This is a genomic window from Halomonas borealis, from assembly GCF_004798905.1.
In the GTDB taxonomy this organism is placed as follows: domain Bacteria; phylum Pseudomonadota; class Gammaproteobacteria; order Pseudomonadales; family Halomonadaceae; genus Halomonas; species Halomonas borealis.
Window position 1 is genome coordinate 112867 of sequence record NZ_SDMO01000007.1, and the last position, 55104, is coordinate 167970.

Annotated in this window: 55 protein-coding genes (2 of these 55 cut by a window edge); 28 read left to right on the top strand and 27 right to left on the bottom strand. The window is 69.2% G+C overall.

Annotated elements, in window-relative coordinates:
* The 5 genes from truD to ETC07_RS08985 form a co-directional block, all read right to left on the bottom strand.
* Positions 1-1070, bottom strand: partial view of a tRNA pseudouridine(13) synthase TruD gene (truD, locus tag ETC07_RS08965; RefSeq protein WP_136248171.1) — the 5' portion only. 73 nt of this gene lie to the left of the window's left edge; the window shows 1070 of its 1143 coding nt (coding positions 1-1070); it begins with the start codon at positions 1068-1070; its stop codon lies beyond the left edge, outside the window.
* On the bottom strand, positions 1063-1548 hold the full coding sequence (ispF, locus tag ETC07_RS08970; RefSeq protein ID WP_136248251.1) for a 2-C-methyl-D-erythritol 2,4-cyclodiphosphate synthase: 486 nt from the start codon (positions 1546-1548) through the stop codon (positions 1063-1065). Before ispF ends, truD begins: the two co-directional genes overlap by 8 nt.
* Entirely contained in the window at positions 1548-2225 is a 678-nt protein-coding gene (ispD, locus tag ETC07_RS08975; protein WP_240724608.1) for a 2-C-methyl-D-erythritol 4-phosphate cytidylyltransferase, read from the bottom strand. The genes ispF and ispD overlap by 1 nt, the downstream gene beginning before the upstream one ends.
* Before the next feature lie 47 nt (positions 2226-2272).
* The gene (gene ftsB / locus ETC07_RS08980) at positions 2273-2575 is read right to left on the bottom strand and encodes a cell division protein FtsB (RefSeq protein ID WP_136248173.1); all 303 of its coding nucleotides are present in this window, start codon (positions 2573-2575) and stop codon (positions 2273-2275) included.
* Between the two features lie 121 nt (positions 2576-2696).
* The gene (locus ETC07_RS08985; protein WP_136248174.1) at positions 2697-3836 is read right to left on the bottom strand and encodes a GNAT family N-acetyltransferase; all 1140 of its coding nucleotides are present in this window, start codon (positions 3834-3836) and stop codon (positions 2697-2699) included.
* Between the two features lie 215 nt (positions 3837-4051).
* Here ETC07_RS08985 and edd point away from each other — a divergent pair, with 215 nt between their 5' ends.
* The 5 genes from edd (at position 4052) to ETC07_RS09010 (ending at position 10242) form a co-directional block, all read left to right on the top strand.
* Complete coding sequence (edd, locus tag ETC07_RS08990; RefSeq protein WP_136248175.1) at positions 4052-5938, top strand: phosphogluconate dehydratase; 1887 nt, start codon at positions 4052-4054, stop codon at positions 5936-5938.
* Positions 5939-6305: 367 nt separating this feature from the next.
* Positions 6306-7274, top strand: a complete 969-nt coding sequence (glk, locus tag ETC07_RS08995; protein WP_136248176.1) for a glucokinase — start codon at positions 6306-6308, stop codon at positions 7272-7274.
* Positions 7275-7314: 40 nt separating this feature from the next.
* Complete coding sequence (locus ETC07_RS09000; RefSeq protein ID WP_205742528.1) at positions 7315-8334, top strand: aldose epimerase family protein; 1020 nt, start codon at positions 7315-7317, stop codon at positions 8332-8334.
* Entirely contained in the window at positions 8331-9206 is an 876-nt protein-coding gene (locus ETC07_RS09005) for an aldo/keto reductase (protein ID WP_136248177.1), read from the top strand. Before ETC07_RS09000 ends, ETC07_RS09005 begins: the two co-directional genes overlap by 4 nt.
* A gap of 34 nt (positions 9207-9240) precedes the next feature.
* Positions 9241-10242: a carbohydrate kinase family protein gene (locus ETC07_RS09010; protein WP_136248178.1), complete on the top strand. Its 1002-nt coding sequence runs from the start codon at positions 9241-9243 to the stop codon at positions 10240-10242.
* Between the two features lie 111 nt (positions 10243-10353).
* Here ETC07_RS09010 and ETC07_RS09015 read toward each other — a convergent pair whose 3' ends face one another.
* The 3 genes from ETC07_RS09015 to zwf are packed head-to-tail and all read right to left on the bottom strand — an operon-like array spanning position 10354 to position 13268.
* Positions 10354-11016: a bifunctional 4-hydroxy-2-oxoglutarate aldolase/2-dehydro-3-deoxy-phosphogluconate aldolase gene (locus tag ETC07_RS09015; protein WP_136248179.1), complete on the bottom strand. Its 663-nt coding sequence runs from the start codon at positions 11014-11016 to the stop codon at positions 10354-10356.
* A gap of 28 nt (positions 11017-11044) precedes the next feature.
* Positions 11045-11710: a 6-phosphogluconolactonase gene (gene pgl / locus ETC07_RS09020; protein ID WP_136248180.1), complete on the bottom strand. Its 666-nt coding sequence runs from the start codon at positions 11708-11710 to the stop codon at positions 11045-11047.
* A gap of 49 nt (positions 11711-11759) precedes the next feature.
* A complete protein-coding gene (gene zwf / locus ETC07_RS09025) occupies positions 11760-13268 on the bottom strand; it encodes a glucose-6-phosphate dehydrogenase (protein WP_136248181.1) in 1509 nt (502 codons plus the stop codon).
* Positions 13269-13496: 228 nt separating this feature from the next.
* On the opposite strand from zwf, the gene ETC07_RS09030 reads away from it, so the two are divergent.
* Positions 13497-14360 (top strand): MurR/RpiR family transcriptional regulator, encoded by an 864-nt coding sequence (locus tag ETC07_RS09030; protein ID WP_136248182.1) that lies wholly within the window; start codon positions 13497-13499, stop codon positions 14358-14360.
* A gap of 74 nt (positions 14361-14434) precedes the next feature.
* On the opposite strand, the gene ETC07_RS09035 is transcribed toward ETC07_RS09030, so the two are convergent.
* The 5 genes from ETC07_RS09035 to ETC07_RS09055 form a co-directional block, all read right to left on the bottom strand.
* Positions 14435-15322 carry an SMP-30/gluconolactonase/LRE family protein gene (locus ETC07_RS09035; protein ID WP_136248183.1) on the bottom strand — a complete coding sequence of 296 codons (888 nt, stop codon included), beginning with the start codon at positions 15320-15322 and terminating at the stop codon, positions 14435-14437.
* Between the two features lie 64 nt (positions 15323-15386).
* The gene (locus tag ETC07_RS09040; protein ID WP_136248184.1) at positions 15387-15992 is read right to left on the bottom strand and encodes a 2-dehydro-3-deoxy-6-phosphogalactonate aldolase; all 606 of its coding nucleotides are present in this window, start codon (positions 15990-15992) and stop codon (positions 15387-15389) included.
* Between the two features lie 16 nt (positions 15993-16008).
* A complete protein-coding gene (locus ETC07_RS09045; protein ID WP_240724603.1) occupies positions 16009-16977 on the bottom strand; it encodes a 2-dehydro-3-deoxygalactonokinase in 969 nt (322 codons plus the stop codon).
* An 8-nt stretch (positions 16978-16985) separates the two neighbouring features.
* Positions 16986-18134 carry a galactonate dehydratase gene (gene dgoD, locus ETC07_RS09050; RefSeq protein ID WP_136248186.1) on the bottom strand — a complete coding sequence of 383 codons (1149 nt, stop codon included), beginning with the start codon at positions 18132-18134 and terminating at the stop codon, positions 16986-16988.
* 48 nt (positions 18135-18182) lie between these two features.
* Entirely contained in the window at positions 18183-18935 is a 753-nt protein-coding gene (locus tag ETC07_RS09055; RefSeq protein ID WP_136248187.1) for a FadR/GntR family transcriptional regulator, read from the bottom strand.
* A 202-nt stretch (positions 18936-19137) separates the two neighbouring features.
* On the opposite strand from ETC07_RS09055, the gene ETC07_RS09060 reads away from it, so the two are divergent.
* From ETC07_RS09060 to ETC07_RS09070, 3 genes are read left to right on the top strand one after another with little or no spacing between them, the layout of a single operon-like run.
* Complete coding sequence (locus ETC07_RS09060) at positions 19138-19992, top strand: putative selenate ABC transporter substrate-binding protein (RefSeq protein WP_136248188.1); 855 nt, start codon at positions 19138-19140, stop codon at positions 19990-19992.
* Positions 19992-20729, top strand: a complete 738-nt coding sequence (locus tag ETC07_RS09065) for an ATP-binding cassette domain-containing protein (protein ID WP_136248189.1) — start codon at positions 19992-19994, stop codon at positions 20727-20729. Before ETC07_RS09060 ends, ETC07_RS09065 begins: the two co-directional genes overlap by 1 nt.
* A complete protein-coding gene (locus ETC07_RS09070; protein WP_205742529.1) occupies positions 20726-22237 on the top strand; it encodes a PhnE/PtxC family ABC transporter permease in 1512 nt (503 codons plus the stop codon). The genes ETC07_RS09065 and ETC07_RS09070 overlap by 4 nt, the downstream gene beginning before the upstream one ends.
* A gap of 85 nt (positions 22238-22322) precedes the next feature.
* On the opposite strand, the gene ETC07_RS09075 is transcribed toward ETC07_RS09070, so the two are convergent.
* The gene (locus ETC07_RS09075; protein ID WP_136248190.1) at positions 22323-22685 is read right to left on the bottom strand and encodes a RidA family protein; all 363 of its coding nucleotides are present in this window, start codon (positions 22683-22685) and stop codon (positions 22323-22325) included.
* A gap of 297 nt (positions 22686-22982) precedes the next feature.
* Here ETC07_RS09075 and ETC07_RS09080 point away from each other — a divergent pair, with 297 nt between their 5' ends.
* The 4 genes from ETC07_RS09080 (at position 22983) to ETC07_RS09095 (ending at position 25570) form a co-directional block, all read left to right on the top strand.
* Positions 22983-23264: a BufA1 family periplasmic bufferin-type metallophore gene (locus ETC07_RS09080; RefSeq protein ID WP_136248191.1), complete on the top strand. Its 282-nt coding sequence runs from the start codon at positions 22983-22985 to the stop codon at positions 23262-23264.
* A gap of 202 nt (positions 23265-23466) precedes the next feature.
* Positions 23467-24327, top strand: a complete 861-nt coding sequence (bufB, locus tag ETC07_RS09085) for an MNIO family bufferin maturase (RefSeq protein ID WP_136248192.1) — start codon at positions 23467-23469, stop codon at positions 24325-24327.
* Positions 24324-25100, top strand: a complete 777-nt coding sequence (locus ETC07_RS09090; protein ID WP_168709207.1) for an HvfC/BufC N-terminal domain-containing protein — start codon at positions 24324-24326, stop codon at positions 25098-25100. The genes bufB and ETC07_RS09090 overlap by 4 nt, the downstream gene beginning before the upstream one ends.
* Entirely contained in the window at positions 25097-25570 is a 474-nt protein-coding gene (locus ETC07_RS09095) for a DoxX family protein (protein WP_136248194.1), read from the top strand. Before ETC07_RS09090 ends, ETC07_RS09095 begins: the two co-directional genes overlap by 4 nt.
* A 143-nt stretch (positions 25571-25713) precedes the next feature.
* On the opposite strand, the gene ETC07_RS09100 is transcribed toward ETC07_RS09095, so the two are convergent.
* From ETC07_RS09100 to ETC07_RS09120, 5 genes are all read right to left on the bottom strand, one after another.
* Positions 25714-26568 (bottom strand): universal stress protein, encoded by an 855-nt coding sequence (locus ETC07_RS09100; RefSeq protein WP_136248195.1) that lies wholly within the window; start codon positions 26566-26568, stop codon positions 25714-25716.
* A gap of 59 nt (positions 26569-26627) precedes the next feature.
* Positions 26628-26975 carry a putative quinol monooxygenase gene (locus ETC07_RS09105; RefSeq protein WP_136248196.1) on the bottom strand — a complete coding sequence of 116 codons (348 nt, stop codon included), beginning with the start codon at positions 26973-26975 and terminating at the stop codon, positions 26628-26630.
* A 75-nt stretch (positions 26976-27050) separates the two neighbouring features.
* Positions 27051-28541, bottom strand: coding sequence for a SulP family inorganic anion transporter (locus ETC07_RS09110; RefSeq protein WP_136248197.1), 1491 nt, complete (start codon positions 28539-28541; stop codon positions 27051-27053).
* A 454-nt stretch (positions 28542-28995) separates the two neighbouring features.
* Entirely contained in the window at positions 28996-29778 is a 783-nt protein-coding gene (locus ETC07_RS09115) for a slipin family protein (protein WP_136248198.1), read from the bottom strand.
* Between the two features lie 102 nt (positions 29779-29880).
* Positions 29881-31350, bottom strand: coding sequence for an NfeD family protein (locus ETC07_RS09120; RefSeq protein ID WP_240724604.1), 1470 nt, complete (start codon positions 31348-31350; stop codon positions 29881-29883).
* A 248-nt stretch (positions 31351-31598) separates the two neighbouring features.
* Between ETC07_RS09120 and ETC07_RS09125 the strand changes: the two genes are divergently transcribed.
* The 5 genes from ETC07_RS09125 to ETC07_RS09145 are packed head-to-tail and all read left to right on the top strand — an operon-like array spanning position 31599 to position 36114.
* Entirely contained in the window at positions 31599-32843 is a 1245-nt protein-coding gene (locus tag ETC07_RS09125; protein ID WP_136248199.1) for an ABC transporter substrate-binding protein, read from the top strand.
* A 42-nt stretch (positions 32844-32885) separates the two neighbouring features.
* On the top strand, positions 32886-34580 hold the full coding sequence (locus ETC07_RS09130; RefSeq protein ID WP_136248200.1) for an ABC transporter permease: 1695 nt from the start codon (positions 32886-32888) through the stop codon (positions 34578-34580).
* A 19-nt stretch (positions 34581-34599) separates the two neighbouring features.
* Positions 34600-35250, top strand: coding sequence for an ATP-binding cassette domain-containing protein (locus ETC07_RS09135; RefSeq protein ID WP_136248201.1), 651 nt, complete (start codon positions 34600-34602; stop codon positions 35248-35250).
* A 43-nt stretch (positions 35251-35293) separates the two neighbouring features.
* Positions 35294-35905 (top strand): sigma-70 family RNA polymerase sigma factor, encoded by a 612-nt coding sequence (locus ETC07_RS09140; RefSeq protein WP_205742530.1) that lies wholly within the window; start codon positions 35294-35296, stop codon positions 35903-35905.
* Complete coding sequence (locus ETC07_RS09145; RefSeq protein ID WP_136248202.1) at positions 35899-36114, top strand: zf-HC2 domain-containing protein; 216 nt, start codon at positions 35899-35901, stop codon at positions 36112-36114. The genes ETC07_RS09140 and ETC07_RS09145 overlap by 7 nt, the downstream gene beginning before the upstream one ends.
* A gap of 19 nt (positions 36115-36133) precedes the next feature.
* Here the strand turns inward: ETC07_RS09145 and ETC07_RS09150 are convergent, their stop codons facing one another.
* Positions 36134-36592 (bottom strand): DUF302 domain-containing protein, encoded by a 459-nt coding sequence (locus ETC07_RS09150; protein WP_168709208.1) that lies wholly within the window; start codon positions 36590-36592, stop codon positions 36134-36136.
* Positions 36593-36744: 152 nt separating this feature from the next.
* Between ETC07_RS09150 and ETC07_RS09155 the strand changes: the two genes are divergently transcribed.
* A complete protein-coding gene (locus ETC07_RS09155) occupies positions 36745-37419 on the top strand; it encodes a DUF3047 domain-containing protein (RefSeq protein ID WP_136248204.1) in 675 nt (224 codons plus the stop codon).
* 7 nt (positions 37420-37426) lie between these two features.
* On the opposite strand, the gene ETC07_RS09160 is transcribed toward ETC07_RS09155, so the two are convergent.
* The 6 genes from ETC07_RS09160 to doeA all read right to left on the bottom strand — a co-directional run bounded on the left by ETC07_RS09160 (position 37427) and on the right by doeA (position 44436).
* The gene (locus ETC07_RS09160) at positions 37427-38101 is read right to left on the bottom strand and encodes a haloacid dehalogenase type II (protein WP_136248205.1); all 675 of its coding nucleotides are present in this window, start codon (positions 38099-38101) and stop codon (positions 37427-37429) included.
* 152 nt (positions 38102-38253) lie between these two features.
* Positions 38254-39663 (bottom strand): aminotransferase, encoded by a 1410-nt coding sequence (locus ETC07_RS09165; protein ID WP_136248206.1) that lies wholly within the window; start codon positions 39661-39663, stop codon positions 38254-38256.
* 262 nt (positions 39664-39925) lie between these two features.
* A complete protein-coding gene (locus ETC07_RS09170) occupies positions 39926-41407 on the bottom strand; it encodes an NAD-dependent succinate-semialdehyde dehydrogenase (protein ID WP_136248207.1) in 1482 nt (493 codons plus the stop codon).
* Between the two features lie 184 nt (positions 41408-41591).
* Positions 41592-42071: an Lrp/AsnC family transcriptional regulator gene (locus ETC07_RS09175; protein ID WP_136248208.1), complete on the bottom strand. Its 480-nt coding sequence runs from the start codon at positions 42069-42071 to the stop codon at positions 41592-41594.
* A gap of 121 nt (positions 42072-42192) precedes the next feature.
* Positions 42193-43227 (bottom strand): N(2)-acetyl-L-2,4-diaminobutanoate deacetylase DoeB, encoded by a 1035-nt coding sequence (gene doeB / locus ETC07_RS09180; RefSeq protein WP_136248209.1) that lies wholly within the window; start codon positions 43225-43227, stop codon positions 42193-42195.
* Positions 43228-43236: 9 nt separating this feature from the next.
* Entirely contained in the window at positions 43237-44436 is a 1200-nt protein-coding gene (gene doeA, locus ETC07_RS09185; RefSeq protein ID WP_136248210.1) for an ectoine hydrolase DoeA, read from the bottom strand.
* Between the two features lie 206 nt (positions 44437-44642).
* Here doeA and ehuR point away from each other — a divergent pair, with 206 nt between their 5' ends.
* On the top strand, positions 44643-46049 hold the full coding sequence (gene ehuR / locus ETC07_RS09190) for a MocR-like ectoine utilization transcription factor EhuR (protein WP_136248211.1): 1407 nt from the start codon (positions 44643-44645) through the stop codon (positions 46047-46049).
* 15 nt (positions 46050-46064) lie between these two features.
* On the top strand, positions 46065-47006 hold the full coding sequence (locus ETC07_RS09195) for a 2-hydroxyacid dehydrogenase (protein ID WP_136248212.1): 942 nt from the start codon (positions 46065-46067) through the stop codon (positions 47004-47006).
* A 144-nt stretch (positions 47007-47150) separates the two neighbouring features.
* Here ETC07_RS09195 and ETC07_RS09200 read toward each other — a convergent pair whose 3' ends face one another.
* Positions 47151-47708, bottom strand: a complete 558-nt coding sequence (locus ETC07_RS09200; RefSeq protein ID WP_136248213.1) for a DJ-1/PfpI family protein — start codon at positions 47706-47708, stop codon at positions 47151-47153.
* Positions 47709-47872: 164 nt separating this feature from the next.
* On the opposite strand from ETC07_RS09200, the gene ETC07_RS09205 reads away from it, so the two are divergent.
* The 7 genes from ETC07_RS09205 to ETC07_RS09235 form a co-directional block, all read left to right on the top strand.
* A complete protein-coding gene (locus ETC07_RS09205) occupies positions 47873-48517 on the top strand; it encodes a hypothetical protein (protein WP_136248214.1) in 645 nt (214 codons plus the stop codon).
* Positions 48518-48601: 84 nt separating this feature from the next.
* On the top strand, positions 48602-49528 hold the full coding sequence (locus tag ETC07_RS09210; protein WP_136248215.1) for a LysO family transporter: 927 nt from the start codon (positions 48602-48604) through the stop codon (positions 49526-49528).
* A gap of 106 nt (positions 49529-49634) precedes the next feature.
* Positions 49635-51074 carry an ATP-binding protein gene (locus ETC07_RS09215; protein WP_136248216.1) on the top strand — a complete coding sequence of 480 codons (1440 nt, stop codon included), beginning with the start codon at positions 49635-49637 and terminating at the stop codon, positions 51072-51074.
* The gene (locus ETC07_RS09220) at positions 51071-51784 is read left to right on the top strand and encodes a response regulator (RefSeq protein ID WP_136248217.1); all 714 of its coding nucleotides are present in this window, start codon (positions 51071-51073) and stop codon (positions 51782-51784) included. Before ETC07_RS09215 ends, ETC07_RS09220 begins: the two co-directional genes overlap by 4 nt.
* Before the next feature lie 116 nt (positions 51785-51900).
* Positions 51901-52560, top strand: coding sequence for a Spy/CpxP family protein refolding chaperone (locus tag ETC07_RS09225; protein WP_136248218.1), 660 nt, complete (start codon positions 51901-51903; stop codon positions 52558-52560).
* Between the two features lie 183 nt (positions 52561-52743).
* The gene (gene betT / locus ETC07_RS09230) at positions 52744-54795 is read left to right on the top strand and encodes a choline BCCT transporter BetT (RefSeq protein ID WP_136248219.1); all 2052 of its coding nucleotides are present in this window, start codon (positions 52744-52746) and stop codon (positions 54793-54795) included.
* Between the two features lie 113 nt (positions 54796-54908).
* Positions 54909-55104 carry the 5' portion of a DOPA 4,5-dioxygenase family protein gene (locus ETC07_RS09235; protein WP_136248220.1) on the top strand. It continues 170 nt past the right edge of the window, so only the first 196 of its 366 coding nucleotides appear in the window; it begins with the start codon at positions 54909-54911; the stop codon falls past the right edge of the window.

The following is a 55104-nucleotide window of genomic DNA, read 5'->3' on the forward strand; positions in this document are numbered from 1 at the left end:
GTCGGGTGGGCGATCAGCTCACGCAGCACGGCGGTGGCGAAGGCGCCGCGGGGCAGCGCGAAGGAGAACCATGCCTCCCCCTCGCCCGGCTCGAGGCATGGTGCTTGCAGACGCAGGCGCAACGCGCGGCGGGCCGTCTTCACCCCGGCCCGTTCGAGGCCGGCGCACAGCTCGGGATGCGCCGCCCCCTGGGCCTGCTCACGGGCCCGCGCCTCGTCGAGCGCCAGCGAGTCGCCCTGCCCCCAGAGCACGCCGCTGGGATGCAGGTCGAGCCGCGCGGCACGCTCGCGCAGCGAATCGTCGAGCGACTCGGCGACGAACAGGCTCGATGAACCGTCGAGGATCACTGCCTCGCCGGGCAGCGGCGTCGACCAGTCGCCCTCGACGATGCGCGCGGCCAGCTGTTCGTTGAACAGGTAACTACGCGCCGCGGAGAGCAGCATGCCGTCGCGGTCGTCGCGCTTGCGCCAGCCACGAGCCAGCACGCGTGAGGCATGATGCAGGTTGCGGCCATCCGCGCCGAAACGCTGCGGGCCGAAATAGTTGGCCACGCCATGATGACACAGCCAGGCCCAGCGCTCGGCGAGATGCGGGTCGCTCAACGCCTCGCCGGTGACGCGCAGGCGAAACCGGTTGGCAGCATGCACGCCCCGCTTGAGTTTGCGCGGGTGGCGGATGACCTCGAGCAGCGTCAGCGGCAGGTCGGCCAGCCGGGCCTCGAGATCGCCCGGCGCCTCGCGGCCAGGCAGGTGCACCGAGAACCACTGGCGGGTCACCGCGTGGCGATCCTTCATGCCGGCGAAGCCGACATCGCGCTGCGTGACCTCACAGGCCTTGGCCAGCCGACGGGCGACCAGGCTGGTGGTCAAGTCGCGCTTCTCGAGCCACAGCCACAGATGCTCGCCCTGCCCCTCGGGGGCGAAGCCCAGCTGTTCCTCGACCCGGAAATCCTCCGGCGTCGCCCGATAGCCGCCGGGCAACGGCGCACCGAAGCGCGCATCCAGCACCCGGGGCCAGCTCGGCGGCCAGACGATCGGCGCGGCTTGCTCCGTGGACGTCGTCTCAGGCATCGCCGGCCTCTCCCGTCAGCAGCACCACCGCCTCGGCGGCGATGCCTTCGCCGCGGCCGGTGAAACCCAGCCGCTCGGTGGTGGTCGCCTTGACATTGACCGCGCCCCGCTCGACCGCCAGGTCGGCGGCGATGCGCTCGGCCATCACTTCGACATGCGGCGAGAGCTTCGGCGCCTGGGCCATCACCGTGGCGTCCAGGTTGCCGACCCGGTAGCCGGCCTCGCGCACGAGTGCGACGACTCGGCGCAGCAGCTCACGGCTGTCGGCGCCGGCCCAGGCCGGATCGCTATCGGGGAAGTGACGACCGATGTCGCCCAGCGCGCAGGCGCCGAGCAGGGCATCGCAGATCGCGTGAAGCAGCACGTCGCCATCGGAGTGGGCGACGAAGCCTTGCGCGAAGGGAATGGCGACACCACCGATCCGCAGGTGGTCGCCCTCGCCGAAGCGATGGACGTCGAAGCCGTGGCCGATTCGCATCATGCGGTGTCGTTCCTGTCAGCGGGGTGATCGGACATGCCCTGGGCGGCGAGGATCGCCTCGGCCAGCGCCAGGTCCTCCGGGTGAGTGATCTTGAGGTTGTCGCGGCGAGCGCTGACCAGACGCGGCGAGAGGCCGAGCGCCTCCACCGCCGAGGCCTCATCGGTGACCGCGAGGCCACGCGCACCGGCCTCGGCAAGCGCCCGGCGCAGCACCCCGTAAGCGAAGCCCTGGGGCGTCAGGGCGTGCCACAGGCCAGCGCGCGGCGCGGTGGTCTCGACTCGCCCGGCGCCATCGTCGCGTTTCATGGTATCGGCCACCGGCGCGGCCAGCAGGCCCCCCACCGCGTCCTCGGCGATCGTCGCCGCCAGCCGGTGCAGGTCGTCGACACGCACACAGGGGCGGGCCACATCATGCACCAGCACCGGGTCGGCCTCATCGGCCTCGTCGGCGATGGCAGCCAGGGCGTTGGTCACCGAATCGACACGCTCATCGCCCCCCGCCACCCGTCGCCAGTCGGCGAAGGGCACCGTGGCCGGATCGAAGTGGGCGTCGCCAGGGTCCAGACACAGGCACAGCCGCGCCGCGGGGAAGGCCGCGTGGAGCCGCGCCAGGGTCGCGGCCAGCACCGTGCGGCCGGCCAAAGGCAGATACTGCTTGGGCAGCGCGGCGCCCATGCGGCGTCCGCGGCCCGCCGCGGGCACCACCAGCCAGAGTCGTTCGCTCACCGTGACTCTCCTGCGCCGGGCTCCCCGGCATCGGGGACCCAGAAGAACTGCTCGTCGCGGCGCACCATGCCGATATCGCTGCGCGAGCGCTCCTCGATGGCATCGAGGCCGTTCTTGAGATCGACCACCTCGGCGGCGAGTCGCTCGTTGCGCGCTCGCAGCGGCGCGTTTTCGGCCTCCAGGCGGTCCACCCGCTGGCGCACTTCGGCCAGCTCGCGCAGTCCGCCCTCGCCGAACCACAGGCGATACTGCAACAGCGCCTGCAGGGCGATGAGCACGATGGCCAGCCACTTGAGCATGAAGAGGGTCCGTCACCAGAGAATTCAAGGGCGTAGTATGCCATCTTCCCTCGGCCGCCTCATCCATCGAAACCCTGGCGGCGGCGGATCGCTCGACGCCCCGCCGCCGGCGTGTCGGCGCTCATTCGGCGGCGCGAAACGGCAGGGCCCGCTCGGCGGCCGCGATGTAGGCCGTGACTCGGGCGTCCTCCTCGGCGCAGAAGCGTGCCACTCCGTCACGCAGACGAGGGTCGGCGATATGATGCAGCGAGATCAGCCGGCGCGGCGCGAAGCCGCGGGTCAGCTTGTGCTCGCCCTGGGTACCGGGATCGAAGCACGAGAGCCCCCGCGCCAGGCAATGCTCGAGGCCCTGGTAATAGCAGGCCTCGAAGTGCAGACCATCGGCCTCGATCTCGCTGCCCCAGTAGCGACCATAGAGCGTGTGGCGCCCCTGCAGGCACAGCGCCGCGGCCACCGGCCGGCCGTCGAGGCGCGCCTGTACCAGCACCAGCGCCTCGGGCAGATCGCGGCGTAGGCGCAGGAAGAACGCCTCGTTGAGATAGCCCTGCTGCCCGCGTTCCAGGTAGGTGATCCGATAGCAGCGATAGAAGTGTGCCAGGTCGGCCTCACCGATCTCCTCACCCTCCAGCCGGTGCAGGGTCAACCCCTGCTCGGCGACCCGGCGGCGCTCGCGACGGATGGCCTTGCGCCGTTTGGCGGTCAGGGCGGCGAGGAAACCATCGAAGTCGCCGTAGCCGCGGTCTCGCCACTGGAACTGCACGCCACCGCGGGCGATCAGCTCAGGCCGCGCCTCGCGCCAGCCGGCCACCTCCCCCTCTTCGGCGAACAGCAGGTGCCAGCTCGACAGCGTCGTGGCCTCCCAGGCCTCGGCCAGCAGGCACCGCGCCGCGAGGGGATCGACGCCATCGGCCAACACCAGCCGCGGCCCCGGCGCCGGGGTGAAGGGGATCGCACTGAGCCCCTTGGGGTAGTAGCGTCCCCCGGCCCGCTCCCAGGCGTCGGCCCAGGCCCAATCGAAGACGTACTCACCGAAGGAATGCTGCTTGTGGTAGTGCGGCAGCAGCCCGACCAACGCATCGCCGCACCACAGCGTCAGGTGGCGCGGCGTCCAGCCGCTCTCGGCGCACACCGAACCGCTGGCCTCCAGGGCATGCAGGAACTCGTGGCGCAGGAAGGGGTGATCGTCGCCCACCAGAGCGTTCCAGGCCTCGGCCGCTACCGCGGCCACAGCGGGCTGCTCGACGACTCGCAGGTCGCTCATGGACGCTCCCCCGGGCACCGGCTGACGTCAGCCGACGCAACACCTACCCTAGATGACATCATGAGGCATACCCTCTCCTGGCGATGCAGGGCTCTCGAACGCCCGCATGGTAAAATAATTACAACTATAGCCAAACACCCCGGGCAAACCCCTATGCAGGGTGTTATTTTTGCTAAACTTACGAAAACTTATCTCTCACGTTGCCGAGGTGTCCCATGGCCCAAGCATCCACGCCACTCAATGCCACCGTCCAGCAGGTCACCCAGCGCATCCGCGAGCGCAGCGCCGAGCGCCGTGCGCTCTACGAGCAGCGCATGGCCGACCAGCACCAGCGCGGCGTGCATCGCGGCGAACTCTCCTGCGGCAACCTGGCGCATGGCTTCGCCGCCTGCGGCACCCAGGACAAGAATGCCCTGAAGATGATGAACTCGGCGAACCTGGGCATCATTTCCGCCTACAACGACATGCTCTCCGCCCATCAGCCGCTTGAGACCTTCCCCGAGACCATCAAGGCCGCCGCCCGCGACATGGGCTCCACCGCCCAATTCGCCGGCGGCGTGCCCGCCATGTGCGACGGCGTCACCCAGGGCCAACCGGGCATGGAACTGTCGCTGTTCTCCCGCGACGTGATCGCCATGGCCACCGCCGTGGGGCTCTCGCACAACATGTTCGATGCCGCGCTGTATCTCGGCGTGTGCGACAAGATCGTGCCGGGGCTGTTCATCGCCGCGGCACGCTTCGGCCACCTGCCGGCCGTGTTCGTGCCCGCCGGCCCGATGCCGACCGGCCTGCCCAACAAGGAGAAGGCCCGCGTGCGCCAGCGGTTCGCCGAGGGCAAGGCCAGCCGCGAGGAACTGCTCGAAGCGGAGTCCGAGTCCTACCACAGCCCGGGCACGTGCACCTTCTACGGCACCGCCAACTCCAACCAGCTGATGATGGAGATGATGGGGCTGCACCTGCCGGGCACCTCCTTCGTCAACCCGGGCACCGAGATGCGCGAGGCGCTGACCCGCTTCGCCACCGAGCAGGCGATCCGCAACACCGAGCCCGGCGGCACCTATCGCCCCTTCTACCAGCAGATCGACGAACGCGCCATCGTCAATGCCGTGGTCGGCCTGCTGGCATCCGGCGGCTCTACCAACCACACCATGCACCTGGTGGCCATGGCCGCCGCGGCGGGCCTCACCCTGACCTGGGACGACTTCACCGATCTCTCGGCGGTGACGCCGAGCCTGATGAGGGTCTATCCCAACGGCCAGGCGGACATCAACCACTTCCAGGCCGCCGGCGGCATGAGCTACCTTTTCCGCGAACTGATCGGCGCCGGGCTGATCCACAGCGATATCCCCACCGCCTTCGGCACCGACATGACCGCCTATACCCAGGAACCCTTCCTCGAGGACGGCAAGCTGACCTGGCGCGAGGGCCCGCAGCAGAGCCTCGACGAGGACGTGCTGCGCCCGGTCGCCACGCCCTTCGCCCCCACCGGCGGGCTCACCGTGCTCGACGGCAACCTGGGGCGTGGCGTGATCAAGGTCTCGGCGGTGGCGGAAGAACACCGCGTGGTCGAGGCCCCGGCGCGGATCTTCGAGGACCAGAACGACCTCAAGGCGGCCTTCGACGCCGGCGAGCTGGACCGCGATGTGATCGCCGTGGTGCGCTTCCAGGGGCCCAAGGCCAATGGCATGCCGGAGCTTCACAAGCTGACGCCGTTCCTCGGCGTACTGCAGGATCGCGGCCACAAGGTCGCCCTGGTCACCGATGGCCGCATGTCCGGCGCCTCCGGCAAGGTCCCGGCGGCCATTCATATCAGCCCCGAAGCGCTGGACGGCGGACCGCTGTCCAAACTCCACGATGGTGATATCGTGCGCCTCGATGCCGACGCCGGCACCCTGGAGGCCAAGGTGAGCGCCGCCGATTGGGCCGAGCGCGAGCAGCGCGTGGCCGAGCTGGACCACTACCATGTCGGCCTGGGCCGCGAGCTGTTCGGTGGCTTCCGCCATCTGGCCATGCGCGGCGAGGAAGGCGCCGGGGTGTTCGGTGGCTTCGAGGCCGACGACCTGGCCCGCCAGGCCGGCCAGATCCATGACGAGGACGCCTGAGGCGATACCCACGCCGCGTTCGCCTCGTGCCACAGCGTGGATATAGCCATCGGGAGCGGGGAACCAGGCCCCGCTCCCGCGATTGTTTGAAAGAGACGAATTGACGATGACCCGACCCGCACTAATTGGTGTGGCTATCGAAAGCGCGGCACCCGGCCCGGTTGGCGTGGCTGATTGAGAGACGAACCTGACGATGACCCGACCCGCATTAATTGGTGTGGCTATCGAAAGCGCGGCACCCGGACCGGCTGGCGTGACTGATTGAGAGACGAACCTGACGATGACCCGACCCGCACTAATTGGTGTGGCTATCGAAAGCGCGGCACCCGACCCGGTTGGCGTGGCTGATTGAGAGACGAACCTGACGATGACCCGACCCGCACTAATTGGTGACATCGGCGGCACCAATGCCCGCCTCGCCCTGGTGACCCCGGGGGCCTTCGCGCCCCACGACATCCTGAGCCTGCCCTGTGCCGACTATCCCGGCCTGGTCGAGGCGATACGCGACTACCTGGAACGGGTCGGCGCCGTGGGCGACAACGCCCCGCGCGAGGCCTGCCTGGCCTTCGCCTGCCCGACCCACGGCGAGCATATCAAGCTGACCAACAACCCCTGGTCGTTCTCCCGCACCGGGGTGCGAGAGGCCCTGGGGCTCGAGTTGTTCAAGGCGATCAACGACTTCACCGCCCAGGCCCTGGGCGTGCCCCACGTGGCCGAGGGCGAACTGTTCGAGGTACAGCCCGGCGAGGCGATGCCCCATGCCGCGCGGCTGGTGATCGGTCCCGGCACCGGGCTCGGCATGGCCGGCGTCTTTCCTGGCCGCCATGCCTGGATCCCGCTGCCCACCGAGGGTGGCCACGCGACCTTCGCCCCCACCGACGAGCGCGAGCACAACCTGCTGCGCTACTTCCGCAACCGCTACGGGCGTATCTCGGTCGAACGCCTGATGTGCGGCCAGGGGCTGCTGGATCTCTACCTGGCTCACTGTTCGCTGAAGGGCAGCAATCCGAGCTGCACGACGCCCGCCGAGGTTAGCGCGGCGGCCGCGAGCGGAGACGCCGTGGCGCGTGATACCCTGCTGCGCTTTTTGAAGATCCTCGGCGACGTCAGCGGCGATGCCGCGCTGACCCTCGGTGCCCGAGGCGGGGTCTACCTGTGTGGCGGCATCCTGCCACGGCTGCTCGACTGGCTGCCGCAGAGCCGCTTTCGCGAGGCCTTCGCCGACAAGGGGCGCATGAACGCCTATAACGCCGACATCCCGGTCCGGGTGGTCACCGCGCCCTGGACGGGCCTGCTGGGCGCCGCCGAGGCCCTGCACAACGAAGAGGTCGAATGACTCGACGCCAGGCGTCGAGCGACCCGATGGAGGAGATCGCATGATTCCCGCTTCCCTGCGCGCCCTGCTGGACGCCACCGACGGCCAGCGCCGCGCCGAATGGGCTGGCCGCGAGATATGGCTGGCCCGCGAGGCCTGGGGTGAACTCGTGGTGTCGCTTCAGGGCGCCCAGGTGCTTCACTATTTGCCGTCGCCCAAAGACGCGACCACCGAGGGCTCTCCTTCCCGTGCGCCCGAAGACGCGCACGCCGAGAACTCCTCTCCCGCGCCCGATGCCGCGCGAGACGCCGCGACATCACCGGCCGGCGAGACAACGAACGACGAAGAAACCCTGGTGCCCGGCGGCTGGCTGTGGGTCACGCCCACCCCCCAGACGCTACCCGGCGCCATCCGCGGCGGCATCCCGCTGTGCTGGCCGTGGTTCGCCGACGAGAACACCGCCGACGAGTCCGCGGACCGTTCCGGCCCCATGCACGGCCCGGCGCGCAAGGCCGACTGGCGCCTCGACGCCGTGGATGAGCACGAGGAAGGCGTCGAGCTGCACCTCTCGCCGCTGGAGCGCCTGCACACCCAGCTGGTGCCGCGCGCGGTGATCCAGGCCAACGCCCATCGCCTGCACGTGGAGCTGATCACCGAGCACCGCGGCGAGACGCCGGTCAAGATCACCGGCGCCCTGCACAGCTACCTGGCGGTGAACGACGCCACGGCCTGTCGCGTCGAAGGGCTGGTCGGCGCCCGCTACCTGGACAAGCTCGCCGACTTCGCCGAGCGCGAGCAACAAGGCGAGCTGGGCGTGCGTGGCGGCCTCGATCGCATCTACCACACCAACGCCGAGCTGACGCTGGACGACGGCCACCGCCGGCTGCGCATCGCCCGTCAGGACAGCGACTCGGCGGTGGTCTGGCATCCCGGCGACGCGCTTCCGACCGACACCTCCGCCGCCGCGGGCCGCCGTTTCCTGTGCGTCGAGGCGGCCAACACCCGGCTCGACCCGGTGTGGCTGGTGCCCGGCGCCCAGCACCTGCTGGGCACCACCCTTTCCCTTGCGAGCGACGCATGAGCGACGCCCCGACCTTCGACGCTCCCTTCGCGCTGGGCATGATGTCCCTGCACGAGGCACCTGAGCTGCACGCCCCCGAACGGCTGGCCGACTGGCTCGAGGCACGCCTCGACCAGGGTCTGCACTGGTTCGACCACGCCGACATCTACGGCGACCGGGCCGGAGAGACGCTGTTCGGTGCCGCGCTGCGTGCTCGCCCGGGCCTCGCCCGGCGCGTCCGGGTGGTGACCAAGACCGACATCGTCACCCCTGAGCGCGATACCTCGCCGTTCGCCGTCAAGCACTACGACAGCTCGCCGGCCTACGTGACCCGGGCCATCGATGCCTCCCTCGAGCGGCTCGGCGTGGCGCGCCTGGACCACTTCCTGCTCCATCGCCCCGATCCGCTGATGGACGCCGAGGCCACCGGCCGGGCCCTCGACGACGCCATCGCCGCCGGCAAGATCGGCGCCGCCGGCGTCTCCAACTTCCCGCCGGAGGCCTGGCGCCGGCTGCAGGGCGCCATGCACGGGCGCCTGTCGGCTCACCAGCTGCAGCTGTCGCTCGACCACCCCGCGCCGCTGTTCGATGGCCTCTTCGATGCCGTGGTCGGCGACGGCCAGGCCCCCATGGCCTGGTCGCCGCTGGGCGGCGGCCGGACGCTGAACGGCCCGGCGGCGCCTGTGCTGCACGCCCAGGCCGAGGCCTTCGGCGTCAGCCCCGCCGGCCTGGCCCTGGCCTGGCTGCGCGCCCTGCCCGGGCGACCGCTGCCGGTGATCGGCAGCCTCAAGCCCGAACGCATCGAGACGCTGTGTCGTGACGCCGAGCTCACGCTGCCGCGCCCGGCCTGGTTCGCCCTGCTCGAGGCCGCCCGCGGCCACGAGGTGGCCTGAGCCCGCCCACCGCTTATCGTGAGGAACCGCGCTCATGCTGCCCGTCATCGCCTTCGGCGAGGCCCTCGTCGACATGCTCTCCAGCCGGCTGGGGGAACCCGCCGACGAGGCGTCGGAGACCCTCGCCCGTGAAGCCTTCACCCCCTATGCCGGCGGCGCCCCGGCCAACGTCGCCGTGGCCTGCGCGCGGCTCGGCGTGCCCAGCCGCTTCCTCGGCATGCTCGGCGACGACCACTTCGGTGACTTCCTGGCCGAGGAGCTGACCGCCCAGGGTGTCGATGTCTCCGGCGTACGGCGCACCCGCGAGGCGCGCACCGCGCTGGCCTTCGTCTCCCGGGATGCCGAGGGCGAGCGCAGCTTCGACTTCTACCGACCGCCCGCCGCCGACCTGCTCTATCGCCTCGAGCACCTGCCGGCCGGCGTGTTCGCCGAACCCGCGGTGCTGCATCTGTGCAGCAACAGCCTGACCGACCCGGCGATCGCCGAGACCACCCTGGCCATGGCCGAGATGGCCGCCCGGGCCGGCTGTGTGGTCAGCGTCGACGCCAACCTGCGCCACAGTCTCTGGGCCGAAGGCCGCGCCGACGCCGCCCTGGTCACCCGGCTGCTCGACCGCGCCGACCTGCTCAAGCTATCCCGCGACGAGGTCGACGACCTGCGCGGCGATCATCCCGAAGACGCCTGGCTGGCCGAACGCCTGGCCGCCGGGGTCAAGCTGGCGGTGATCACCGACGGCGCTGGCGACGCGCGCGCCCTGGGGGCCGGGCTGTCGCTATCCGTCACCCCGCCGGCGGTGCAGGCCGTTGACACCACGGCGGGAGGAGACGCCTTCATCGGTGGGCTGCTGGCCGCCCTCGCCGAAAGCGGCTTCACGGAAGGCTGGCACCGCGACACGGCACGCCTGGGGATCGCCCTGGCCTTCGCCTGCCGCTGCGGCGCCCACGCCGTCACCCGCCCCGGCAGCTATGTCGCCCTGCCCACCCGGGGCGATGTGGATGGCCCGGTTCCCGCCGAGGGCGACCGCCCTTCTTCCTGAACCATGCCCCGCGCCCGTGGTGCACGACAAAAAAGCCCCGGCCAAACTGGCCGGGGCACAAGGACAGCCGATGGCTGTCGAGAGAGAACCCGGTGGGCTCGATAAGGAAACTCAGTGGTGGAAACGCTCCGCGGCCTCCTGGGCCAGTCGGCGGATGGCGCTCCAGTCTTCGGCCTCGACCAGCGACTTGGGCGTCAGCCAGGAGCCGCCCACGCACATCACGCTGGGCAGCGCCAGGTAGTCGCCGGCGTTATCCAGGCTGATGCCGCCGGTCGGACAGAAGCGTGCCTCGGCGATCGGCCCGGCGAAGGCCTTGAGGGCCTTGACGCCACCGCTGGCCTCGGCGGGGAAGAACTTGTAGCGGCGATAGCCGTACTGCCAGCCGATCATCAGCTCGGAGACGGTGGCCACACCAGGCAGCATCGGCACCGGGCTCTCGACGCCGTAGCGATACAGGGCCTCGGTGGTGCCCGGGGTCACCACGAAGTCGGCGCCGACCTGTTCGGCCTGGCGATACTGCGCCGGGGTCAGCACGGTGCCGATGCCGACGCTGGCCTGGGGCAGCGCCTCCTTGATGCGACGCGTGGCTTCCAGCGCACAGTCGGTGCGCAGGGTCACCTCCAGCACGCTGAGCCCCCCTTCGACCAGGGCGGTGGCCAGGGGAACGGCGTCTTCCACGCGCTCGATGGCCAGCACCGGGATCACCTCGGCCTTGAGGCAGATGCTGTCGATCTCGGTGGTGCGCGTGGAGGGCAGCTGTTTGTCGATCGTCATGTCATGGCTCCAGAAAGAGGTCCGGGGCTCAGGGCGCCCAGTAGATGCCGAGCGGGCCGGCCAGGAAGGCGCGAATCGGCAGCGCCCGGGTGTCGTCGCCGGCCAGGGCGCGGCCCAGCACGGCGCGCTTCTCCTCGCCGGTGATATGCAGGAAGTGGCGCGGGCAGTGGTGCAGCCGATCGGCACTCAGGGTGATCCGTGGCTGCGGCTGGCTCGGCGTGCGCACCGCCACCACCGAGTCGTCGGTGGATAGCGCCAGGGCGAGTTCCTGGCTGTCGGGGAACAACGAGGCGGTGTGGCCATCGCCACCCATGCCCAGGATCACCACACTGGCCGGCCAGTCGAGCGCCGCGAGACGCTCGCTCACCTCGGCCACGCCCTGCTCGGGGGTGGCGGCCGTGCTGGTCAGCGGCACGAAGGTGGCCGCGGCGGCCGCCCCCTGCAGCAGGTGGGCACGCACCAGGCGAGCATTGCTGGCGTCATCGGTCTCGGCCACCCAACGCTCATCGGCCAGCGTCACGTCGACGCGCGCCCAGGGCAGCCGCATGGCGGCCAGGGCCTCGAAGAAGGGCACCGGGGTCGAGCCGCCGGACACCACCAGCAAGGCGCGCTCGCGCTGGGCCAGGTCGGCTCTCAGGGCCTCGGCCACGGCCTCGGCCAGCTGCCGAGCCAGTTGCTCACGGGATTGACTCATCTCCATCGTCCTCATTGCGGATGGCCTCGGGCCGATAGGCGTCTCGGCGTCAGTAGTCTTCGTACCAGCTGCGGCCGTCCTGGGTGATCATCGCGATCGAGGCGACAGGCCCCCAGGAACCGGCCGGGTAGCGGCGTGGCGGCTCGTCGCGGCTCTCCCAGGCGGCGATCAGGCTGTCACACCACTGCCAGGCATGCTCGACCTCATCGCGGCGCACGAACAGCGCCTGCTGGCCCTTCATGACCTCGAGCAGCAGCCGTTCATAGGCGTCGGGAATCCGCGTCTTGGGAAAGGCGTTGTGGAAGTCCAGGTGCAACGGGCCGCGCCGCAGGCGCATGCCCTTGTCCAGGCCGCTATCCTTGGTCAGCACCTCCAGCGCGATGCCCTCCTCCGGCTGCAGGCGGATCACCAGCTTGTTGGCGGCCAGGTTGCGCTGGTCGGGGTCGAAGATGTAGTGCGGCTGCTGGCGGAAATGGATGACGATCTGCGACAGCTTCTCCGGCATGCGCTTGCCGGTGCGCAGATAGAACGGCACTCCCGCCCAGCGCCAGTTGGCCACCTCGGTCTTCATCGCCACGAAGCTCTCGGTGTGGCTGCCCTGATTGGCGCCTTCTTCCTCGTGGTAGCCGGGCACGGGCTGGCCGTCGATGGTGCCGGCGATGTACTGGCCGCGCACCACGTCGCGCCCCAGCATCTCGTCGCTGAACGGCTTGAGCGCCTTGAGCACCTTGACCTTCTCGTCGCGGATGGCATCGGCGTCGAGGTTGGCCGGCGGGTCCATGGCGATCAAGCAGACCAGCTGCAGCAGATGGTTCTGGACCATGTCACGCAGCTGGCCGGCCTCGTCGAAGTAGCCCCAGCGCCCCTCGATGCCGACCTTCTCGGCCACGCTGATCTCCACATGGGAGATGTGATTCTGGTTCCACTGGGTGCCGAACAGCGGATTGGCGAAGCGCATCGCGATCAGGTTCTGGACCGTTTCCTTGCCCAGGTAATGGTCGATGCGATAGACGCGCGACTCGGGGAACACCGCCCCGATGGCGTCGTTGATCTCGGCGGACGAGGCGAGGTCATAGCCGATCGGCTTTTCCACCACCACCCGACTCTCGGCGTCGAGGCTGCCGCTGGATTCCAGATGCTGGCAGATATCGCCATAGATCTTGGCACCCACCGACAGATAGACCACCATCGGCCGCTCGATGCCCTGGCGCCAATCGCGAATGGCGGCGTAGCCATCGGGCTGGGTGAAGTCGAGGGACAGGAAATCGAGCCGCGCCGTGAAGCGGGCGAGCGACTCGCGATCGAGCTCCTCGGCCGCGACATAGGTCGCCAGGGAAGCCTCGACACGCGCCTTGAAGGCGTCGACATCCAGCTCCTGGCGGGCCAGCCCCAGTAGCCGCGTGGCGGGGTCGAGCAGCCCCTCGCGCTCCAGATGGAAGAGCGCCGGGAAGAGCTTGCGCTGAGCCAGGTCACCGAGCGCCCCGAACAGGGCCAGGTCGATTGGCGCGCCGACATCGCCGAAGGCGTGTCCTGCCTGGGGCCGCTTATATTGGCTCATGAGCACCCTCATCTGGTTAAATTAACAAAATACTAGCCTATCACGCCGGCCATCTCCAAAAACTTTGTAAAATTACTACTTGATAAGGAGATGTCGAGGCGCCGGTCACTGGCCGCGACCTCTACGCACGCGCTAGGATAGTGGGCATAATGTAGTTAAATCACCACATCATATCGACACACCGGCGGTACCCGACGCCGTAGCCGCCTCACGGAGACTCCCTCGCGCATGGTCAGTCACGATCTGCTGGACCGCATTCGTCGCCGCCTCGATGAGCTCAACCGATCCGAACGCAAGGTCGCCGACGTCATCCTCGCCGACCCGACCGCCGCCACCAGCATGAGCATCGCCAGCCTGGCGCATGCGGCCTCGGTCAGCGAACCCACGGTCAATCGCTTCTGCCGCAGCTTCGACGCCAAGGGCTACCCGGACTTCAAGATCAAGCTGGCCCAGAGCCTGGCCGGTGGCACCCCCTACGTCACCCAGGCGGTAGAGCCCGGCGACGCGGCGCGGGAATACACCGGCAAGATCTTCGGTGCCACCATCGCCGCCCTCGACCTCGCCCGGCGCGAAGCCGACCCGGTGCGGGTCGAACGCGTGGTCGACTACCTGACCCAAGCCAAGCAGCTGCACTTCTTCGGCCTGGGCGCCTCCGGCGCCGTGGCCCAGGACGCCCAGCACAAGTTCTTCCGCTTCAACATCCCGGTATCGGCCTATATCGACGTGCTGATGCAGCGCATGATCGCCGCCGCCTGCCACACCGGCGACGTGGTGGTGGTCCTCTCCTACACCGGGCGCACCCGCGAGCTGGTCGACATCGCCCAGCTCGCCCGCCACAACGGCGCGGTAGTGCTGGGCATCACCGCGCCGGGCTCGCCGCTGGCCGACGAGTGCACCGAGACGCTGGCGGTCTCGGCCCCGGAAGACACCGACCACTACATGCCGATGACCTCGCGGATGGTTCAGCTGGCGTTGATCGACGTGCTGGCCACCGGCGTCACCCTGCGCCGCGGCGAGGACTTCCTGCCCCACCTCAAGCAGATCAAGGACAGCCTGCGCGAGACCCGCTATCCGATGAACGACGCGGATTGACCCAGCGCCGAGGCGACCGACAGCGGCGCACCCCGACGAGGCGCATACGCCGCCATGCGCCTCGGGAGATCGCGTCAACCGAGCCGCAGCGTCGGCTCGGCGAGCCCCGCCACCGAGAGATCGGCAACGAACAGGTCGCCGGCCTCGGGCTCGCGGGCGCGCTGCTCGGCGCTCATGCCCTCGCGGGCGGTGGTGACATAGAGCGAGGCCAGCCCTTCGCCGCCGAAGGCGGGGCAGGAAGGCTGGGAAGTAGGCAGGCTGACAGCGCCGATCTCGCGCCCTTCACGGTCCAGGCGCACCACCTTGCCGGCCCCCCATAGCGCCAGCCACATGGCGCCCTCGGCATCGATCACCGCGCCGTCGGGGTTGCCCTCACGCCGCGAGAAGTCCACCCAGGGCTCGGGCTCGCCGACGGGCCAGCCCTCGGCGTCCAGCACCCAGCGATAGACGATGCCGCGCGCGGTATCGGCGAAATGCGCATGCTCGCCCTGGGGCGAGAAGCACAGGGCGTTGGGGATGGTCAGCCCGCGTCTCAGGCAAACCAGCTCGCCACGATGCAGCCGATAGAGGCTACCGGCGCCGGATTCGGCGGCCTTGCCCATGCTCGACAGCCACAGGCTGCCGTGACGGTCGACGCGGGCGTCGTTGCTGCGGGTCACGGCGTTGTCGGCCTCGAACCCCATCAGCCGCTCCCGCGCACCGCCGTCCAGATCCAGGCGGCTCAGGCGATCCTCGCCGACCACCAGCATGCCGCCGTCCGCCAGCGGCGCGGCCAGCGAGGCCATGTGGTCGAGCGCGATCCGGCCCGTCTCGCCGCTCGCCGACGCCAGCCAGTGCAGCCGCTCGGCGAGGATGTCGCACCACACCAGGCGGTTCGATGCGGCGTGCCACTGCGGCCCCTCGCCCAGTTCACAACCGCTGGCCACGGCGCGGCGCGCCTTCGTCTCTCGTGTCTCACCCACGACCCTCTCCTCTCCCGTTGATGATGCTCGCCTGCCCGACGCATGGCGATGGCGTCGCTGCTCGCTATTCCCCGGCGCTGCGCCAGGCGGCGATCAGCTCACGGGCTCGCTCACCCACCTGCTCGGCGGTGAGCCCGGGGCGGTAGAGCGCGCTGCCGAGCCCGGCGCCATCCACGCCCGCGGCCCGCCACTGGGCGAAGTTATCGGCGCCGATGCCGCCGACGGCATAGAGCTCGGTGCCCGGCGGCAGCACGGCCCGCACCGCCTTCATGCCCTCCAGGCCGACCTGCACCGCCGGGAACAGCTTGAGCGCCGTGGCGCCGGCGTCCAAGGCATCGAAGGCCTCGGAGGGCGTGACGATGCCCGGATAAGAGGCCATGCCCAGCCGGCGGGTCTCTTCGATCACCGCCGGGCGACAATTGGGCGAGACGATCATCCGCCCGCCGACGGCATGCACGTCGCGCACCTGCTCGGCCGTCAGCACGGTGCCGGCGCCCACCTCGGCACGCCCGCCCAGCGCCTCCACCAGGCGGCGGATGCTCTCCAGCGGCTGGGGGGAGTTCAGCGGCACCTCGAGGCGCTCGAGGCCGGCGGCGAGCAGTGCCTCGCCGACCGCGACGGCCTCGTCGGGGGTGATGCCGCGCAGGATACCGATCAACGGAAGGGACATGGGGTAAGGCTCCTGTTCAGTCATGGTCGAGGGCGGCTCGGGCCAGGCCGAGGCCGGCCAGCACCGCGCGTTGGTTGGCGATGATCTCGCTTTCGTGACCCAGCGCCGAGAGCGCCAGGGCATAGCGCCGGCACAGCGCCTCGCCGCCGATCAGCCGCACGCGCTGAGCGTCGTCCAGGCCACGACAGGCGCCGGCCAGCTCCAGGCCGATGGCGAGCCCCGAGAGCCGCGCGGCCAGCACCGCGCCGCGAGCCTCGCCACTCGGCAAGGCCTCGTCGAGCAGGTCCATGGCGCGCAGCCCGAACAGCTGCCGGGTGAAGGCCTCGGGCGCGGCGACCACCTCCGTCACCGCGGTGGTGAAGGCCTCGCGGCAGGCCGAGTCAGCCAGGTCGTCTTCGCCCAGCGAATGGGCCAACACCGAGCGCTCGGCCAAGAGCCGATAGAGCTCACCGGTCATGAAGGTATGAAAGCGCTCTACCCGGCCCGCCTGCAGGGTCGCCCACTTGGCGTGGGTGCCGGGCAGGCACACCGGCCCGGAGACTCCCGGTTCGAGGGCCGCCAGCCCGGCCAGCTGCGTCTCTTCGCCGCGCATCACGTCGAAACCGCCGGCCTCCCCGCCCTGGCAGAGCCCCGGCAGCAGGTGCACATCGAGGCGCGCGTCTTCGGTGTCTGGCCGCGCCGCACCCTGGGCCAGGGCGTCGAGCGCGCGGGGCACCGGACGATACGGCGCCTCGCGCCAGCCCTGGCGGGCGCCGGCCATGCCGCATACCAGTACCGGCGTGCGCCCCTCGACGGGCAGCCAATCGCCGATGGCGGCCAGCAGCGCCGGCTCGTAGTCGGCCGGGGCGAGGTCCAGCATGCCGCGGGCGGCCTCGACCTCGGCCAGCACCTCGCCGCCGTCGGCGAGGGCCCAGGCACGCAGGTTGCTGGAGCCCCAGTCGACGGCGACCCAGGCCAGGCGTTGTGGAATCGATGTCTCCATCATGGCCTCCCTTACCATTCGGCGATCGAGCCGTCCTCGTGGGTCCACACCGGGTTGCGCCAGCGATGGCCCACCTTGGCGCGCTCCTCGACGAAGGCCTCGTCGATCTCGACCCCCAGCCCTGGGCCCTGGGGAATGGCGCAGAAGCCGTCCTCGATGCTGAGTGCCGACTTGTCGACCAGGTAATCGAGTACGTCGTTGTCCTTGTTGTAGTGAATGCCCATGCTCTGTTCCTGGATGAAGGCATTGTGGCTGACCGCATCCACGTGCAGCGAGGTGGCGAGCGTCAGCGGGCCGAGCGGGCAGTGCGGCGCCATCGCCACGTCATGGGCCGAGGCCAGGACGGCGATCTTCAGGCCCTCGCTGATGCCGCCGCAATGGGAAAGGTCGGGCTGGACGATGTCGATCATGCCGTCGGCCAGCAGGTCGCGGAACTCGAAGCGGGTGTGCAACCGCTCACCGGTGGCCAGCGGATAACCGAGCCCGCCGGCGATGTGTTTGAGGCACGGCAGGTGCTCGGGGGCCACCGGCTCCTCGACGAACATCGGGTGGAAGGGCTCCAGCTCGCGCAAAAGCGCCTTGGCCATGGGCCGGTGCACGCGGCCGTGGAAGTCGATGCCGATGCCGACATCCGGGCCCACCGCCTCGCGGGCCTCGGCGACCCGCGCCACGGCCTCGTCGACCTTGCGATGGCTGTCGACGATCTGCATCTCCGGCGTGCCGTTCATCTTGAAGGCGGTGAACCCCTGGTCGACCAGGGTCTTGGCGCCGGCGCCCACGTCGCTCGGACGGTCGCCGCCGGTCCAGGCGTACATGCGCATCTTGTCGCGCACCGCGCCGCCCAGCAGCTGGTGCACGGGCACTCCCAGGTCACGACCCTTGAGGTCCCACAGCGCCTGATCGATGCCGGCAATGGCGCTCATCAGGATCGGCCCGCCACGGTAGAAGCCGGCGCGATACATGACATTCCACAGGTGCTCGATGCGATGCGGGTCCTCGCCGATCAGGTAGTCGGACAGCTCATGGACCGCGGCCTCGACGGTGGCGGCGCGGCCCTCGATGACCGGCTCGCCCCAGCCATAGGCGCCCTCGTCGGTCTCGATCTTGAGAAACAACCAGCGCGGCGGCACCTGCCAGGTCTTGAGTCGGGTGATCTTCATGCAAGGCTCCTTGTCATTGAACGTGGACGGCCGCCATGGCGGCCGTCGCTATCGATCGGCGCGGACGCCGGTCGCGGTGTCGAGCGCCAGGTCTCGAGCGGTGAGCCCCAGCACCTCGCGGGCGGCCCGGGCGGCGCGTGTTCCGTCGCCGTCGCGGATCGCCGCGAGCACCGCCGCGTGGCGACCCAGGCTGTCACCGAGGCCGCCGTCGCCGCGGGCGGGCCGTTGGGAGTGCTGGACCAGGGCGAGGATCGACGGGCGCAGGAGATGGCCCATCTGGCGCCACACCAGGTTGTGGCTGGCCTCGTAGATCGCCTCGTGGAAGGCCACATCATATTCCACGTGCTGCGCGGCCTGGCCCGGCGCCTCGGCGGTCTCCGACATGCCGCGGAAGGCCGCCTCGAGGCGCGCCAGATCGTCGGCGTCGGCGGCCCCCGCGGCCAGCTCCGCCACCACCGGCTCCGCGGAGTGGCGGAAGGCCAGCAGCTCGCGCACCAGCTGCGGCTGGGGCCGTTCGAGACCGACCAGCCAGTCGCTCATCTGCGGGTCGAGCAGATGCCAGTCGCCGACCTCGCGCACCCGGGTGCCGCGCCCGGCGGTGCGCTCGAGCAGCCCGGCGGCGGTCAGGGCGGCCAGCGCGTTGCGCACCAGGTTACGGCTGACGGTGAAATGCGCGGCGAGGTCGAGCTCCTTGGGGAAAGCCTCGCCGGGTAGCCAGCGACCGCCGAGCAGCGCCCGGGCCAACCGCCGAGCCAAAGCATCGGCACCCCCCTGATGGGGACCAAGTGACTCGAGACTCATCGCGGGCTCCTCTCGCTGTCGCCCCACGCCGCCGGGGTTTCCGAGGGTGCGACCGAAAAATGTCTGACATTTACCCTGTCAGTGTAAGTCGAACGATGCCGCCGCGTCATGCGCCTTTGGTCCAATGGATTCCCGAGACCGAGCTTGCCAGGCCCGCCCCCAACCACAACAATAGCGGCTTCGATTCCCTAGGAGACCGCCCATGCGCTGGTTCGCCGCTTCCTTCGCCGCCCTCGCCCTGTTCGCCCAGGGCGCGGCGGCCGACACCTTCCGCTTCACCGCCATCCCCGACGAGGACCAGTCGCGCCTGGTCGAGCGCTTCTCCCAGGTGGCGGACTATCTCGAGCAGCGGCTCGGCGTCGAGGTGGAGTACGTGCCGGTGAAGTCCTACGGCGCGGCGGTCAGTGCCTTTCGCAACGACCAGGTCCAGCTGGCCTGGTTCGGCGGCCTCTCCGGCGTTCAGGCGCGCCGCCTGGTGCCGGGCTCCCAGGCGCTCGCCCAGGGCGCCGAGGACGCGGCGTTCAAGACCTACTTCATCGCCCATGACTCCACCGGCCTCGAGCCCGGCGAGACGCTGCCCGACGCCGTCGAGGACATGAGTTTCACCTTCGGCTCGCGGACCTCCACCTCCGGCCGCCTGATGCCCGACTACTACCTGCATCAGCGCTTCGACGAGGCCCCCGACGAGCTCTTCTCGCGGGTCGGCTTCTCCGGCGACCACACCCGTACCATCGCCCTGGTCGAGGCCGGCACCTACCAGCTGGGTGCGGTCAATTACGCGGTGTGGGAGGCCGCGGTGGAAGACGGTCGCGTCGACACCGATCAGGTGCAGGTGATCTGGTCCACTCCGACCTATCCGGACTACCAGTGGACCCTGCGCGGCGATGCCGACGAGCGCTACGGCGATGGCTTCTCCGACCGCGTGCGCCAGGCGTTGCTCGAGATGGATGACCCGGCGCTGCTCGATAGCTTCCCGCGCTCGGCCTTCATTCCCGCCGACAACGCCATGTACACGCCGATCGAGGACGTGGCGGAAGAGCTCGGCCTGCTACGCTGATGGCGCGCCCGAGCGAGACACTGCTGACCCTCGACGGCGTCGACCTGGGGCATGGCGAGCGGGTCGTGTTGCCCCGGGTGCACCTCAGGCTGAGGCGCGGCGAGCGCGTCGCCCTGCTCGGCCCCAGCGGCGCCGGCAAGTCGACGCTGCTGGCCGCCCTGCGCGCCCGGCTCGGTGCCGCGGCCGCCTGGTGTCCGCAGCATCACGGCCTGGTGCCGGGGCTCGCGGTCTACCACAACGTCTACATGGGCCGGCTCGCCGAACACTCGGCACTGGCCAACCTGTGGAACCTGGTGCGCCCGCTGCGTGTTCCCTGGGGCGAGGTCGCCGAGCTCTGCGAGCGGCTCGGCCTCGACGGCCTGATGCGCCGCCCCGTGGGCCGGCTGTCCGGCGGCCAGCGCCAGCGCACCGCCATCGCCCGCGCGCTCTATCAGGCGCGTGAGGTATTCCTCGGCGACGAGCCGGTGGCCAGCATCGACCCTCACCAGGCTCAGCGCCTGCTGGGGCTGATCGAGGAACGTCACGCCACCAGCGTGGTGGCGCTGCATCAGCGCGAGCTGGCGCTCAGCCACTTCGACCGCGTCTGGGGCGTGCGTGACGGCCGACTGGTCATCGACGCCCCGAGCGACGCGCTGACCCTGGCCCAGCTCGATGCCCTCTACCCCGACGCCGATGCCACCGGCATGGCCGACGAGACCCCGCCGGAAGCCCAGCCCTGCGCTCGGGCACACGCATGAACGATGCTGCGCTACCCCGCCGCCCCGTTTGGCTAGCGGGCCACGCCATGGGGCCTCGCCTGGCCCGCCATAGCCTGACGCTGATCGCCCTGGCGCTGCTGCTGCTGCCGCTGGCCGACCTCTCGGTGACCACCCGAGACCCTTGGGCCGAGCTCGGCCGCCTCGCCCAGGGGCTGGCCTGGCCGAACTTCAGCGGCGTGGAATCGCCCTTCCATGCCCTGGGGCTGACCGTGTCGGTGGCCCTGTGGGGCACGCTCGCCGGCGTGGTGCTGGGCTTCCCGCTGGCGCTGCTGTTCACCCGTTCGCGGCTGGTGCGCGCCGGCTGCGCCTTCGTGCGCGCCATCCACGAGCTATTCTGGGCCCTGCTGTTCCTGCAGGTCTTCGGGCTCTCGGCGCTAACCGCCCTGGCGGCGCTGGCGATCCCCTACGCCGGCATCTTCGCCAAGGTGTTCGCCGAGATCCTCGAGCAGACGCCGCGCGCGCCGGCCGAGGCCCTGCCGCCCGGAGGTGGGCGGCTGTCACGTTTCCTGTATGCCGAGCTGCCGCTGGCCTGGGCCCAGCTCGCCGCCTACATCCGTTACCGCTTCGAATGCGGCCTGCGCGCCAGCGTGCTGCTGGGCTTCGTCGGCCTGCCGACGCTGGGCTTCCAGCTCGAGACCGCCTTCCGCGAAGGACGCTATCCCGAGGCCGGCGCCCTGCTGTGGTGCTTCTACCTGTTGATCGCCAGCCTGCCCTGGTGGAGCCACCGGCGGCTGGTGCCGCTGCTGCTGGTCGCCGGCGCCTTCCTGCTCGGCCCCTGGCCCGCGGTGGACGGCGGGCTGCTGTGGCGCTTCGTCAGCCAGGACCTGTGGCCCGCGCCGCTGCTCGACGGCGACTGGGCGGGGCTCGCCGACTGGTTCGCGGGCATTCCCGAGCTGGGGCCCGCCATCGGCCATACCCTGCTGCTGGCGCTGCTCGGCACCGTCGGCGCCCTGCTGGTGGCGCTGCTCCTGTGGCCGTTGGCCAGCCGCCACTTCGGCAACCCGGCGAGCCGGCTGGCCGGCCGAGGACTGCTGGTGCTGCTGCGTTCGACGCCGGAACTGCTGCTGGCCTTCGTCTTCCTGCTGCTGCTCGGCCCCTCGATGCTGCCCGCTTGGCTGGCGCTGGCGCTGCACAACGGCGCGCTGATCGCCTTCCTCGCCGCGCGTCACGCCGATGCCCTGGAGCCCGGCATGCCGGGGTTACCCGCCTCGGGTCGGATGGCCTACGAACTGCTGCCGCGGCTCTACCCGAGCCTGCTCGCCCTGCTCTACTACCGGGCCGAGGTGATCCTGCGCGAGACGGCGATCCTCGGCATGCTGGGCGTGACCACCCTTGGCTATTACATCGATGCGAACTTCCAGTACCTGATGTTCGACGTGGCCGCCTTCCTGCTGCTGGTCACCGCCGGGCTCAACATCGCCGTGGACGCCCTGTCGCGCCGGCTCAGGCCTCGCGACACCCCCCACGAGGAAGCTTGCCTACGCTGAGCCGCCATGCGCCCCGGCCACTCGACGAAAGAGGCCGACGCATGATGCGTCGGCCTCTTGTCTACGGCACTGGGGTCGCCTCGCCTCAGGCGTCCTTCACCAGGGCGGTGACGGTGACCTCGACCTTGAGCTCATCGGCGGGCAGCGGCGCGCAGACGCAGGTCCGCGCCGGAGCATGGCCCTCGGGCACCCAGGCATCCCACACGGCGTTCATGGCCGCCACGTCGCCGCCATCCTTGAGATAGACGGTGGCGGTGAGCAGGTGCTCACGGTCGGAACCGATCTCGGCGAGCAGGCCGTCGACCCGAGCCAGCATGCTTTCGGTCTGCACGCTGATGCCACCCTCGCGGGCCTCGGGGCCGGCCACCTGGCCACACAGATAGGCCACGCCGTTGTGGATCACGGCTCGGCTCATGCGGGCCTTGGTGTCATGGCGCTGAATGGTCATAGCATCGCTCCTGAAGGGTAGAGAAGAGGGAACACGATCTTACCCTAGCGCCCTCGCCACGTAATCCGGCCCACTCACCAAATAGCGGTGTTTTTTCAGCCCTTTATCATGGATTAGAACACGTTGGCAGGAACATCCTCCGGCAGATGACCACGCTTTCTCTCGTTCCGCCCGTTCGGCACGATCTCCTGAACGGAACGGCGACGGCGCTGTAAGCCTTCCTCTCCCCCGTCGACAGAAGGAGGCGCATCGGCGATTGACCGCGAGGCGTACCCGACGACACAGAGGAGAGTTCCCATGAACCGTTCCACCATGATGGCCGCCGTGTTCACCACCGCCCTGGCCCAGGCCGGCGCCATGAGCGCCGCCCAGGCCGCGGACGGCGAGGCCATGGAGAAGTGCTACGGCGTGGCGATGGCCGGTCAGAACGACTGCAAGGCGGGACCGGGCACCACCTGTGCCGGCACCTCCACCGTGGACTACCAGGGCAACGCCTGGAAGCTGGTGCCTGAAGGGTCCTGCACCAGCATCGAGACGCCCCATGGCAACGGTAGCCTGAGCGAAATCGAGCGTCCCTGATGGTCATGCCCGAAAAGTGCCTGCGCTCGGCTATACGGCGTTAAAAACCAGCTCAGAATGCTCATTTACAGCCTGTAAACTCCGCTTCTTCGCTGATTTTTGCCTTATCTATCCCTCGCTCGCCCACTTTTCGAACAAGATCTGGACGTATCGCCCACCCCGGCCCGCCGCCCGGCGGGCCGGGCACCCTGAGGAGATCGCCATGGTCCCGCCCCTCCCCCCGGATGCCGTAGGCATCGGCCTCAAGCCCCGACATGCCGAGGCACTGCTCGACACGCCCCGAGCCACCGACTTCCTGGAACTGCACGCCGAGAACCACATGAGCGACGGCGGCCCCGCCGGCGAGCGGCTCCATGCCCTCGCCGAGCGTTACCCGCTCTCGGTGCATGGCGTAGGGCTGTCGCTGGGCGGCGCCGAGCGCCCCGACCCGGCCCACCTGACACGACTGGCCGGACTGGTGGAGACGCTCGATCCGGCGCTGGTCTCCGAGCACCTGGCCTGGAGCCGGCTCGACGGCGACTACTATAACGACCTGCTGCCGGTACCCCTCACCGAGGAGAGCCTGGCATTGGTCGCCCGCAATATCGACATCGCCCAGCAGGCCCTGGGGCGCCGGATGCTGATCGAGAACCCCAGCCTGTATGTGGGCCTCGACATCAACACCCTCGACGAAGCCGAGTTCCTCACCGAGCTGGTGGCCCGCACCGGCTGCGGGCTGTTGATGGACGTCAACAACGCCTACATCAGCGCCCACAACTTGGGCCGTGACCTCGACACCTACCTGGCCGCCCTGCCCTGGGAAGCGGTGGGCGAATTCCATCTGGCCGGGCACAGCCTCGACACGGCGGTCGACCCACCGTTGCGCATCGATGACCACGGCAGCCCGGTCGGCGAGGCGGTCTGGGCGCTGTATCGCCGCCTGGTCACCGCCGCGCCCGACGCCCCGACCCTGATCGAATGGGACGCCCGGGTGCCGACACTCGAGCGCTGGCTCGAGGAAGCCGGGCTGGCCCGTGCCCAGCGCCTCGCGGCACGTCCGACGGCGGCGAGGAAGACGGCATGAGTGCGCTGGCCGACTGGCAGCGGCGCTTCGTCGCCGCCCTGCGCGATCCAGGCGCCGAGGCCGACGCCGATCTTGGCCAGGCCGCGGGGCTCGACGTCTATCGCAACAATGTGCGCCAGAGCCTGACCGAGGCGCTGGCCATCGCCTTTCCGCATACCCGTGTGCTGCTCGGCGAGCGCTACTTCGCCGCCGCGGCCGGGGACTATGCCCGCGACCACCCACCCGGCGACCCACGCCTGGCATCCTACGGCACGGGCTTCGCCGATTTCCTGGACGACCTGCCGCCGCTGGCCGACCACCGCTACGTGAGCGATATCTGCCGGCTCGAACGCGCCCGCCTGGACGTCAGCCACGCCGCCGAGACACCGCTACTGGAGGCGGAACGCCTGGCCGCCCACCCCGACCCGGAGAGCCTGCGCGTGACGACTCGGGCGGCGACGTCGCTGGTGGCCTGCCGCCACGACGTGGAAGAGCTGTGGCGGCACCTCGAGCGGGATGGGGTGGCCGCCCCGCTCGGCGAGCGGGGCGGCATGGCGTGGCTGGTGGTGCGCCGCGGGGCACGGGTCGAGCCGCTGCCGGTCAGCCCGGCCAGCGCCGAACTCTACCGGGCGCTCGAGGCAGCCGGGCCACGGAACCAGGCGCTGGGCATGGCCCTGTCGATCAGCGCCGACGCTCATGGGCAGGCGGCCGCCGGCGAGGCGCTGGGCACCCTGCTCGGTGCAGGTTCCCTGGCCATGATCGAAGATGGGCGCGACGAGGAGGACACCCCATGAAGGCCCTGCTGATCCCCTTGCGGCTCTACTACCACCGGCTGGAGCCAGCCCTCGAGCGCCTGCCCCTTGATCCCGTGGCCTTGCTGGCGCGGCTCGTGCTGGGCAGCGTCTTCTTCCGCTCGGCGCTGACCAAGGTCGACGGCCTGGCGATCAGCCAGAGCACCTTCTTCCTGTTCGAGCACGAGTATGCCTTGCCATTGCTGCCGCCGGTGCTCGCCGCCTACCTGGCGACCAGCGCCGAATTCGGCCTGTCGCTGCTGCTGTGGGCGGGCCTGGCCACGCGCCTGGCCGCCCTGGGCCTGCTGGCCATGACGCTGGTGATCCAGACCTTCGTCTATTCCGAGGCCTGGGTGACCCACGGCCTCTGGGCGACGGGACTACTGACGTTGCTGCTGCGTGGCCCCGGCGCGCTCTCGCTGGATCGCCTGCTGGGGCGCCGGCTGAGTGGCGGACCGGGCCACCGCCCGTGACGACACGGCCAGCCAGGCGATGCCGAACAGCCCGCCGATGGACGCGCAGCGGGGTCCGATCACGCATGGCACGCTCCAGGGAGTAGAAAGCCAGGGGCCCCGCATCGCGGGGCCCCTGGCCTTGAACGTCACACTCCCACGCCTCAGCGCAGCAACAACACCGGTACGCTGGCATGGCGCAGCATCTCGGCGGTGGTGCTGCCCACCAGCAGGTGGCGAATGCGCGAGTGACCGTAGGCGCCCATCACCATCAGGTCGATGCCATGCTCGTCCTTGTAGGCTCGCAGGGTCTCCTCCACCTCGCCGGCGCGAATCTCCCCCTCGGCCTCGTGGCCGGCCTCGCGCAGGGTGCCGAGCGCCCAGTCGAGCTGGGAACGATGCTCGCCGGTCTCGGCGCCGACGATCACCACATGGCAGGGGATGCCGGCGAACAGCGGACTCTTCGCCAGCAACTCGACGCCCTTGCGGGTGGTATTGCTGCCATCGAAGGCGATCATCACCCGCTCCGGGCGCTTGAAGGTCTCCGGCACCATCAGGATCGGGCGATGCAGGCCACGCACCACTCGCTCGAGGCTGGAGCCCAGGTGCTCGCTGTCCCGATGGGCGCTGCCACCGCGCTTGCCCACTACCAGTAAGCGGATCTCGTCTTCCAGCTCGGTGAGGGTCTCGACCAGGGTGCCATTGCGCTGGCGGCCGGCGGGCTCGTCGATACCGTCCTCGACGGCACGCTCCTTGGCCGCCTGAAGCATCAGTCGCCCCTGCTCCTGGGCCACCTTGGCGCGTTGCTCATCGAGCTGCGAGAGCTCCTCGAGCAGATGCTCGCGGGAGCCCAGCCCGATGGTGCCGGAGAGGTCCGCCTCGGCGGTCTGGGGATGATTGTCGACCACGTGCAGGAAGGTCAGCGGCGCGTCGAGCGCCTGACTGGCCCAGGCGGCGTAATCGCAGACGCCCTCGGAATACTGCGAGCCGTCGATGGCGGCCATCACCTGTTCTGTCATCTGTCTGTCCTGAAGCCGGCGTATATGGTTGTGGTTACCCGTGTTCTACCCCATCGGGATCAGAACGTCGAGGCGTCGAAGTCATGGGGCTCATCGGTATAGACGCAGACATTGACGTTCGCCACGTCGCCCTCCTCGGCCTCGACCTGGGCCGCGAAGAAGGCCTGGAGCTCGCGGCGGTTGCAGTGCGCCTCGAAGGCCTCGCGGCTGGCCCAGATCTCGTGAAACACGATGGGATAGCTCTCGCCGGCGGCATTGGGATGCTCGATGCGGCGGGTCACGGTGTACTGGAGGCAGCCATCCTCGCGATGGGCGTTGGGCTCGAGCGCCTGCAGGGCGGCGAACACGGCCTCCTCACGGCCGGGTTTGGGCTGGAACTGGGCGGTGCAATAGACCTTCTGTGACATCTCGTCGCTCCTGGTTTTCGTCTCGGTGGCCGGCGGCGAGGCCCCGGCCCGTCCCTGTTATCGATGCGGCGCGGCTCAGTGGCCGCCCATCAGCTTCTCGACGGCTTCCGGATCATCATGGATCGCGTAGCGGTCGACGATGGTCGCGCTGGCCTCGTTGAGGCCGATCAGCTCGACGTCGGTGCCTTCGCGGCGGAACTTGATCACCGCCATGTCCAGGGCCTGAACCGCGGTGATGTCCCAGAAGTGCGCCCGCGACAGGTCGATGGTGACCTTGGCCACGCTCTCCTTGAAGTCGAAGGCATTGCTGAAGCGCTCGGAAGACGCGAAGAACACCTGGCCCACCACCCGATAGACCCGACGGCTGCCCTCGTCGGCCGGCTCATCGCCGATGTAGAGGATATTGCCGACCTTGTTGGCGAAGAACAGCGCCGCCAGCAGCACACCGACGAACACCCCCATGGCCAGGTTATGGGTACTCACGGTGACCGCCACGGTGGCCAGCATCACCAGGTTGGACGACAGCGGATGCTTCTTCAGGTCGCGGATCGAGGACCAGCTGAAGGTGCCGATGGAGACCATGATCATCACCGCCACCAGCGCCGCCATGGGGATCATCGACACCCAGTCGGCGAGGAATACCACCATCACCAGCAGCATCACGCCGGCGAACAGCGTGGAGAGCCGGCTACGACCGCCGGATTTGATGTTGATCACCGACTGGCCGATCATCGCGCAGCCCGCCATGCCACCGAGCAGGCCGGTGCCGATGTTGGCGACGCCCTGGCCCTTGCACTCGCGGTTCTTGTCGCTCTTGGTGTCGGTGAGATCATCGACGATGGTGGCCGTCATCATCGACTCGAGCAGCCCCACCACGGTGAGCATGATGGCGTAGGGGAAGATGATCGTCAGGGTCTCGAGGTTGAACGGCACGTCCGGCCACAGGAACACCGGCAGGGTGTCCGGCAGCTCGCCCATGTCACCCACGGTGCGAATATCGAGGCCGACGGCCAGGGCCACGGCGGTCAGCACCAGGATGCACACCAGCGGCGAGGGCAGCGTCTTGCCGATCACCGGCACATAGGGGAACAGGTAGATGATGCCGAGCCCCGCCGCGGTCATCGCATAGACATGCCAGGTCACGTGGGTCAGTTCCGGCAATTGCGCCATGAAGATCAGGATCGCCAAGGCATTGACGAAGCCCGTCACCACCGAGCGCGAGACGAAGCGCATCAGGTCCGCCAGACGCAGGTAGCCGGCGACGACCTGCAGCGCGCCGGTGAGCAGCGTGGTCGCTAACAGGTACTCGAGCCCGTGCTCCTTGACCAGCGTCACCATCAGCAGCGCCATGGCACCGGTGGCCGCCGAGATCATGCCCGGCCGCCCGCCGGTGAAGGCGATGATCACCGCCATGGAGAAGGAGGCATAGAGGCCGATCTTGGGATCGACGCCGGCGATGATCGAGAAGGCGATGGCCTCGGGAATCAGCGCCATGGCGACGACGATGCCCGACAGGAGATCGCCCTTGATGTTGGAGAACCAGTCTTGCTTGAGGGATCGAGTCATGCTGCGGTCCAGTCGAGAGTGGAGGTGTAAGCCACGAAGGCCTCAGGGTCGTGTCGAGCGCAGCCCTGTCCGGCATCGCAAGGAAGCCGACGCCGAGGCGTATCGAGAACGCCGTGGCGCATGGGATCAGGAACTGGCATTACCGGCGGGCGCGAGGCGCCCTGAGCATCGCGACGATGCCCGGCCGCGATGCCATCATGACGACGTCATCGCGGCCCGAATTCGGGAGGGAAGTGCTAGGGCGGCGTGGCCAGCCCGGTATGAGGGGTCATCACGGTGTGTCGGTTCCCTGGCACTGAATCGACGGGAAGTCGGCCGCTCGGGCCAGCCCGTCAGGAACGCGGGAGTCTACCAGACACGCCGGATCGCTGCATCCGGCGAGACATGCCACCGGCACGCCGCGTCGCGATCCGACACGGCGTGCTGGTCCCTCGAAAGACGTCACCGTGCGGCGCTATCGATTCCGCTGTAGATCACCCTTGTCGCCGACGGCGCCGGCCATCGACTTGAAGGCCTCCATCAGGTCGATGGGTAACGGCACCACGATGGTGGAGGCGTTCTTGTTGCTCATGTCGTTCATGGTCTGCAGGTAACGCAGCTGCAACGCCGCCGGATTCTCGGACATCACGTTGGCGGCATCGACGAGCTTCTTCGAGGCCTGCAGTTCGCCCTCGGCGTGGATCACCTTGGCGCGCCGCTCGCGCTCGGCCTCGGCCTGGCGGGCGATGGCGCGGATCATGCTCTCGTCCAGGTCGACGTGCTTGATCTCCACGTTGGCCACCTTGATGCCCCAGCTTTCCGCCGAGGCATCGATGATCTCCTGGATGTCGTCGTTGAGCTTGTCGCGCTCGGAGAGCATCTCGTCCAGGTCATGCTTGCCGAGCACCGAGCGCAGGGTGGTCTGAGCCAGCTGGCTGGTGGCATTGACGAAGTGCTCGACCTGGATGATGGCCTTCTCCGGGTCCACCACCCGGAAGTACAGCACGGCATTGACCTTGACGGTGACGTTGTCCTGGGAGATCACGTCCTGCTCGGGCACGTCCATGGTGATCACCCTCAGGTCGACCACCTGCATCTTCTGGATGCCCGGAATGATGATGAACAGCCCCGGCCCCTTCACCGATTGGAAGCGACCCAGGAAGAACACCACGCCGCGCTTGTACTCCGGAAGGATGCGGATCGAGGCCGCGATCAACAGCAGCAGTACGACGACCGGCACGAGATAGGAAATCATCATGGCATGGCTCCTTGGTTCCTGAAGGCAGGGTGTCGAGTATCAGGGTGGCAGACAGCGGCGGCTCGGGCGGCGATGCCTCCACGACGCGGGCGCAGCACGCCGTCAGGCCTCGCGCGGCGGCGCCGAGAGCGGCTCCACCTCGACGGTGAGCCCGTCGAGGCCGACCACCCGCACCGCCTGCCCACGATGCAGCGATGCCCGGCCGCGGGCGTTCCAGCGCTCGCCCTGGAGGCGCACGTGCCCCTCGCCCTGGAAGTCCTCCAGCGCCACCCCCTCGCAGCCCACCAGCCCTTCCTGGCCGGTGCGCGCCGGGCGACGGCGCAGCCCCAGGAAGCGTGTGGCCACCCACAGCATCAGTCCCGCCGCCACCAGGGCGACGCCGCCGATCAACGGCAGCGAGATGTTCAGGGTGTCCGCGTCCATCAGCATCACCGAACCGATCACGAAGGCCACGATACCGCCGATGCCCAGGATGCCGAAGCTCGGCATCAGCGCCTCGCCGACGATCAACGCCAGCCCGACCAGGATCAACGCCAGGCCGGCATAGTTGATGGGCAGCACCTGGAAGGCGAACAGCGCCAGCAGCAGGCAGACGATGCCGATGGTGCCGGGCACCAGGCTGCCGGGATTGGCGAGCTCGAAGACCAGGCCGTAGAAGCCGATGAGCATCAGGAAATAGGCCACGTTGGGGTCGGTGATCACCGCCAGCAGCCGGGTGCGCCAGTCGGGATCGAAACGCTCGATGGCGAGATCCGCGGTATCCAGGCGCCGGGTGCCGTCCTCCATCACCACCTCGCGACCGTCGAGCTGCGCGAGCAGGTCGTCGAGGTCGTTGGCCAGCACCTCGATGACTTCCTGCTCCAGCGCCTCGCGGGCGGTGAGGTTGACCGCCTCGCGCACCGCCGCCTCGGCCCAGTCGGCGTTGCGGCCGTGGCGCTCGGCCAACGAACGGATGTAGGCGACGGCATCCTCCAACACCTTACGCTCCATGGCGGTCTCGCCGCGCCGCTTGTCCGCTTCGGCATCGCTCGCCTCCGTCGCCGGCGTGGCCGAGCCGGCGCTAAACTCGCCCTGGCCGTCGTCGCCTTCCGCGTCTCGTGCCTGAGATCCGTCGGGCGGCGCCGGCTCGTCGCCGCCGGGGAATCCGCCGCCGAGCCGCACCGGCGTGGCCGAGCCCAGATGGGTCGCCGGCGCCATGGCCGCCACGTGGCTGGCGTAGAGCAGGTAGGTGCCGGCGCTGGCCGCCCGGGCACCGCCGGGAGAGACATAGACGGCCACCGGGACCTTCGCAGACAGCATCGCCGCGATCATGTCGCGCATCGAGGCATCCAGGCCGCCGGGCGTGTTCAGCCGCACCACCACCAGCCGCGCCTCGCGCTCGGCGGCTATATCCAGCCCACGCTGGAAATAGTCGCCGGTGGCCGGACCGACGGCGCCGTCGAGGGTCATCACCAACGCCGTGTCACGCGGTGTCTGCGCCGCGGCATGCCAGGCGCCCAAGCCCCCCAGCAGCAGGCAGGCCAGGCTCAGACATAGCAGCAGACGGTGCGACAGGGCGAATCGGGACAACATCGGCGTCTCGCCTCGAACGGGGGATGAAGCCACCCTGGCGGGCATCGGGCCGGACAAGCGATGCCTCCCGATACTCCCAAGGCCTGTCGATCAGTGTAGCTGCCATCACCCATAACGCGGCCGCTGCGTTTATCATGTCGGCGAGAGAGCAACGTCGGCCCGCGTTATGCTGGGGCTCTGTAAGGAATACGGCTCGCCGACGACCCACTTGCCATCGCCGATGCCACTCACCGCTAAGGATATCCCCGATGCCTCCACGCCCATCACGGCGTCGTGCCAGCCGCTCCCTGTTGATTCTGCCACTGGCGTTGCTCGCGGTGCTGCCCTTCGCCACGCCGAGCCACGCCGAGGAGGCACCCAAGGCCTGGGCCGATATCGAGGCCGAGGCCCAGGGCCAGACCGTCTACTGGAACGCCTGGGGCGGCGACGCCACCGTCAATCGCTACATCGACTGGGTCGCCGAACGCCTGGAGGCGCGCTTCGACATGGAGGTCGTGCACGTCAAGCTCGACGACGGCGCCGCCGCGGTGTCGCGGGTGGTCGCCGAGAAATCGGCCGGCAACGTCGACGACGGCGCCATCGATCTGGTGTGGCTCAACGGCGAGAACTTCGCCGCCATGAAACGCCACGACCTGCTCTTCGGGCCCTTCGCCTCGCGCCTGCCGCATTTCTCGCTGACCGCCCCGGATGAGCATCCCGAGGTCACCACCGACTTCACCCTGCCCACCGAAGGCTATGAGTCGCCCTGGGGCAAGGCCCAGTTGACCTTCTACTATGACGCCGAGCGCGTCGACACTCCCCCCGCCAGCATGGCCGAGCTGCTCGACTGGGCCCGCGCCCATCCCGGGCGCTTCACCTACCCGCTGGTGCCTGATTTCCTGGGTAGCACCTTCCTCAAGCAGGCGCTGATCGAGCGGGTCGAGGACCCCGGCGTGCTCGCCGAACCGGCCGGCGACCATGATGTCGCGGCGGTGACCGCCCCGCTATGGGAATATCTCGACGCCCTGCATCCACATCTGTGGCGGGGCGGCCGCGACTTCCCCGCCAGCGGCCCGCAGCTCAAGCGGCTGATGGGGGATGGCGAGCTGTCGCTGGCCTTCACCTTCAACCCCTCCGAACCCGCCGCCGCGGTGGCCGCTCACCGGTTGCCCCCCAGCACCCGCAGCTACGTGCTCGACGGCGGCACCCTGGGGAACGTGCACTTCGTGGCGATCCCCTTCAACGCCACCCATCGGGCCGGCGCCATGGTGCTGGCCAACTTCCTGCTTTCCCCCGAGGCCCAGGCCCGCAAGCAGGACCTCGACGTCTGGGGCGATCCCACGGTGCTCGACATGGCGACACTCTCGCCCGAGCAGCGCGCCGCCTTCGACAACGACGACGCCTCGCCCGCCCAGCTGGCGCCCGAGGCGTTCGACAAGCTATTACCCGAGCCTCACCCCAGCTGGATGGAGGCCGTGGAAGCCGGCTGGCGCGAGCGCTATGCCGAGGGTTGATGGCAGGCTCGTGGTGGACGCCCTCGACCGAGCCCGGCGACCATGACGGCCTTCGAGCGCACGATCCGCGGCTTCCCGCACCTGACCCTGTGGTTGCTGATCCTGCCGGTGGCGGCGGGGCTCGCCGGCGTGGTGGCGCCGGCCTTCGGGTGGCTGCCCGCCCTGGGCGGCGAGGCCCTGACGCTGTCGCCCTGGCGCGACCTGTGGCAGGCACCGGGCCTGGTCGACATGCTACGACTGAGCCTGGTCACCGGGCTCGCCAGCAGCTTGGTGGCGCTTGTCATCGTGGTGCTGTTCCTCGGCGCCTTCCTCGACACGCGGCCCTTCCATTTGGTGCGACGCTTGCTGTCGCCGCTGCTGGCGGTGCCGCATGCCGCCGCGGCGATCGGTCTGGCCTTCCTGCTGGCACCCTCGGGGCTCGCCAGCCGGCTGGCCTCGCCCTGGGCGAGTGGCTGGACCCAGCCGCCGGACTACCTGTTCCCCGGCGACCCCGGGGGCGGCGCCCTGATCGCCGGGCTGGTGCTCAAGGAGGTGCCCTTCCTGCTGCTGATGAGCCTCGCCGCTCTGCCCCAGTGCCGAGCCGAGGAGCGCCTGCGGGTCGCCCGCTCGCTGGGGTATGGCCGGCTCAATGCCTTCCTGCGGGCCGTGCTCCCGGGGCTCTATCCGCTGATTCGCCTGCCGATCTATGCGGTCATCGCCTTCGCCAGCTCGACGGTGGAGGTGGCGATCATCCTCGGGCCCTCGACGCCGCCGACGCTGGCCGTGGCGGCCATGCGTTGGCTGAACGACCCCGACCTGGCGCTACGCTTCCAGGCCTCGGCTGCCGCCCTGACCCAGCTCGCTCTCACCGCCCTGGCGCTTGCCATCTGGTGGCTCGCCGAACGCCTGGTGGCCCGGATGGCCGCCGGCTGGCTGGTGAACGGCCGGCGCGCCGACCTTGAGCGTTGCGGCCGCGGGTTGGCCGCCGGGCTCACCGGGTTCGCCATCCTGCTGCTCGGCGCGAGCCTGGTGGGCCTGGTGCTGTGGTCGCTGGCCGCCTGGTGGCCCTTCCCCGCCGCCTGGCCCTCGCCGATGACGCTGGACGCCTGGCGCGAGGCGGCCGAGGCCGGCCTGACCCCGCTCGGCCATACCGCCAGCCTGGGCCTCGCGGCCGTCGCACTGTCGCTGGTGCTGACGATCGGCTGCCTGGAGGCCGAGACTCAACGCCGCCGCACGCTACGCCCCGGCGCTCAGTTGATCCTCTATCTACCGCTGATGGTGCCACCGGTGGCCTTCCTCTACGGCCTGGTACAGTGGCAGACCCAGTTGGGACTGTCGCCCGGCTGGCCGGCGGCGGCGCTGGGCCATGGCCTGTTCGTGCTGCCCTATGTGTTCCTCTCGCTGGCCGAGAGCTATCGCCGCCTCGACCCGCGCTGGGGACAGGTCGCCGCCGCCCTCGGCGCCTCGCGGGCACGCGTCTTCTGGCGGGTGCGCCTGCCCATGCTGACGGCCCCGATCGCCGTGGCCGCGGCGGTCGGCTTCGCGGTCAGCATCGGCCAGTACCTGCCCACCCTGCTGCTCGGCGGCGGCCGGCTGGCCACCCTGACCACCGAGGCGGTTAGCCTGGCCAGCGGCGGCGACCGCCGGCTGACCGCGGTCTACGCCTTGAGCCAGATGGCCCTGCCGGCGCTGGGCTTCATGCTGGCGGCCGGCCTGCCACGCCTGCTGTGGCACCATCGCCATGCCTCTTCGCACTGACCCCTGGAGCCCTGCATCCATGCCCGACACGAGCGCCCTGCTGCTGGACGAGGTCGCGATCTTCCAAGGCCCGCATCCCCTGGTGGAGGTGAATGCCCGTATCGCCCCGGGCGACGTGCTGACCCTGATGGGCCCCTCCGGGGTCGGCAAGTCGACCCTGCTGGCCCAGGTCGCCGGCTTCCTCTCGCCGGCCTTCACCGCCCATGGCCGCATCCGCCTGGGCGACGAGGACCTGACGCGACTCGCCCCGGAACATCGCCGGCTGGGCCTGCTATTCCAGGATCCGTTGCTGTTCCCTCACCTCAGCGTGGCGGGCAACCTGGCCTTCGGGCTGCCCGCCGGCGGCCGGCGCCGCGCGCGACGCGGGCGCGTGGAGGCAGCGCTGCACGATATCGGCCTTTCCGGCTTCGCCGACCGTGACCCGGCGACCCTGTCCGGCGGCCAGCAGGCCCGAGTGGCGCTGATGCGCGTGCTGCTGGCCGAGCCCCGGGCGATGCTGCTCGACGAGCCCTTCGCCAAGCTCGATGCCGCCCGACGCGACGAGATGCGCCGACTGGTGTTCGCGCGCATCCGCGCGCGGGGCCTGCCGACCCTGATGGTGACCCACGACCGAGAGGACGCCGAGGCGGCCGGGGGGCGTGTGATCGAACTCACGACCTCCACCGGTTAGGCTGGAGACCAGACCACGCCCCCATGGACGACCAGGAGACCCCGTGACCGCCCATCCCGACCCCGCCCCTCGCGAGCCTGCCGAGGACGATTACCGTCGGCGCCTGGCCGCCGTGCGCCCAAGGCTTCAGTCCTTCGCCTTGCTGCATCTTCGCGATCGCACCCAGGCCGAGGACGCCGTTCAGGAGGCCCTGGTGGCCGCCATCGAGAAACACGACGCCTTCGCCGGCCGCTCCGGCTACGAGACCTGGGTCTTCGGCATCCTCAAGTACAAGATCCTCGATGCCATGCGCGCCCAGAAGCGGCACGGCAGGTGGGAGCCTCTGCACGACGAGGCCGATGACGAGGCCATCGATCGCCAGTTTCAACATAGCGGACGCTGGCAGCCCCAGGCACGACCGTCGGCCTGGGGGGAGCCGGAGGCCGCCTTCGAGAACGATCACTTCTGGCAGGTCTTCGACGCCTGCATGATCGGCCTGCCGGACAACCTGGCCCGGGTCTTCTCGCTACGCGAGCTGATGGGGCTTTCCACCGGCGACATCTGCCATGAGGTGGGTATCAAGGAAAACAACTGCTGGGTCATGCTGCACCGTGCCCGCCTGCGCCTGCGGGCCTGCATCGAGCGCGGCTGGCTGACGGAGGAAACGACATGCTGATGTGCCAACAAGCCACGCGCCTGATGTCGCTCAAGCTGGACCGCCCGCTGCGGCTGGGCGAGCGCCTGTCGCTACGCCTGCACCTGGCCATGTGCGGCGCCTGCCGGGAGTGCGACCGTCAGTTCACGCTGCTGCATGGTGTCGGCGAGCGCTTCGCGCCGGAACGCCAGGACGGCAAGGAACCCCAGGACGGCGAGGAAACGAAGTGACGCCGCCCCGGCGTGCCGTTCAATCGGTGGCCGCGCTCGTGGCCACCCCCTCGAGCACGTCGGCCACCTTGTCCAGCGGCAGATCGCATCCCTCGAGCCCGTGACGCTCGGCGAGATAATGTGGCGAGTTCCACTCCAGCCGTACGCCCGTCTCGAGCTCGCGAATCACCAGCTTCTGCGGAAGATCGAGCGCCATGCTGCCCTGGCAGCGCATCATCGGCGTGCCGACCGCCGGATTACCGAAGATGAAGGTCCGAGTCGCCGGCAGCGACTGCCCCGCCCGTTCGGCATTGGCGGCATGATCGACCACCTGCATCAGGGTGAGATCGCGCGCCTCCAGCGCCGCACGCAAGCGTTCGTCGACCCGTTCGATGTCCGCGTCGGAGTCGAGGTGACGAACCCCGTTTTCCGCGGCCTGGGCGGCCAGCGGGAACCACAGCAACAACGATACGGCGGCGACGGTCTTGGCTATCGACATGGAGCCTCCTGGCTTGTGACATAAGCCTTCAGCATGGCCGAGCCCGCCCGCCATGACAATCCATCCCTTCGTCGCGCCGGCAGGCGCAAGACGTCCGGCAGGCTGCTAGGCTCGAGGGACCGCGCCGCGCATCCACGAAGGGAGGAATCCTCATGCTGCCCCTGCTTCGCCGCCTGTGGCGATACGGCCTGTCCATGGCCCTGCTGGCGCCTGGCCTTCCGGCCCTGGCACAGGAGGCGCGCTTCGCGCCGGACGAGATCCTGGCCTGGCCGACGCGCGCCTTCGAGGGCGACACCGAGTATCGGCTGGCGACCCTCGACGGCGAACGAGTGCTCGAGGCTCGCGCCCGGGGCCAGGCCTCGGCCAAGTACCTGGAACGCGAGACCCAGCTCGCCGCCACGCCCTACCTCAAGTGGTGCTGGCGGGTCTCGGGGCTCTACCCCGGACTCGACGAGCGCCGCAAGGCCGGCGACGACTATCCGGCCAGGGTCTATGTGGTGCGTCGCACCGGCTTATTGCCCTGGCAGGTCCAGTCGGTGAACTACGTGTGGTCCTCGACCCAGGCCGCCGGCACCGACTGGGCCAATGCCTTCACCGACCGCGCCCGACTGCTGGCCCTGCAGGGCGGCCCCGAACGAGTCGGCGAGTGGGTCGCCGAGGTGCGCGATGTGCGGGCCGACTACCGGCGGCTGTTCGGCGAACGGCCCGAGCGGCTCGCCGGCCTGGCCTTGATGACCGATGGCGACAACGCCGGCGGCGATGCCACCGCCTGGTTCAGCCGGCTCACGCTCTCGGCGAGCCCCGCGCCGCCCAACTGCCCGGGCTGAGACCGGCTCAGGTCAGCCGGTCGACCAGCGCATCGAGACCGGGCACGGTGAAGTCGGGCTCGATGCCCCAGGGGTCGAAGGGGGCCTCCGGGCTGCGCCGCACCCAGGCCGCGTGCAGGCCCGCGTGACGCGCACCGATCACATCGAAGGCGTTGCTGGAGACCAGCCAGGTGTCGGCCGGCTCGGCCTCGAGGCTCTGACGAAGATGGAAGTAGACCGAGGGGTCGGGCTTGAAGCGTTTCACCTCGTCGACGCTGACGATCTCCTCGAAGCGGTCGCGCAGCCCCGCCCCAGCCAGCAAGCGGGTCACGGCCTCCTGGCTGCCATTGGAGAAGGCCACGCAGCTGATGCCGGCCTCGGCCAGTCGCGCCAACGCCGGCTCGGCATCGGCAAAGGCCGGCAGCTGAGCGTAGCGGCTCATCAGGTGATCCTTGTCGGCCTCGGACAACCGAGTCTGCAACGCACGATCGGTGTACTCGAGCGCCTCGCGGGTGCAGCGCGCGAAGTCCACGTAGGTCCCCATCAGGCCGCGGCGGAAGCTGTATTCCAGCTGCTTGTCGCGCCAGCGGCGCGAAAACTCCGCCGCCTGCTCCGGGGCCGCCAGCTGCTGTTCCAACTCGGTCACGATGCCGTGGGTATCGATCAGCGTGCCGTAGACATCGAAGGCCAGTAGTGTCGCCATGGGAGTCCTTCCTCCTCGTGCCAATGAACCTCCCCAGACTGGAACAGCCGGGCAGGAGGCACAAGCCACGAGGCAGGAAGAATGCGCGTACCAAGCCTCAAAACGACGAACGCCGCGGGTGGCCCCGCGGCGTCGGGTGACGACACGCGCTGTCAGGCGGTCTGCAGCGCGCCTTCACGGGTCAGCTGGTCGGTGACCCGGTTCACCGCGCGTTCGACGCGGGCGATGATCTCGTCGACCTCCTCGCGGCTGGCAATCAACGGCGGCGCGAAGCCGAGGATGTCGCCCTGCGGCATGGCCCGGGCGATCAGGTTCTCCTGCATCGCCGCCGCGGCGATGCGCGGGCCGACCTTGAGCGACGGGTCGAAATGGGTGCGCCTGGCCGGGTCGGCGGAGAACTCCAGGGAGGCCAGCATGCCCACGCCGCGCACGTCACCGACCAGCGGGTGGTCGCCGAAGGCCGCCTGCATCTGCTGCTGCAGGTAGGCGCCGGTCGCGGCGGCGTTGGCGGTCAGCCCCTCGCGTTCGATGATCGCCAGGTTGGCTAGGCCGGCGGCACAGCCCAAGGCATGGCCGGAATAGGTCCAGCCGTGGCCGATCGGGCCGTATTCGCCGGTGCCCTGCTCGAGCACCCGCCACACGCGGTCGCCGACGATCACCGCGGACAGCGGCTGGTAGGCGCTGGTCAGGCCCTTGGCGGTGGTGATCAGGTCCGGCTTGATGCCGTAGTGGTGGCTGCCGAAGTCGGCGCCGATGCGCCCGAAACCGCAGACCACCTCGTCGGCGATGAGCAGCACGTCATACTTCGCCAGCACGGCCTGGATCTCGTCCCAGTAGCCTTCCGGCGGCGGCACGATACCGCCGGTACCGAGCACCGGCTCGCCGATGAAGGCCGCCACGCTGTCCGGTCCCTCGGCCAGGATCATCGCTTCGAGCCGCTGCGCGCAGTACGCGGAGAACTCACGCTCGCTCATGCCTTGCTGCTCGGCGGCACGATGATAGTAGTACGGCGCCTCGGTATGCAGGATGCCCTCCATCGGCAGGTCGAACTGGTCGTGGAAGGCCTTGAGGCCGGTCAACGAGCCGCTGGCGATGCCGGAGCCGTGGTAGCCACGCATCCGCGAGATGACCTTCTTCTTGTGCGGCCGGCCCAGCACGTTGTGGTAGTAGCGCACGATCTTGAGCTGGGTCTCGTTGGCATCCGAGCCGGACATGCCGTAGTAGACCTTGGACATGCCGGGACCGGCGAGCTCGAGGATCTTCTCGGACAGGGCGATCTGCGGCTCGTTGGAGTGCCCCACATAGGTGTGGTAGTAGGACATCTCGAGGGCCTGCTGGTAGATCGCCTCGGCCACCTCGGTGCGGCCGTAGCCGATGTTGACGCAGTAAAGACCGGCGAAGGCGTCGATGAACTCGTGGCCGTCCTTGTCGACGATGTTGATGCCTTTGCCGCCGGTGATCACGCGGCCCGGGGCGTCGCCATGGGCGAAGTCGCGCAGGTGGGTGGAGGCGTGGAAGGTCACCTTGCGGTCGCGGTCGATCAGATCCTGATGCGTGGTCATGCGTGTCTCCAGTGAGGCTCCCCGACGCCATCGGGGAGGAGGTTCGTCGATATCGTTTGTGTTTCTTTCATTGGCCGCGACCGGTCTGCTCACGGCATGCAAGGATCTTGCAGGGCCGCTCGGCGTCAGCACCTTTTCCTCTGAACCCGAGGGCGCCGCGAGCGACGACCAGACAAGGCGGATCCTGGAGAGAACAGTGGAGTCTACGTTCCGTCAATGAGCCTGTTCGACCCAGGATCCAACGCCGTATGGTCGAGCGCAGCTAGCTCCCGGAAACGGAACCCAGTGCTCCGAGACAGTAGTACTTGGTCTCCAGGTACTCATCGATGCCGGTCACGCCGCCCTCGCGGCCCAGCCCCGACTGCTTGACGCCGCCGAACGGCACCGGCGGGCCGGTCATCTTCACCGAGTTCACCGAGACCATGCCGTACTCCAGCGCCCGCAGCAGCTTCCAGATGCGCCGGATGTCATGGGTATAGACGTAGGCCGCCAGCCCATACTCGGTGTCGTTGGCCATGGCGATGGCCTCGTCGTCGTCGCGGTAGGCGGTGATGCCGGCCACCGGGGCGAAGTTCTCCTCGTTCCACACCTTCATGGCCGGCGTGACGCCGGTCAGCAGCACCGGCATGAAGAAGTTGGGCCCCGGTGCCTGGGACTGATCGCCGGCTACCAGGGACGCCCCGCGGGAAACGGCGTCGTCGACGATGGCCGCGGCCTTCTCCACCGCCTGACGATGGATCAACGGGCCGAGGTCGACCTCGCTTTCCAGGCCATTGCCCACGGTCAGCGCCGCCATGCGGCTGGCGAACTGCTCGACGAAGTCGTCATGGATCGATTCGTGGACCAGGATGCGGTTGGCCGCCAAACAGTCCTGACCGGCGGTCTGGAACTTGGCCGCCACGGCGGCGAAGGCCGCTTCCCGCGGGTCCATGTCGGGGCCGACGATGAAGGGCGCGTTGCCGCCGAGCTCGAGCGAGACGCGTTTGACGGTGTGGGCGCACTGCTCGATCAGCAACCGGCCGACACGGGTGGAACCGGTGAACGACAGCGCCTTGATGCGCTCCTCATCGCACAGCAGCTTCGACACCTCGGGGGCATCGCCCAGCACCACGTTGAAGATGCCGGCGGGGATCCCGGCGCGCTCGGCAAGCTCGGCCAGCGCCAGCGCCGAGAACGGCGTCTCGTGGGCCGGCTTGACGATCACCGGGCAGCCGGCGGCCATGGCGGCGGCGGCCTTGCGGGTGATCATCGCCAGCGGGAAGTTCCAGGGCGTGATCAGCGCGGCGATCCCCACCGGCTCCTTGAGGGTCCCCAGGGCGGCATTGGGAATGTGGCTGGGGATGGTCTCGCCGAAGGTACGCTTGCCCTCCTCGGCGAACCAGCGCACGAAGCTGGCGCCATACTCCACCTCGCCACGGGCATCCGGCAGCGGCTTGCCCTGCTCATGAGTCATGATGATCGCCAGATCCTCGCGGTGGGCCTGCAGCAGGTCATACCAGGCCAGCAGCCGCTCGCAGCGCTCATCGGCGCGCAGCGCCCGCCAATGCACGAAGGCCTCCTCGGCGGCATCCACGGCGGCGCCGATCTGTGACCCCTCGAGCAGCGGGATATGCCCCAGCACCTCGCCGGTGGCGGGGTCGACGACGGCGTCCTCGCGCCCCTCGTCGCCGTGGGTCCACTTGCCGTCGATATAGGCGTACTGCCGGAACAGGCGCGGGTCCTCGAGCATGTTGGACAGCATCATAAAACCTCCCTGAGACGCCGGTGCAGCAGCGCACCGACGATGGTATGACTCGCGTGGCGATCGCCACGTGATGGTGTCAGGGTAAGGCAGACGGGCGGGCGAGAGTTTTCGAAGTCGAGCGCCGGAAAGGAGGAGGTTTTTCGTTCCGGCGCCCGGGAGTGGCGATTTTTTTGGCAAGCGCGGCTCAAGCGCCGATCAGGTCCTCGGGGCGAACCCCGTCGTCGGGGCGCTTGACGCGCTTGGTGACGATATAGGTGAAATAGCGCTCGATGCCGGCGTCGGACATCAACCAGGCGTCGATCAGACGCTGGTAGGCGTCGATGGAGGCGGCCTCGAACTTGACCAGGTAATCCACGCCGCCGCCCACGGCCACGCATTCGGTGGCCTCGGGGGTGTCGCGCACCAGGGCCTCGAAGCGGGCGAAGCTCTCGGCGTTGTGGCTCTTGAGCTCGATCTGCACCCACACCGGGGTACGCGGCTGGAGCACCGTCGCATCGATTCGCGCCCCGTAGCCCTCGATGATGCCGGCCTTCTCCAGACGCCTCACGCGCTCCCAACAAGGACTGATCGAGAGGTTGATCGCTTCGGCCAGCTTCGACTTGGTGATGCGTCCGTCACGCGAGAGGATCTCGAGGATCTTGAGGTCGTAACGATCGAGCTTCATGTCAGACCACCATCCCTGCTGATCGCGCTCGGCCATGCCGCGTTGAACCGCTTCTCAAGATGCTCATTTGCCCCTCGTAGGCTCCGTGCTTTCGGCGCCGTTCGTCTTGCCTGGCCAGCGCTCATTGGGGCTGGGTCTGATCGGCGTCGAGCGAGTCGACCACCTCGGCGATCACCGCGATGGTGTCACCCATGTTGACGTTGGCCGGGAAACGGCGCGCCATCAGCAGCCCGTCGCGCTCGGCGCGGTACTCGACGGGCGCGGTTCCGCTGCGGGTCATGTCGTAGACCCGGGCGATCACCTGGCCCTTCTCCACCGTCTCGCCCAGCGCCAGCGTCAGCTCGAGCAGGCCCGAGTGCTCGCTCTGCACATAGCAGCTGGCATCCGGCATATCGAGATACACCTGAGGCGTCTCGGGCACCTCGAGCTCGCCCTCGAGCAACCCGAAATGGATCAGGAAGTTCTCGATGCCGCGTTCGGTGACGGTCAGGCTCTGAGGCGTGGAGGTACCGCCGCCACCCAACTCAGTGGCCACGAACACCTTGCCCTGGCGCTCGACGGCGGTATCGAACAGCGCCTCGGCATCGAGCTCGAACATGATCATCGCATAGGGCGCACCGAACGCCTTGGCGCCCGCCAGGGCCCGGCGCTGCTGGTCGGCGTCGTCGAGCACGTGGGAGGCGGCGAAGGGCACGATGTCCAGGGTGCGGCCGCCGGAGTGCAGGTCGAGCACCGCATCGCTCATCGGCACCAGGGTGCGGGTGAAGTAATCGGCGATCTTCTCGGTGACACTGCCGTCCGGGTCGCCGGGGAAGCTGCGGTTGAGGTTACCGCCGTCCATCGGCGAGGTGCGGCGGCCGGCCTGTGCCGCGGGGGTGTTCATCATCGGCACGATGATCACCCGCCCGCTCACGTCCGAGGCGGCAAGCGAGCTCGCCAGCTTCTGCAGCGCGGTGATGCCCTCGTACTCGTCGCCATGGTTGCCGCCGGTCAGCAGCGCGGTCGGCCCCTCGCCGTTGTTCACCACGGTGATCGGGATCATCACCGCCCCCCAGGCCGACTCGTCGTCGGAGATCGGCAGCTTGAGGAAACCGTGCTGGACGCCCTGGGCCTCGAAGTCGACGGTGGCGGAGATGGGGCTCGGTCGCTTGCTCATAAGTGCTCCTTACTGGACGAACAGCTGGCGGGGGAAGTCGGCCAGCGTCTCGCAGCCGGTCTCGGTGATCAGGATGCTCTCGGTGATTTCCAGGCCCCAGTCATCGACCCACAGGCCGGGCATGAAGTGGAAGGTCATGCCCGGCTCGAGGATCGTCTCGTCGGAGGGACGCAGGCTCATGGTGCGCTCGCCCCAGTCCGGCGGATAGCTGATGCCGATGGGATAACCGCAGCGTGCCCCGCCACGGTCGAAACCATAGCGGTCCATGGCCGAGCCCAGCGCCATGGCGATGTCCGCGGTGCGGTTGCCGGGCTTGGCCACCGCAAGCCCCCGCTCGATGCCCTCGAGCAAGGCCGACTCGGCGCGGATGAACTCCGCCGGCGGCCGACCCAGGTAGACGGTGCGCGACATCGGCGCATGATAGCGCTTGAAGACCCCGGCGATCTCGAAGAAGGTGCCCTCGCCTTCGCGGAACGGCGAGTCGTCCCAGGTCAGGTGCGGGGCGGCCGCGTCCTTGCCGGTCGGCAGCATCGGCACGATGGCCGGATAGTCACCGCCATAGACTTTGCCGTGCTCATCCTTCCAGCCCTCGATACCGACCCGGTAGATCTCCGAGACCAGCTTGCTCTTGGGCAGCCCCGGCTCGATCACCTCGAGGATGCGTGAATGCATGCCCGCCACGATCTTGCCGGCGATGCGCATGTACTCGATCTCCTGGGCCGACTTGATGGCCCGGCACCAGTTGACCAGGGCGTTGGCATCCATGAAACGCGCATGCGGCAGCTCGCGCAGCAGCGACTGATAGGCCTTGGCCGAGAAGTAGTAGTTGTCCATTTCCATGCCCACCACGCCCCGGTGCCAGCCGCGGTCCGGCATGATCGACTGGGCCAGGTACTCCATGGGGTGCATGTCCGGATTCTGGACATAGTAATCCGGGTAGTAGGTGATGTTCTCCGGATCGATCCAGCAGGTACGCAGCGCCCCGTTGGCGTCCATGCGCCGGCCGTACCACACCGGCTCGCCCTCGAGCCCGAGCAGCACGCACTGATGCACATAGAAGGACCAACCGTCATAGCCGGTCAGCCAGGCCATGTTCGAGGGGTCGCTGATGATCAGCACGTCGATGCCCCGGCTCGCCATCTCGGCGCGGACCTTCCAGAGCCGACCGGCATACTCCTCGCGAGTAAAAGGCAGGGAAACCTGAATCATGAAATCGCTCGTCCAACGATCACGTCACCGATACCGGCCCCTCTCGTTCCGGGAGAGGCCGAAGCGCCAGGGCGGTTGACGGCCGCGCGCGGGGCCTCTTGAATTGTCATGATTGATGACAGCACAATGCATGACAATCTCAGTCAATGTCCTTGAGACGATACTAGCACCCCCGCTTGGCCGACGGTCAAAGGCTTTATTGCATCATGACACTCGATCTGACGCCCTTCCTGCAGGACACCGGCCCCAAGTATCTGGCCATCGCCCGGGCCCTCGCCGAGGCGATCCGCCAGGGCGAGCTCGCCCCCGGGACCCGCCTGCCGCCGCATCGCCGGCTCGCCGAGACCCTGGGGGTCAGCGTGCAGACCGTCTCGCGGGCCTATGCCCAGGCCGAGAAGAGAGGGCTGGTGCAGTCGCGAGTCGGCAGCGGCACCTGGATCAATACCCTCGACGATGCCCGGGAAGCGGCCTATCTGCGTGGCCAGGAGCCGCGCCAGGAGAGCCCGCTGATCGATCTCTCCATCGCCCACCCGGTCTGTACACCGGATCACCACCATCGCTTCCGCGAGACGCTGGCCTCGCTTGCCGGACACCTCCGCCCCGAGGTGGTCACCGCCAATCGCCCTATCGCCGGGCTGATGCACCAGCGCGAGCGGGCCAGCGACTGGCTCGTCGAGCGGCTCGGCGTGCCGGGTGGCCCCGAGGATCGCGTGCTGTGCAACGGTGCCGCCCACGGCCTGATGCTGGCCATCTCCACCGTGGTCCAGCACGGCGACCTGGTGCTCACCGAGGCGCTCACCGACCATGGGCTGATCGCGCTGTCGCGCACCCTGGGCTTCCAGCTACGCGGCGTGGCCATCGATGAACGCGGGGTAATCCCCGAGGCCCTCGACCAGGCCTGCCGACGCCGACGTCCCCGGGCCGTGTGCCTGACGCCCACCCAGCTCAACCCCACCGGCGCCACCATGGACGAGGCGCGGCGCGACGCCGTGGCCCGGGTCCTCGACCATCACGGCGTGTGGCTGATCGAAGACGACGTTCATGCGCTGCTCGAGCCACCGGGGCTGACGCCGCTGGCCGCCCGGCTGCCTCACCTGTGCTTCCACGTCACCAGCCTGACCAAGGTCGTGCTGCCCGGGCTACGCGCCGGCTACCTCAGCGTGCCCCGGGGGCAGCTGCACCACACCCTGCCGCGGATGCGCGCCACCAGCTGGATGGCCACGCCGCTGGTCTTCGAGATCGCCGATGCCTGGCTCGCCGACGGCAGCCTGGCACGGCTGGCGGTCGAACAACGGGCCCTGCTCGCCGAACGCCAGCGCCTGGCCGCCCACCGGCTCGCCGGCCATGAGTTCAGCGCCCGGCCCTCCAGCCTGCATCTGTGGCTATCGCTGCCCGCCGCCTGGCGCGCCGAGGAGCTCCAGCAGCAGGCCGAGCAGGAAGGCATGACCCTCACCACCGCCGTTCCCTTCATGGTGGAACAGACGCCGGCCCCTCGGCGCATCCGCCTGAGCCTCGGTGCCGAGCCGGACCTCGAACGCCTCGCGGGCGCCCTGTCGCGCCTCGCCGGGCTGCTCGACGAGGCGCCGCCACCGATGATGCAGATCGTCTACTAATCAGGAGTCATTATCATGCGAGTACTGGTTCACACCGAGGCCGCCGAGGCCTGGCGCGACGCCCTGGCCGAACGCCTCCCAGACGCCGAGATTTTCACCAGTGCCGCCCCCGCCGACCAGCGCCGTCGGGCCGACTACCTGGCGACCTGGAAGCCCTCCCCCGAGCTGCTCGGTGAGCTCGAAGGGCTCAAGGGCATCATCAACCTCGGCGCCGGGGTCGACGCCCTGCTGAACAACCCCGCCCTGCCCTCGGGCGTACCCATCGTCAAGTTGCGCGACGCCGGCATGGCCGGCCCCATCGCCGATTACGTGCGTTACGGGGTGTGTCACTTCCAGCGCGATTTCGACCGCTATCGCCGCCAGCAGGCGCGCGCCGAGTGGCGACAGCATCCGGCGGTCGACAAGGCCGAGTGGCCCGTGGGCGTGCTGGGGCTCGGCGCGATCGGCGCCAAGGTCGCCCAGGCGCTGGCCGACGACGGCTTCCCGGTTCATGGCTGGAGCCGCTCGCCGCGCACGCTGCCGGGCATCGAGTGCCACCACGGCGACGCCGGCCTGCGCGAGCTGCTGCCGCGGGTGAAGAGCCTGGTGCTGCTGCTGCCCGATACCCCGGCGACCCGCCGGGTGATCGATGCCGAGGCGCTGGCCGCCCTGCCCGAGGGCGCCAGCCTGATCAACCCCGGCCGCGGCACCCTGATCGACGAGGCCGCCCTGCTGGCGGCGCTGGGCGACGCCTCGAGCGAGACGCAGGGCCGGCTACGTGGCGCCCTGCTCGATGCCTTCCCCGAGGAGCCGCTGCCGGCGGAAAGCCCGCTGTGGTCGCATCCGCGGGTGCTCATCACCCCGCACATGGCCGGCCCTACGCCGCTCGGCGAGGCACTCGATCAGGTGGCCGAGGCGCTACGCGCCCTGGCGGCCGGCGAGGCCGTCGAGACCATCGATCCCGCGGCCGGCTACTGATCGCTCCCGGGCCGAAGCCCAGACGCCGGCCGGACTCCACGAGTCGCGTCGGAGCGACGAGGGCGAAGAGGCACGCTCGCGGAGGGTGAGCCTGTCCCCTCCCGCGAGAAGAGGCCCTGGCCGCGGAGGGCGTGGCCGAGGCTGCTACAGCAGCTCGTGGAAGCGTGCCAGCCAGGCGGGGTGGGCCGGCCAGGCCGGCGCGGTGACCAGCTTGCCGCTGACGATCGCCTGGTCCATGCCGATCTCGGCATAGTCGCCGCCGGCCAGGTGCACCTCCGGGGCGCAGGCGGGATAGGCCGAGACCCGGAAGTCGGCCAGCGACACCGCGGCGGCCAATAGCTGGGCGCCGTGGCAGATGGCGGCCACCGGCTTGTCGGCATCGAAGAAGTGGCGGACCAGCTCCAGCACCCGCTCGTCGAGTCGCAGGTACTCCGGCGCCCGGCCGCCGGGAATCACCAGGCCATCGTAGTCGTCGGGAGCGACCTCGGCGAAGGTGGCGTTGAGCACGAAATCGTGTCCCGGCTTCTCGGTATAGGTCTGGTCGCCCTCGAAGTCGTGGATGGCGGTGCGTATGCGATCGCCCTCGCGCTTCTCGGGACACACGGCTTCCACCTCGTGTCCCATGGCCTGCAAGGCCTGGAAGGGCACCATGATCTCGTAGTCCTCGACGAAGTCGCCGGCGATAAGCAGCAATCTGGCCATGACAACATCTCCTGTGAAAGACCAAAATCGGGGCCTGCCCCGCCAGCCTAACCGCTCGTCGATGACCCGGCCATGTCGGCGGGGAACCCGGCGGCTTCGTTACCCTCTACACACCGACCACCCTCATCAACCACCCTCATCGTTTGACTGCGAGGACACCCTCGATGCCATTTCGCCTGCTGCGCTGTACCTGGCTGCTGGCACTGCTGGGCCTCGCCCTGCCGAGCCTGGCGGCCACCGCGCCCCACCCCTTCGATGCCCACTACCACCTGGAAGTCTCGGGCTGGCCGGACGTCGACATCCACCACCGCCTGACCCAGGAGGCCGGCCACTGGCAGAGCGAGATGCGCGCCAGCCTGCCCGGCGCCAACGGCCACGAATGGGGGCGCTTCCGGCTCGACGATGGCCGAGTGCATTCGCTGCATTACGCCGCCGGCTATTCGCTGCTGGGCATCCGCCGCTCCTATTCTCTGGAAGACGCCGACCTCGCCCCGCTGCCCGACCGCCAGAGTGCCCTGGTAGCACTGGCCAGGCGCGCCACCGAGGATGACCAGGGCCGGCTGCGCTATCGCGACCATCGCGGCCGTGAAGAGCGGCTCGATTATCGCGTGCTCGAACGCCAGCCGATGACGCTGCCGGCGGGGCGCTTCGAGGCGGTGCGGGTCGCGCTCACCGAGCCGGACGACGACGATCGCCGCCTGGTGATCGCCTTCGATGCCCAGCGTCCCGGTCTGCTGCTGGGCCTCGACTACTACCGCGACGGCGAGCGCAAGAGCCGCCTGACGCTGACTCGGCTCGACGGCGACTGAGCCCCTGCCACGGCGGCGACGACCTGCTAGAGTGGGCGGCTTTGGCCGTCGCATCGAACGGCCCGCACGGGAAGGGACTCTCGCATGCTCACCGGACTGCTGATCGTTCTGCTGCCACTGATCCTGGGCTATCTGATCCGGGTCCGACGCGACCCCGTCATGACGACCATCAACCACGGCGTCAACGCCTCGATCTACGCCATCCTGCTGCTGATGGGCATCGGCCTGGCCGGGCTCGACGGCCTCGGTAGCCAGCTCTCGAGCATGGGCGGCCAGGCGCTGCTGTTGCTGGCCGTGACCTCGGCCTGCAACCTCGTCGCCCTGGGCTGGCTGTCGCGCCGCCTGCGCCTGACCGTGGACCCGGCCCGCGCCGTGGCCGGGGCGCCCACCAGCAAGCTGGCCGCCATGGCCGGGTCGCTGACGCTGGTCGGCGTGGTGCTGGCCGGCATCGTGCTCGGCCTGATCCTCGGCGCCACCCTCGGCGAGGCGTCGTTCGCCTGGGCCGAGACCCTCGCCGAGTGGGTGCTCTACGCCCTGCTGGCGCTGATCGGCTGCCAGTTACGCAACTCCGGCATGCCGCTCCGACAGATCCTGCTCAACCGCCACGGCCTGGCCATCGCCGCGGTGCTGGCGGCGAGCTCGCTGATCGGCGGACTGCTCGCCGCGCCGCTGCTGGATCTGCCCTGGAATCATGGCCTGGCGATGGCCGCCGGCTTCGGCTGGTACTCGCTGTCGGGCATCCTGGTCGGCGACGAGCTGGGCCCGCTGCTCGGCGGCGTGGCCTTCTTCAACGACCTGGGCCGCGAGCTGTTGGCCTTCGTGCTGATTCCGCTGGTGATCCATCGACATCCGGCGCTGGCGATCGGCTACGGCGGCGCCACCAGCATGGATTTCACCCTGCCGGTGATCCAGCAGCACGGCGGCGTGAATTGCGTCCCGGTGGCCGTGGTCTCGGGCTTCCTGCTCTCGCTGCTGTCGCCGCCGCTGATCCTTTTCCTGCTGACGCTTTAGCCCCTCACGAGTCGCGGCCGACGGGGCACTTGCACCGGAATTGCAACCTGCCGGCCGTGTGTTGCGCTACGCTGGGTGCCCTTGCCCGCCGCCGAGACCCTGCGCCATGTCCCTTCGCCACGCCCTGAACCCGGCCGTCTCTCGCCTCGGCGTCAAGCTGTTCGCGATCATTCTGGCGGTCAACGTGGCCATCTCCGGGCTGGTCTTCATCGCCGTGTCGCGCAGCCTCGACCAGGGCTTCATCGAATACCTGGATCACACCCAGACCCAGCGGGCCGAGACCCTGGCCAAGGGCCTCGCCGGCGAGTGGTCCCGGCGCGAAGGCTGGCAGTGGCTACGCCAGTCGCCCCGCGCCTGGCGTCACGTGGTGCGCCGCCAGCTGTGGCCCGGCGATGCCCCCCCACCGGAAGGACTCGAGCGCGGGTTAGGCGACCCCAAGAACTTCGTGCTTCACGACGCCCGAGGCCTGCCGGTGATCGGCCTGCCCCCGGACAACGATCTGGAGGCCGCGGAACTGCGCTGGCTGCCTATCCTCAGCGAGGGTGAGCGCGTCGGCACCCTGGGCTACCGCCCGCCGCAACAGCTGATGGCGCGCATGGACCGCATCTTCCTGACCCAGCAACGGCGCAACCTGGCGATCATCGTCGCCGCCCTGGGGCTGGCCTCGCTGCTGCTCGCCGGGGGGCTCTCCTGGTGGCTGGGGCGGCGTGCCCGCGGCATGATGCTGGCCACCCGCCGGCTCACCGAGGGCGACTACAGCATCCGCCTGCCGGAGCGTGGTCGCGATGAGCTGTCGAGCCTGTCGCGGGACTTCAACGTCCTGGCCGCTACCCTCGAGGCCAGCCGTGAGGCGCGCAACCGCTGGGTCTCGGACATCGCCCACGAGCTGCGCACTCCGCTCGCCGTGCTGCGCGGCGAGATCGAGGCCATGCAGGACGGCATCCGCCCGCTGGACCTCGACAGCCTCGGCTCGCTGGGCCAGGAAGTCGGCCAGCTGGAGCGCCTGGTGGCCGACCTGCGGCTGCTGTCCCAGAGCGATGCCGGCGCCCTGGAGGTGCAGCTGGCGCCGCTGGATCTGGCCGCCAGCCTGAGCGATCGCCTCGACGAAGCCGACAGCTGGCTGAGCGGCGCCGACATCACGCTGGCGACGGATATCGCCGGGCCGGCCTGGATCCGCGGCGACACCCAGCGGCTACGCCAGCTGTGGACCAACCTGCTCGACAACACCTGCGCCTACACCCACACGCCAGGACGGCTGAGGGTGACCCTCACGGAGATCGGCGACCATTACCGGTTGAGCTGGGAAGACAGCGCCCCCGGCGTCCCCGAGGCGGAACTGCCGCGCCTCACCGAACGCCTCTATCGGGTCGAGGGTTCGCGCAATCGCTCCAGCGGCGGCAGCGGCCTCGGCCTGTCGATCGCCATGGCCCTGGCGCGCGCCCATGGCGCCGAGATGAGCGCCAGTGCCTCGTCGCTCGACGGGCTATGCTGGACCCTGACCTTCCCCGCCATCGCCGATCATCAGCTCAGGGAGGAAGACACATGAGCCCCACGGACCTCGCTACCGACAGCGTTCTTATCGTCGAGGACGAACCCAAGATCGCCCGCCTGGTCGCCGACTACCTGGCGGGCAGCGACTTCGCCCCCCATCACCTGGACCACGGCGACGCCGTGTTGCCCTGGTTGGAGGAGCGCGAGACGCTACCCGAGCTGGTGCTGCTGGACCTGATGCTGCCCGGCACCGACGGCCTGACCCTGTGCCGCGAGATCCGCCAGCGCTGGCCGCAGGTGGCGATCATCATGCTCACCGCCCGGGTCGAGGAGGTCGACCGCCTGCTGGGCCTGGAACTCGGCGCCGACGACTACATCTGCAAGCCCTTCAGCCCTCGCGAGGTGGTGGCGCGCGCCCGCGCCGTATTGCGCCGCAGCCGCGCCGCGACGGCGCCGGACGCGGCCGCGAGCGAGGCGCTGCTGAGCCTCGACGACGAAGGCTGGCGAGCGCTGGCCGACGGCCACGACCTGGCACTGACCGCGGTGGAGTTCCAGCTGCTGCGGGTGATGATGCATTCGCCCGGGCGCATCTTCTCCCGCGAACAGCTGATGGATCACATGTATCGCGACCACCGCATCGTCTCCGAGCGCACCGTGGACAGCCACATCAAGAAGCTGCGCAAGAAGATCGCCGAGGTGTGGCCCGAGCGCGAGATCATCCGCTCGGTCTACGGCGTGGGCTACAAGTACCAGCCCGAGGAGTAGGAGTGACGCGCGCCGGCCCGGCGTCTTGCACCGACTTTGCACCCTGTGTCCACACCCCTTGCACGACGCCGGACGACACTGCAAGCGTCAACCCACGGCCACGAGGACCGCTCGACATGAAGACAACACGCCTGACACGCAAGCTGTTCGCCCCCGCCCTGCTCGCCGCTGCCATCGCGCCCATGGCACTCTCCGCCAGCGCCGCCCCCGGCCAGGGCGAGCCTCACGGCAAGCCGGGTGCCGAGCAGCGCGAGGCGCTGTTCGAACGCGCCGGCATCGATACCGATACCCGCGAGGCCCTCGCGGAGGCCGAGCAGGAGCATCGCGAGGCCATGCGCGAACTGCGTCAGGACTACCGCGAGCAGCTCGACGACATCCTCGACGATGAGCAGCGCGCAGCCCTCGACGAAGCCCGCCAAGCCATGCGCCAGGAACACCGTGCCGAGGCCCGGGAAGCCCTTCGGACGCGCATCGATACGGTGATCGATAGCTGGGACCTGGATGCCGACGCCCGCCAGTCCCTCGATGAACTTCGCCAGTCCCTCGAAGCCGATCGCCAGGCGCTCAAGGACCGCGAGTTCGACTCCCGCGACGCTCGCCATCAGGCTCAGCAGTCGCTACGCGACGAGCACCGCGAGGCACTCGCCGAGCTGCTGACCCCGCAGCAGCTCGCCGAGCTCGGGCAGTCCATGCGCCAGCCTCATGGCGGCCCCGGCCACCACGGCAAGCCCGGCCACCATGGCGGCCCGGAGCATTCCCCTCGAGGCGACGAATAACGCCACCACAGCAAGACCTTCGCGGTGACTCATGCCCGGCCATTGGCCGGGCATTTTCGTGCCCAAATACAAAGTTTTATTAGCCTTGCGGACCGCCCGGTTGCAGCCGCCTGGGGATGTGCGTATTTTATTTGAACGTTCATTTAAAAAAGAGAGTCGCCCTGCGACCGGAGTCATCTGCGCATGTCGGATAGCATCGCCCCACCCGAGCGACGGGATCGTATCAACCGCATCGTCTTCCACGGCAGCGTGGCAGGCATCCTGGTGTTTTTGGCCCTGACCATGACGTTCACCGAGGAGGCCGGCGCCTTTTTCGACGCCGCCCTGGCCTGGGTGAGCGATACCTTCGGCTGGTATTACATGCTCGCCGCCGTGGTCTACCTGGTCTTCGTCATCGCCGTCGGCTGCTCGCGGGTCGGCAACATCCGCCTCGGCCCCGATCATGCACGGCCCGAGTTCTCGCTACTGTCCTGGGCCTCGATGCTGTTCGCCGCGGGCATCGGCATCGACCTGCTGTTCTTCTGCGTCGCCGAGCCGCTGTCGCACTACCTGGTGCCGCCCGACATGGCCCCGGAGAGCGCCGCGGCGATGCGCGCCGCCGTGCCACAGACCTTCCTGCACTGGGGCCTGTCCGGCTGGGGCATGTACGTGCTGATGGGCATGGCGCTGGCCTACTTCAGCTACCGCCATCGCCTGCCGCTGGCCATCCGCAGCGCCCTCTATCCGCTGCTCGGCAAGCGCATCAACGGCCCCATCGGCAACGCCGTGGACATCACCGCGGTGATCTCGACCGTGTTCGGCATCGCCACCAGCCTGGGCATCGGCGTGATGCAGCTGAACTACGGCCTGAACTTCATGTTCGACGTACCCGAGAGCCTGACCACCCAGGTCGTGCTGATCGTGCTGGTGATGATCCTGGCGACCCTCTCGGTGATCACCGGCGTCGAGAAGGGCATCCGTCGGCTGTCCGAGTTCAACATGGCCCTGGCCGTGGCCCTGCTGCTGTTCGTGCTGTTCGCGGGGGACACCCTGCACCTGCTCGACGCCATGGTACTCAACGCCGGCGACTACCTGAGCGGCTTCATCGGCAATAGCTTCGACACCTATGCCTTCGAAGGCGCCGACGCCCAGCAGTGGAAAAGCGGATGGACCATCTTCTTCTGGGGCTGGTGGATCGCCTGGACGCCCTTCGTCGGCCTGTTCCTGGCGCGTATCTCGCGTGGGCGCACCATCCGCGAGTTCGTGTTCGGCGCCCTGCTGCTGCCGCTCGGCTTCATGATGGCCTGGATGTCGATCTTCGGTAACAGCGGCATCGAGCTGGTCGCCAACCAGGGCCTCGCCACGCTCGGCGAGCAGGCGCTGAACGCGCCCCAGTCCACCATCTACACCTTCCTGGAGCAGTACCCCTACATCGGCGTCACCGCCTCGGTGGTCACCATCCTTGGCATCGTGTTCTTCGTGACCTCCGCCGACTCCGGCGCCCTGGTGCTGGCGAACTTCACCTCCATCCTCTCGGATGTGAACCACGACGCCCCGATCCGCCTGCGTGTCTTCTGGTCGGCGACCATCGGCCTGGTGACCGTGGCGCTGCTGATGGCCGGCGGCCTCTCGGCACTGCAGAGCGCGGTGGTGATCACCGCCCTGCCTTTCTCGCTGGTGATATTCGCCATCATGGCCGGCATGAGCCGCGCGCTGAGGCTGGAGTGCACCAAGGCCGACACCCGCCGCCAGATCGGTGGCACGGGCATCCACGGCGACTGGCGCGAGCGCCTGGATCGTGCCCTGGACACCTCCAATCGCGCCGGCGCCGCCGCCACCCTCGAGCACGCCATCCGGCCGGCCCTGCGCCAGTTCGCCGAGGAGCTCGAGAGCCGTGGTCAGTCGGCCACGGTGAGCGAAGAAGATGTCGAGGGCGAGCCGCTGCGCCAGCTGACCCTGCAGGTGGACTTCGACGATGCCACGAGCTTCGTCTACCAGGTGCGGGCCCACCGCCTGAACACCCCGAGCTTCCTGCCGGTGGACGACGATTACTATGTACGCTTCGACGTCTACCTCAACGAGGGCGGCCTGGAGCAGGACCTCAACGGCTACACCCGGGCGCAGGTAATCCACCATGTGGTCACCGAGTACGAGAGCCATCTCTACTTCCTGACACGAGCCGGCCAGGACAACGCCAACGTCCAGACGCTGCCGGGGTCGGTGGGCGAACCGCCCCAGGACATCAACCCCGCCTGAACCAGGCCAGGACGGCGACCCAAGGGTCGCCGTCAGCGTATAGGGGCGGGCCACCCCGTGAAGCTGGCGCCCGACTCGGGTAGGCTGGAGTTTTGCCCTTCGAGAGCATCGTCATGCCCGCCTCGCCCACGCTCGACCCGGTCTGCATCCGCTACTACCACGCCCACCTCTACTACCGCGACGCCGCCGGCCTGGCCGAGGCGCGTCGGGTCGCCGAGGCCGCCGCCGCACGCTTCGACATCCAGGTAGGGCGCTTCCACGAGCGCCCGGTCGGCCCGCATCCTTGCTGGAGCTGCCAGCTGGCCTTCG

Excerpts from the sequence above, each read along its gene's own strand:
- ispF (WP_136248251.1), bottom strand. The coding sequence starts at position 1,548 with ATGCGAATCGGCCACGGCTTCGACGTCCATCGCTTCGGCGAGGGCGAC.
- ispD (WP_240724608.1), bottom strand. The coding sequence starts at position 2,225 with ATGGGCGCCGCGCTGCCCAAGCAGTATCTGCCTTTGGCCGGCCGCACG.
- ftsB (WP_136248173.1), bottom strand. The coding sequence starts at position 2,575 with ATGCTCAAGTGGCTGGCCATCGTGCTCATCGCCCTGCAGGCGCTGTTG.
- ETC07_RS08985 (WP_136248174.1), bottom strand. The coding sequence starts at position 3,836 with ATGAGCGACCTGCGAGTCGTCGAGCAGCCCGCTGTGGCCGCGGTAGCG.
- edd (WP_136248175.1), top strand. The coding sequence starts at position 4,052 with ATGGCCCAAGCATCCACGCCACTCAATGCCACCGTCCAGCAGGTCACC.
- glk (WP_136248176.1), top strand. The coding sequence starts at position 6,306 with ATGACCCGACCCGCACTAATTGGTGACATCGGCGGCACCAATGCCCGC.
- ETC07_RS09000 (WP_205742528.1), top strand. The coding sequence starts at position 7,315 with ATGATTCCCGCTTCCCTGCGCGCCCTGCTGGACGCCACCGACGGCCAG.
- ETC07_RS09005 (WP_136248177.1), top strand. The coding sequence starts at position 8,331 with ATGAGCGACGCCCCGACCTTCGACGCTCCCTTCGCGCTGGGCATGATG.
- ETC07_RS09010 (WP_136248178.1), top strand. The coding sequence starts at position 9,241 with ATGCTGCCCGTCATCGCCTTCGGCGAGGCCCTCGTCGACATGCTCTCC.
- ETC07_RS09015 (WP_136248179.1), bottom strand. The coding sequence starts at position 11,016 with ATGACGATCGACAAACAGCTGCCCTCCACGCGCACCACCGAGATCGAC.
- pgl (WP_136248180.1), bottom strand. The coding sequence starts at position 11,710 with ATGAGTCAATCCCGTGAGCAACTGGCTCGGCAGCTGGCCGAGGCCGTG.
- zwf (WP_136248181.1), bottom strand. The coding sequence starts at position 13,268 with ATGAGCCAATATAAGCGGCCCCAGGCAGGACACGCCTTCGGCGATGTC.
- ETC07_RS09030 (WP_136248182.1), top strand. The coding sequence starts at position 13,497 with ATGGTCAGTCACGATCTGCTGGACCGCATTCGTCGCCGCCTCGATGAG.
- ETC07_RS09040 (WP_136248184.1), bottom strand. The coding sequence starts at position 15,992 with ATGTCCCTTCCGTTGATCGGTATCCTGCGCGGCATCACCCCCGACGAG.
- ETC07_RS09045 (WP_240724603.1), bottom strand. The coding sequence starts at position 16,977 with ATGATGGAGACATCGATTCCACAACGCCTGGCCTGGGTCGCCGTCGAC.
- dgoD (WP_136248186.1), bottom strand. The coding sequence starts at position 18,134 with ATGAAGATCACCCGACTCAAGACCTGGCAGGTGCCGCCGCGCTGGTTG.
- ETC07_RS09055 (WP_136248187.1), bottom strand. The coding sequence starts at position 18,935 with ATGAGTCTCGAGTCACTTGGTCCCCATCAGGGGGGTGCCGATGCTTTG.
- ETC07_RS09060 (WP_136248188.1), top strand. The coding sequence starts at position 19,138 with ATGCGCTGGTTCGCCGCTTCCTTCGCCGCCCTCGCCCTGTTCGCCCAG.
- ETC07_RS09065 (WP_136248189.1), top strand. The coding sequence starts at position 19,992 with ATGGCGCGCCCGAGCGAGACACTGCTGACCCTCGACGGCGTCGACCTG.
- ETC07_RS09070 (WP_205742529.1), top strand. The coding sequence starts at position 20,726 with ATGAACGATGCTGCGCTACCCCGCCGCCCCGTTTGGCTAGCGGGCCAC.
- ETC07_RS09075 (WP_136248190.1), bottom strand. The coding sequence starts at position 22,685 with ATGACCATTCAGCGCCATGACACCAAGGCCCGCATGAGCCGAGCCGTG.
- ETC07_RS09080 (WP_136248191.1), top strand. The coding sequence starts at position 22,983 with ATGAACCGTTCCACCATGATGGCCGCCGTGTTCACCACCGCCCTGGCC.
- bufB (WP_136248192.1), top strand. The coding sequence starts at position 23,467 with ATGGTCCCGCCCCTCCCCCCGGATGCCGTAGGCATCGGCCTCAAGCCC.
- ETC07_RS09090 (WP_168709207.1), top strand. The coding sequence starts at position 24,324 with ATGAGTGCGCTGGCCGACTGGCAGCGGCGCTTCGTCGCCGCCCTGCGC.
- ETC07_RS09095 (WP_136248194.1), top strand. The coding sequence starts at position 25,097 with ATGAAGGCCCTGCTGATCCCCTTGCGGCTCTACTACCACCGGCTGGAG.
- ETC07_RS09100 (WP_136248195.1), bottom strand. The coding sequence starts at position 26,568 with ATGACAGAACAGGTGATGGCCGCCATCGACGGCTCGCAGTATTCCGAG.
- ETC07_RS09105 (WP_136248196.1), bottom strand. The coding sequence starts at position 26,975 with ATGTCACAGAAGGTCTATTGCACCGCCCAGTTCCAGCCCAAACCCGGC.
- ETC07_RS09110 (WP_136248197.1), bottom strand. The coding sequence starts at position 28,541 with ATGACTCGATCCCTCAAGCAAGACTGGTTCTCCAACATCAAGGGCGAT.
- ETC07_RS09115 (WP_136248198.1), bottom strand. The coding sequence starts at position 29,778 with ATGATGATTTCCTATCTCGTGCCGGTCGTCGTACTGCTGCTGTTGATC.
- ETC07_RS09120 (WP_240724604.1), bottom strand. The coding sequence starts at position 31,350 with ATGTTGTCCCGATTCGCCCTGTCGCACCGTCTGCTGCTATGTCTGAGC.
- ETC07_RS09125 (WP_136248199.1), top strand. The coding sequence starts at position 31,599 with ATGCCTCCACGCCCATCACGGCGTCGTGCCAGCCGCTCCCTGTTGATT.
- ETC07_RS09130 (WP_136248200.1), top strand. The coding sequence starts at position 32,886 with ATGACGGCCTTCGAGCGCACGATCCGCGGCTTCCCGCACCTGACCCTG.
- ETC07_RS09135 (WP_136248201.1), top strand. The coding sequence starts at position 34,600 with ATGCCCGACACGAGCGCCCTGCTGCTGGACGAGGTCGCGATCTTCCAA.
- ETC07_RS09145 (WP_136248202.1), top strand. The coding sequence starts at position 35,899 with ATGCTGATGTGCCAACAAGCCACGCGCCTGATGTCGCTCAAGCTGGAC.
- ETC07_RS09150 (WP_168709208.1), bottom strand. The coding sequence starts at position 36,592 with ATGTCGATAGCCAAGACCGTCGCCGCCGTATCGTTGTTGCTGTGGTTC.
- ETC07_RS09155 (WP_136248204.1), top strand. The coding sequence starts at position 36,745 with ATGCTGCCCCTGCTTCGCCGCCTGTGGCGATACGGCCTGTCCATGGCC.
- ETC07_RS09160 (WP_136248205.1), bottom strand. The coding sequence starts at position 38,101 with ATGGCGACACTACTGGCCTTCGATGTCTACGGCACGCTGATCGATACC.
- ETC07_RS09165 (WP_136248206.1), bottom strand. The coding sequence starts at position 39,663 with ATGACCACGCATCAGGATCTGATCGACCGCGACCGCAAGGTGACCTTC.
- ETC07_RS09170 (WP_136248207.1), bottom strand. The coding sequence starts at position 41,407 with ATGATGCTGTCCAACATGCTCGAGGACCCGCGCCTGTTCCGGCAGTAC.
- ETC07_RS09175 (WP_136248208.1), bottom strand. The coding sequence starts at position 42,071 with ATGAAGCTCGATCGTTACGACCTCAAGATCCTCGAGATCCTCTCGCGT.
- doeB (WP_136248209.1), bottom strand. The coding sequence starts at position 43,227 with ATGAGCAAGCGACCGAGCCCCATCTCCGCCACCGTCGACTTCGAGGCC.
- doeA (WP_136248210.1), bottom strand. The coding sequence starts at position 44,436 with ATGATTCAGGTTTCCCTGCCTTTTACTCGCGAGGAGTATGCCGGTCGG.
- ehuR (WP_136248211.1), top strand. The coding sequence starts at position 44,643 with ATGACACTCGATCTGACGCCCTTCCTGCAGGACACCGGCCCCAAGTAT.
- ETC07_RS09195 (WP_136248212.1), top strand. The coding sequence starts at position 46,065 with ATGCGAGTACTGGTTCACACCGAGGCCGCCGAGGCCTGGCGCGACGCC.
- ETC07_RS09200 (WP_136248213.1), bottom strand. The coding sequence starts at position 47,708 with ATGGCCAGATTGCTGCTTATCGCCGGCGACTTCGTCGAGGACTACGAG.
- ETC07_RS09205 (WP_136248214.1), top strand. The coding sequence starts at position 47,873 with ATGCCATTTCGCCTGCTGCGCTGTACCTGGCTGCTGGCACTGCTGGGC.
- ETC07_RS09210 (WP_136248215.1), top strand. The coding sequence starts at position 48,602 with ATGCTCACCGGACTGCTGATCGTTCTGCTGCCACTGATCCTGGGCTAT.
- ETC07_RS09215 (WP_136248216.1), top strand. The coding sequence starts at position 49,635 with ATGTCCCTTCGCCACGCCCTGAACCCGGCCGTCTCTCGCCTCGGCGTC.
- ETC07_RS09220 (WP_136248217.1), top strand. The coding sequence starts at position 51,071 with ATGAGCCCCACGGACCTCGCTACCGACAGCGTTCTTATCGTCGAGGAC.
- ETC07_RS09225 (WP_136248218.1), top strand. The coding sequence starts at position 51,901 with ATGAAGACAACACGCCTGACACGCAAGCTGTTCGCCCCCGCCCTGCTC.
- betT (WP_136248219.1), top strand. The coding sequence starts at position 52,744 with ATGTCGGATAGCATCGCCCCACCCGAGCGACGGGATCGTATCAACCGC.